Below are 57,671 nucleotides of genomic sequence, written 5' to 3'. Positions count from 1 at the left end.
GGATCATATCGACTAAATAGGAAACAGACTCCATTGACCAAAAAGAAAAATCTGCATAAATGAAAATCAATATCCAGCTAATGCATAAAACTTTTATAGGAATGACAATTTTCCAATTCAAACGAAGGAAATAAAATGAAAAGGATAGCAATAAAAATACACTAAATAATTTTAAATGACCTGTATCGGTAAGCATAATAACTGGTTTAAGCCACTCAACCATTAGAATGAACGCACAAAAGTAGATGATGAATGATAACAAATGGTTGCCCGTTTTTTCATTCATGAACGACTCACCTCCATAAATGCTTGGGCAAATCTATCTTTCGTAATGACATGTACATGGATCCCCCTACTAGCCGCAAATTGGTTCAATGCGTTTTCTTCGGAAGATAGCTTCGTTTCTTTTTCCTTTATAACAAAACATGTACAAACTCGTAAATTTTGAGTAACCTTTTGAACACTTTCTATCCATTCATATGTAAGATTACTCGTAATATATAAAAGAGATGTTGCTTGAGCTAGTGCTGATTCTGTTAAAATGACCTGCTCTACCGGTCTCGTTAAATCTGCCTGCACTTTCGTTAAATGATACAACACGCGTTGAAGTTGTTCCTCACTTTGGACCGCTGGAATATACAGTCTACTTCCGCCAATCGAGAGAAATGCACTAGATGCATGATGCCTCACAATCGATTGCATAATAGAAGCTGTTAAATCGACTACCTCTTCAAATAAAGGAGAAGCTGTTCGATCTATTAATACAAACAAATCCTGCGATTGCCGATCTTCAAATTCTTTTGTTTTTAATGTTTGCGTCCGAGCAAATGATTTCCAATGAATCCAAGATACACGATCTCCTGGTTGATAGGAACGAATACCAGTAGCCATAGACGTATCTTTCATTACTTGAATTCGAGACGCAGCTGATCCTTGGTCATATCGCGATTCAATAGGAATATAGACCATTTCAGTTAAATTAGGAAACACTAAAATAGTTTTAGTATTAGAGATGAATACTTCTTTTTGTACCCAGCCAAATAAATCACTAGCTCGGATAATAATTCCTTCTAACACATGCTCCCCACGCGGAATATGCTCCATTTCATATGTCCACTCGTACTCACGCTTCATTCCCCAAAACGTCATCCTTTTCCAAGAAGTAGACTGTTGCAAGCTATCGCTTACCTTTTCCTCGAATGAAACATACAAAAGCGGAAAACGATTTTTTCTTTTTACATTGATCGTCGCAGAAAATTTCCCACCACTATATACTTTGCGCGTTTCAATCGTCCGTTCTACTTCCACCTTAGATAGCGGATAGAAAAACAAAAACAAGGAGTAAATAATAAGAGGAACAATCAGATAAAAAAGAAACCAACTAATAAAGCCTCCCTGAAACATTGCATACACGAACGTTGCAACGAGGAGAACCAGAATTCCTGTAACACCTTTAAGCTTTTTTAGTTGCCCTAACCATTTCGTCATTGACTAACTTTCCTTTTAATAGGCACCGGCGTTCTTTTCAAAATTCGTGCAACGACTTCTTCCGTAGAAATACCATCATAACGCGCTTCTGGTCGAAGTATAATTCGATGACAAAAAACAAATGGAGCCAAGTATTGAATATCATGCGGAATAACATAATCTCTTCCTTGAAGTAATGCATATGCTTGTGACGCACGCATTAATGCAATCGAAGCGCGTGGGCTCACTCCTAGATAAACATACGTGTCCTCTCTCGTACGATTCGCTAATTCCACAATATACCCTTTCACCGTACTATCGACTTTTACTTCCTTCACTTTTTTCTGAAGGTCTATTAAGTGTTCTAGTGAAATAACTGGTCGAAGTTCTTCTATTGGGGAATTTTTTTCTAATCTATTTAGTACTTCTATTTCTTCACTCGGATGTGGATAGCCCATTTTTAATTTCAAAATAAAACGATCCAGTTGTGCTTCTGGAAGTGGATATGTTCCTTCATGTTCAATCGGATTTTGAGTAGCCATTACGAAAAATGGTTTAGGAATTGGCATAGTGATACCATCAATCGTTACAGACGCTTCTTCCATTCCTTCCAATAAAGCAGATTGCGTTTTTGGAGAAGTACGATTTATCTCATCAGCTAATACAATATTCCCCATAATCGGGCCAGGTCTAAATTCAAATTCCATCTCTTTCGGATTATAGATTGAAACCCCAACAACATCTGAAGGCAATAAATCCGGCGTAAATTGAATTCGCTTAAAATCAGCTCCGATTGACTTTGCTAGTGCACGAACCATCATTGTTTTTCCGACTCCTGGCACGTCTTCTAAAAGCACATGACCATCTGCAAGCAGAGCAACTAATGCAAGTTCTGCAATTTCTTTCTTCCCAATCATTACCTTTTCAATATTTGCAATAATCGATTGGATTTGTACTTGTTCAGTCATTTGTTTTCCTCCTGCATCTACCATTAATAGATTAGTTTGAAAATTAATACAACACCTATTTAGCATACCTATAATTACAATATAATACAAATAAGAAATACAATTTTGGTGGCTCTTGTTTATCAAAACATAGTAGATTGGAAGAGTTTATTGTAGGATGGATTTATGTGCTGATTTTTGGTTGTTATGTGGTGATCTGAGGTGTTTATGTGGCGATTTTGGTTGCTTATGTGGTGAATAGGTAAATTTACTCACAAAAAAAGCCATTGCAAATGCAACAGCTTTTTCTCCAAATATATATCTTCTTCTATTTCCAAAAATCATCAAACACTGTAATTGGCATATGACGTTTATGCATGGAACGGCTGTAGTAGCCTTCGATTTTTTCCAGGGCTTCTTTCGATACTACTTTACCTTCCAAATAATCATCAATCTCATCATATGTTACACCGAGTGCAACTTCATCTGGAAGCGCAGGTCTGTTTTCTTCTAAATCTGCCGTTGGAACTTTCAAATATAAATGCTCTGGGCAGCCAAGATGTTCTAATAGCTGCTTTCCTTGTCTTTTATTTAATCGAAAAATCGGTGCTAAATCTACGCCACCATCACCGTATTTTGTATAAAATCCTGTTACTGCCTCCGCAGCGTGATCTGTTCCAAGAACAACACCACTATGCATCGCCGCAACCGAATACTGGGCTTTCATGCGCTCTCTCGCTTTTTCATTTCCTTTTGCAAAATCGGAAAGCGTTATACCAGCTTCTTCTAATGTACGTGCACTTGCATCGACGGCATTTTTAATATTAATCGTCAGGCGTTTCGTCGGTCGGATAAAATCTAGTGCATCCTGGCGTTCTACTTCATCAAACTGTACGCCGTATGGCAAACTTACTGCTATAAAAGCATATTTTTCTTCATTTGCTTCGACATTTAACTCATCAACAGCAATTTGTGCAAGCTTTCCTGCTAAAGTAGAATCTTGTCCACCGGAAATGCCTAAAACCATGCTTCTAATAAACGGATTTTTCGTCAAGTACGCTTTCATAAAATCAACACTTAAGCGAATCTCTTCTTCTACCTGAATGACTGGTTTGGCTTTTAGAGCCGCAATAATCTCTTTTTGTTTTGTCCTCACAATTACAGTCCTCCACTTTGTGCAATAAGATGATCTTCCATTTCCTTCACTTCTCGGATATTTCGCATTTTATTGTCCCAACATTTTTGACTTAAATCGACTGGATATTCTTCTGGGTTGAGCGAGCGTTTATATTCATCCCATAGTAAATTTAAGTTATCATGTGCGTAATTACGGACTTCAACTAAAGGTGGAATTTCATAAACAACTTTTCCATTTTCAATTACTTTTGCATGTAAATCTTTCGCTTCAAAGTTCGTCACAAATTTCGAAACAAATGTATGTACTGGATGGAACATTTTCAAACGTTCTTCATGTAGTGGGTCTTCGTCATACATGGAAATATAATCGCCCTCTGCTTTGCCATTTTCCTTATCAATAATACGGAACAGTCTCTTTTGACCTGGCGTCGTTACTTTTTCAGTAGTCGATGAAATTTTAATCGTATCTTCCATAACACCCTCAGCATTCTCAATCGACACGATTTTATACACCGCTCCTAGTGCAGGTTGATCGTAAGCAGTTATAAGCTTCGTTCCAATTCCCCAACTATCTACTTTGGCACCTTGTGCTTTTAAGTTTAAAATCGTGTACTCATCTAAATCATTGGAAACAACAATTTTCGCATTTGGGAATCCTGCGTTATCCAACATTTTTCTTGCTTCTTTCGAAAGAAATGAAATATCTCCAGAATCTAAACGGATTCCGATGAAGTTAATTTTATCGCCAAGTTCTTTCGCTACTTTTATAGCAGTTGGTACTCCCGTTTTTAACGTATTGTACGTATCTACTAAAAAGACGCAATCTTTATGTCGCTTCGCATACGAATGAAAAGCATCGTATTCACTTTTATATGCTTGTACAAGTGAATGAGCATGTGTACCTGCTACAGGAATGCCAAACTTTTTCCCAGCGCGTACATTACTCGTCGATTCTATCCCACCAATATAAGCAGCGCGAGTGCCCCAAATTGCTGCATCCATTTCATGCGCACGTCTAGAGCCAAATTCCATCGCTACTTCATCTTTTACAATTTGCTTAATACGAGAAGCTTTTGTTGCAATTAATGTTTGGTAATTAACAATATTCAACAGAGCAGTTTCCACAAGCTGAGCTTCTACTAATGTAGATTCTATGCGTAAAATTGGTTCATTCGGAAAAACTAGTTCTCCTTCTACCATTGAATACACATCACCTGTAAAGCGAACTGTACGCAAATAGTCGATAAAATCTTCCTTATAACCAACCTCATTTTGTAAATAATCTAAATCACTATCTGTAAAACGAAAATCCCTTAAATAATCTATACATCTTTCTAACCCTGCAAAAACTCCATACCCGTTTCCGAATGGAAGTTTGCGGAAAAATAGTTCAAACACTGCTTTTCTTTCATGCATATTATCCGCCCAATAAGATTCCGCCATATTAATTTGATATAAATCGGTATGTAAAGCAAGACCATCATCTGGATATTTTTTTGTCATTTTAAGATCCCCTTCTTCATAACTATTGAACATAGTATACACCATTTTTCTTTTTTCTTGGGCAAATATGCACAAAGAAACCAGCCTATGAAATACAGCTGGTTTCTTTCAGTGATGTTTTTATTATTTCGTTAAATCCTTGCATCCTTCATAAATTAAATCAAATAATTCTTCTATATCTGATTCTTCTACACATGAGAACGCAACGCGGATATCTGTTGTATTGCTAGCAATTACTCCAACCCCGTATGCGTCCAATAAATGAAGACGCAATGTTTCTGCGTCTAAATCATTCAATTTCAAGCACATGAAGTAGCCAGAGTTAAATGGATAGTACGTCCAATAAGGAGCGAATTTTTCATTTGCAAGAACTTGCTTTGTTTTGATCGCACGACCTTGCATAATATGAAACTTCTCTTCTTTTTCTATTTGGAATTGGTCCGATTTCAATGATTCTAAAATAATTGTTTGAGAAATATGAGATCCACTAGAAATCGTTCCACGAATGATTCCTTTTGTTTTTTGCTCTAATGCATTTAATACATCTGGAGTTGCAGCATATGTGATGAATCCAACACGCAAGCCCCATACATAATTTTCTTTCGTTGCACCATCAATTTTTACAGGTAAAATATTCGGATGGCTGTCTGCTAACAAACCGAATAATGATTCTTTAATTGTATCTTCATAAAATAAGCCAAAATAAGCATCATCCAGTACGACAACTAACTTTGTGCCCGCTGCCGCAACATCTTTTAATACTTGAACAATTGCTTCTGCGTCTTGAACAGATGGCGTAAAGCCTGTTGGGTTATTTGGGAAGTTTAATAAAACAATTGCTTTTTCTTGTTGCTTCATAAGTACGTCACGGAACGCTTCTACATGGAAACCGCCATTTTCATTGAATAATGGAAACGTTTCTACGCGACCGCCTCGACGAGTTTGGAATACTGCATTGTAGTTACCCCAATACTGCTCTGCTGTAACTAGTACTTCGCCAGCATCCATAAACAAATCTGCCACAATACTTAATCCGTGTGTAAGCGCGTTCGTTACGATTGGTAAACCAATTGATTTATTTTTCATAGAAGGATTGTCTGCTAATTGTTTTTCTTGCCATTTTAAACGAAGCTCCTGCTTTCCTTGTGGAGCCGCATATGGATAAATATCATTCAGATTATAAGCAAGCTTTTCTTGAATATGACCGAAATGCATTGGTTCTCCATTTTCCATTGCTATACCAATTGTTGCATTAAAGCGATGTGCTTTTGCTCCCGCTTCTGCACCTTGACTTAAAATCCCTTTTGGATAGAATAAATTCTTCCCTAAATCAGATAACATATCGTAAATAGCAGGATTTTCTTTTTGCATTTTTTCATTTAATTGCACAGCTAAAGTATTCAACTTACTTACCTCCCGATATTGGTTTATTACTAGAATTATTGTACTTCATTTTGCTTGCGTATTGTATCTTTAATTCAGTTTTAAAACAATTGGACAATGGTCGCTTCCAAGAATTTGTGCATGAATATCCGCCGCTTTCAATACAGGCTCTAATTTTTTTGAAGCAATAAAATAATCAATTCTCCATCCTATATTACGCTCGCGCACTTTAGCCATATAAGACCACCAACTATATACTTCTTCTTTTTCTGGATAAAAATAACGGAATGTATCTACAAATCCTTCTGCCAGTAAGTCGGTCATTTTGCCTCGTTCTTCTATTGTAAAGCCTGAATTTCCTTTATTTGATTTAGCATTTTTTATGTCGATTTCCTCGTGAGCGACGTTCAGATCCCCGCACATAATAACTGGTTTTACTTGATCTAATTGTTTCAAATACACGCGCATGTCATCTTCCCACTCAAGTCGGTAGGGTAATCTCGTTAAATCTCGCTTTGCATTTGGTGTGTACACATTCACTAAGTAAAAATCTTCGAACTCTAGCGTAATGATCCTTCCTTCATCCTCTGTTTCTAAATCCCCTACACCAAATTTCACAGATATCGGCTTCACTTTTGTAAACACAGCAGTTCCTGAATACCCTTTTTTCAATGCATAGTTCCAGTACTGTTCATATCCATTTAACTCAAGTTCAATTTGTCCTTCTTGTAGCTTTGTTTCTTGTAAGCAAAAAATATCGGCATTTACTTCATGAAAATAATCCAAAAATCCTTTTTTCACACAAGCTCTTAATCCGTTGACATTCCAAGATACTAATTTCATATGTATTCCCTCCAATATAAAAAAACGATCCTAGGACCGGGACATTGTTTATCTATATACTGTACTAATATATTGCTTGCGTGTAAAACATCATCTAATCATTTTTTATGTTGAATGGAACTTTTCACCTTTCCTTTTCATCCAACAAATAAGTGCAGAAAGGAGCATGCGAATTGGATCCATTTAAATTAATAAAAAAAGCACAAAAAGGCAATTCCTCCGCATTCGAATTACTCATTAAAATTCATAAACAGTCGATGTATTACGTCTCTAAATCTATTTTGAAAAATGATGAAGACTGCGCTGATGCCATGCAAGAAAGCATCATAAAAGCATTTCTAAACATTCACAAACTAAAAGAACCGTCATATTTTAAAACTTGGCTAATACGAATTGTCATGAATGAATGTTATCAACTTTTGAGAAAACAAAAGAACGTCATTCCATTAGAATCGGTCAAAGAACCATCGTATACCCATCCAATATCGCAACAATTAGAAATAGAAGAAGCGCTAGCACTATTATCGGATGATCATAGAAAGCTCCTAGTTTTATTTTATACCGCAGGGTTGAGTATTAAAGAAATTGCAGAGCTACTCGATTTCCCTGAGAACACAGTGAAAAGTAAGATGCATCGAGCGAAGAAAAAAATGAAGGAATTGTTAACCGAAAAAGAAATGGGGGAACATTCATGGACAAGTGGGAACAATTTTTAACGGATAAACAGAAAGATGAGTTACCCGAATCAGTTGAGTTGAGCATTCAAAAAGCTTTTAAACAATTACCAACAAAGAAGGTTAAAGCTAAAACTACAGGTATTGTCGCTGCTGCTGTTTTGTTTTTATCTTTAGTGGTAGGTTCCTTCTTTTCACCAACAATGGCCGCAACGCTTCAGTCCATTCCAGTAGTAGGGTCCCTGTTTGAATGGCTACACGTTGCAGATGAAGGCATAAAAACATCTGTAAAACAAGGAATTTCTGAAGATCAGAACATTGAATTTCAAATAGAAGGAAATAAAATAATTGTGGAAGAAACGATGTTTGATGGAAGTCGACTAGCGATTAGTTTTATCGTACAAGCTAACAGCCAAAAGGAAGCATCGCAACAATTATACGATTTGCTTTATAAAATTAATGATACACGTTCTTTTGATTGGGGAAGATGGCTACAAGTTCATATTCAGAAGAAACCTGTATCGGATGGATATTATGCAGGTGTATACATTTTAAAAACACAAAAGCCTCTACCGGAGGAGTTTAATTTCTCTATTAAAACGGACAGTTCATGGGTGCATGTCCCTGTCACTTCAAAAGGCGAGCATACAGTCTTCGACATTCAAGTAGAGAAGCAAAACGAGGGATTATCTATTCTATATCAAAATATAACTTTTTATCCCTCTACTACTATTTTATCCTTCGAAGAGAAGCAAAGCGTCGAACATTATATATCATTGCGAGACAAACAACTTATCTACACTATTTTTGACGAAAATGGAAATTCAGTTCCTATCATTTTTGTAGATGGTGAAGGCGGAGAATATATAAATAAACGGTTGAATATGCGTTACTCTTACTTCTTGCCGACAAGGGAAGATCCTTATAAAAAGCTAACCATTGTTCCAACCGTTATTAGCACTGCCGAGGGACAATATGGTGAAGTCATCGAAATACTTGAAGATTTTTCGTTCACAATTGATCTTACCCAACAATAACAAAGAGCATGACTCCATAGTAGGGGTCATGCTCTTTATTTTTTAGCCATCCTCACTAAAACAAAAACAGCAATGGCAAGTACAAACAATCCGAATAGAATTGCCAAAGAAATAGCCGCAAACAGTATTAAACTCAATATAACCACTCCTTCTATATACTCCATTGTAAAGAAGTAAATGAGGGAGTCAATACTTGCTAGTTAGTCCACTTTTGAAAATAAATCGTTGAGAGACTCGCTCATCGTTGGATGCGTAAAAATTGTATCTCGCAAAAATGTATAAGGCAATTTTGCCTCCATTGCTACACGCACAATATTAATCATTTCGTTTGATTCTGCGCAAAGCAACGTGCACCCTAAAATAGCATTTGTTTTCGGATCTATTAAAGCTTTCAATAGTCCTTCTGTTTGTTTGATAATTCGAGCTCTTGGAATTCCAGCAGCTGGCATCGACACAACTTTATACTCTATTTCTTTTTCCTTAGCTTCTTTTTCATTTAAACCAACATGCGACAAAACCGGATCAATAAAAACGGAATAAGGAATATTACTACGCTCTTGTTTCGAATAAGAACCGTCACCGAAAAGCTGACCTTTCACAATTCGGAAATCGTCTAAGGAAATATACGTAAACTGTGGACCTCCATTTACATCCCCAATTGCCCAAATATTATTTGCTGTAGTTTTTAAAAGGTCATCAACTACTACTGCTCCTCTTTCATTTACTTTTACAGAAGTGTTTTCCAGCCCTAAGTTTTCTATATTTGGCTTTCTTCCTGTAGCTAGCAAGACTGCTGATCCATGCAATTCCACGCTATTATTATTCACTCGATACGTTACAACTACTCCACCATTTTCATTTTTGATGGATTCTACTTTGCTATTTACTTCAACTTTTATCCCTTTTGCTTCTAATACTTTCTTTACTTCTTCCGCAATATCTCTATCTTCTTTCGGAAGAAGCTCTTTATTGCTATCGATGACAGTGACCTCGGAACCGAAATTTGCGTATATCGAAGCAAATTCCATACCGATATAGCCTCCACCAATAATGATGAGTTTTTCTGGAAGCGTGTCTAAATTTTGCAAAGTCGTTGAATTATATACTAAGTCTGCGTTTTTCAGCCCATCGATAGGTGGCGTAATAGGTGAAGAACCTGTGTTAATAAAGAAGTGCTCCGCTTTGACTTCAAACTGTTCTTCTTTCGTTTTCACCTGAATTTTATCGTCACTTACGAAGGTTGCCTCACCAGTAATAACTGTTATTCTTTCTTTATCATCGAGCATATGAAAGTTTTTATCTCGTAAAAAAGAAGTTAACTTGTCTTTTTCTTCAATTGCCTGTTTATAAAATTCATTTTTAGGAGCTTCTAAATATTTACGTTCATTGGATGAATGAACAAGCGACTTTGTTGGAATACACGCTATATTGATACATGTTCCACCGTACATATCAGGTGACTTTTCAATTACTGCAACACTTTTCCCATGCTTCGCCAGCTCAGATGCAAGCGTTTTTCCACCTTTACCAAAACCAATAATAACTGCATCATAATGTTTCATGTTTCATCCTCCTCTAGTAACTATTCCCCCTTTAAACTGGAGATAAACATCCATAGCAAAGGCTATCTTTTAGTTAGTATGACACTAAAAGATAGCCTTTGCTTTTCTTATTAATATGGTTCTGCTTCATGGCTGTTTTTGATCGCATCTTTTGGAGCTTGGTCACCATCTCTATTACCTAATGGTTTCTTACTTGTCCCACCTTTAGATGCGTTTTTTATACCTTCTTTTAAATGTTGACCATATTCTGCATCAGCTTCTTCTGCTAAGGCAATCATCTTATCTTGAATTCTTCTATCACATTTAGATAAATCCGCAACAAGATTTGAAATGAGCTCGTTTTTTTCCCATTGCTCAAAATTACGATATGTTTCTCCTGCCTGTTTCGTGTTATTTTGTCTATCAATTGATTCGCGAACTAAATTACCTTTAATCATTGGCGTATATTCTTTTCCTAATTGCTTCGCTTCCTGCAATCCATCTAAAATCGATGGTTCATAGTTAATATGAGGATTTTGAAAAGGAGCTCTGTCTAATCTGTAAGCCATCTGTCCACCGCTTTGATTGGTTGCTACTCGTTTTTTCGGGGCATTAATCGGCAGTTGCAAATAATTTGCTCCTACACGATGGCGCTGCGTATCTGAGTAAGAAAAAGTACGCCCTTGTAACATTTTATCATCGGAGAAATCTAAGCCGTCTACGAGTACACCTGTACCAAAAGCAGCCTGTTCCACTTCCATAAAATAATCTTCTGGGTTTTTATTTAGCACCATCTTACCAACAGCTAGCCATGGAAACTGATCTTCTGGCCAAAGTTTTGTATCATCTAATGGATCAAAGTCGAGCTCTGGATGATCGTCATCACTCATCACTTGCACGAGCAGCTCCCACTCAGGAAAATCCCCTTTTTCAATGGCGTCATATAAATCTTGTGTCGCATGATTAAAGTTTTTCGCTTGAATTTCTTCCGCCTCTGACTGCGTTAAATTTCGAATTCCTTGTTTAGGCTCCCAATGATATTTTACAAGAACGCCTTTTCCCTCGCTGTTCACCCATTTATACGTATTCACTCCAGAGCCTTGCATCATCCGATAATTTGCAGGAATACCCCAAGGCGAATATATAAATGTCACCATATGAAACGATTCTGGAGAACTTGCACAAAAATCGAAAAACCGCTCTGCATCTTGAATATTCGTTACCGGGTCAGGCTTAAAAGCATGAATCATATCGGGAAACTTAATCGCATCACGAATAAAGAAAATTTTCAAATTGTTTCCTACCAAATCCCAGTTCCCATCTTCGGTGTAAAACTTTACTGCAAAACCACGCGGATCTCGCAACGTTTCCGGTGAATGACCACCATGTATTACAGATGAAAAACGAACGAAAACTGGCGTTTGCTTCCCTTTTTCTTGAAATAATTTAGCACGAGTATACTTCGAAATTTTCTCATCCCCAGCTGCTCCATATGCCTCAAAATAACCGTGGGCACCTGCACCGCGAGCATGTACGACACGCTCTGGAATTCTCTCCCTGTCAAAGTGGCTGATTTTTTCAATAAAATCATAGTTTTCTAAAGTTGCAGGACCTCTGTTACCTACCGTTCTCATGTTTTGATTGTTCGTAATCGGGTGTCCTTGCCTATTTGTTAACGTGTCCTCATTTTCAATATTTGTTTCCTTGTTGGATTGCTTTTCTGTCACTTTCCATCCCCCTAAACATAATATAGACTTCTCCTACCTCTACATTCTGTCCAGATTAGATAGCAAATATTCCAATATTTGATCAGGCTTGTATCTGAAACCCACGTTGTTCCCAAGAACGGACTTGAATTCGTTCTTCTTGTGGTCGTTTTGTTTTTACATATGTTTGCAAACACCCTTTATACATAATCTCTAATGAAGACAACTGCTCAAAATGGTGTGGTTGCATGAAGCAAGGGGGTATATGTAAATCAGATAGGTTGCATTCATTCATAACAGTTGCAACAAATTGTGAGCAGAAAAAAGCATATTGCCTCTCAATTTCAATGTTCATCGCCAGACCAAACAATCCAATTAAATTATATTTATACAATTCTTTCTGCTGCTCCATGTGTCGAATCTTATCTTGCATTTGATTGTATTCTTGCAATGTCACATGACATTTATATATTGCACATGTTGCACGCTTAAAAAGTCCTTCCATTGTATTTTCCTTTATGAAGCCTCCAACAAAAGGGTTATTTTTGTTTTTTCTACCAAAGCTGTACATCTCATTTAATTGCTCGTCAAAGGCAATTGACGCATGGTTTAACTCTTTTCTCGTATATACTCCGATAGCTCTTGAAAACAATGTACCTGTATTTGTTAACACAATATAAATGTTTTTTTCCATTTCCTTCCCTCCGCCCATAGGTAGCATATGCTCTTTATCTGTTGTTTTAATCATCTCTTATTTAAAACTTTTTCCAAACGGGCTTGAGAAGGAAACCGACTAAGACTTAAGACGTAGACTTTAAATAGTATCTGTGTTGCAGGAAGCACTTTGCCTAGCCCAATGTTCAAATTAGTGTTACAGTTAAAGAGAATATTATAAAAGTGAGTAGGCGAATAAACATGATAGAAGTAAAAACATCTTCATTAAGTGATGGAGAATTCAATAGAGGCGTATTTGCTAAACGGGATATAAAAAAAGGAACGCTTTTTCATGAAGCACCTGTCATTTCATATCCAAACGAACAACATCAACATATAGAGCAAACATTACTCGCAGATTATGCTTTTGAGTACGGGATAAATCATACAGCTATCCTTCTTGGTTACGGAATGTTATTTAATCATTCTTACGAACCGAACGCTACGTATGATATAAACTTTGACAATCACACATTTGATTTCTTTGCTTACACGGATATAAAAGCAGGAGAAGAAATTCTTATCAATTATAATGGCGATGTGGATGACAAAGAAAAACTATGGTTTAATCAAGAATAAAAAGACTGTATACACGCTCAAGTTTCTGAGTCTGTATACAGTCTTTTCTTATGCTCATTATTTAGTCTACAACAAAATATCTTGCATCTGGATGAGCAAATACAATTGCAGACACCGATGCTTCTGGTTCCATCATAAACTCTTCCGTCAATTGCACACCAATATCTTCTGGTTTTATCAACCCAAATAACTTCGACTGATCATCTAAGTTTGGACAAGCTGGGTAGCCAAACGAGAAACGCTGACCATGGTATTTAGCTGCAAAGCGATCACGCATCGTAAAGTCAGTTGCGTCTGGAAAGCCCCATTGATCTCGAATTTCTTGATGAATTCGTTCTGCAAACCCTTCTGCTAATTCAAGCGCAGTTGCTTGTAAAGCATGACTTTCTAAAAACTTCCCTTGCTCTTTTAATTTATTCGCAGCATCACGCACACCATGCCCCGCTGTAACTAACATGAAACCAACGTAATCCATTTCTCCACTTTCGACCGTTTTTATATAATCTGCTAAACATAAAAATGGTTCTACTGATTGGCGTGGGAATGTGAAACGTTCGATTTCAGTTTTTGCGTCACTAGGGTCATAAATGATAACATCGTTTCCATCTGCTTGCGCAGGGAAAAATTGATACATCCCCGATGGTTTTAAAATGCCTGCTCCTAGAAAGTTTGTTGCAAGTTCATGTAACTCTACTGCACGTTTATCTCCTTGTTCCAGCAGTTTATCACTATATCCTTTTAGCCCTAAATGATGACCGATTAATGTACGCATATTCACGTATGGATACAAATGAGACACCGAGTAATCTTTTAGCACATGGCGGCGAAGATCTTTTGGTTTATAAACTTGAACATCTTCACGTACTGTTTTCACAGGTTTTGCTAAAACTGCAACTGCTTGTTTAGCTGAGCGAGTAGCTTCTGCTATTTTTCTCTTTTCCTGTTGTATATCCAGTTCTTCCAGTAATACTGCTTTTTCTTCTTCATTTTGTAAACGATTTGCAATGTCTAACCCGTTCATCGCATCTTTCGCATATAGCACAGGTCCATCGTATTCAGCCGATATTTTCGTTTCTGTGAATCGTCGGGAAAGTGCTGCTCCGCCTACAAGAATTGGTATATCAATACCCGCTTCTTTGAAATCTTGCGCAGTAATAACCATTTGCTGAGCCGATTTCACGAGCAATCCAGACAAACCAACCATATCTGGTTTTTCTTTTCGAATGACTTCGATTAGCGTAGCTGGAGTTACTTTTATGCCGATATCAATAACTTTGTATCCATTATTACTTAAAATAATGTCGACAAGGTTTTTTCCGATATCATGCACATCCCCTTTAACGGTTGCCAAGACGATTTTTCCTTTTCCAGAGTCATCTTCTTTTTTCTCCATGAATTGTTCTAAATAAGACACAGATGCTTTCATGACACCAGCACTTTGAAGAACTTCTGCAACGATTAATTGGTTGTCATTGAAAAGACGTCCGACCTCTGACATCCCAGCCATTAGTGGTCCATTGATAACTTCCAAAGGAGTATCGTACATATCAAGCGCTTTTTCCAAGTCAGGAATAAGCCCCTCCTTCGTCCCTTCAATAATATAATAAGCAAGACGTTCTGGAACTGTTTTTGGAATATCGTCTTCTGTTTTTTCTTTCTTTTTATCTCGATAAAAATCGGTGAAATCAGCTAATGTTTTATCTGTTGTTGTAAATAAAAGCTCATTCGCCATTTTGTTTTCTTGCTCTGGAATAGAAGCGTATCGCTCTAATTTTTCTGTATTCACAATCGCATAATCAAGCCCTGCTTGTGTACAATGGTACAAATAAATAGCATTCAACACTTCACGCCCAACAGGTGGAAGGCCAAATGAAACATTACTTACACCTAAAATAGTTAATGCTCTTGGCATTTTTTCTTTTATTAGACGAATGCCTTCGATTGTTTCGACTGCAGATCCAATATATTGTTGATCTCCTGTTCCAATCGGGAATACAAGTGGATCAAAAATGATATCTTCTGGAGCGAGTCCCCATTTGTTCACAAGCAAATCATATGAACGCTGGGCAACTTCTAATTTACGTTCACGCGTAACAGCCATTCCAATTTCATCAATCGTTCCAACTACAACTGCTGCCCCATATTTTTTTACTAATGGCATAACAGCATCGAATCGTTCTTCGCCATCTTCTAGATTAATCGAGTTAATAATTGCTTTCCCTTGGGAATATTTCAAAGCAATTTCAAGCACTTTTTCATCGGTAGAATCGATTACTAGAGGAACTTTTACTTTTTTCACAACTTCTTTCATGAAGTTTGTCATATCTTCTAACTCATCGCGGTCTGGATTTGCTAGACAAATATCAATAACATGCGCGCCACCTTTTACTTGCGCACGTGCAATTTCTGAAGCTTCTTCAAACTTTTCGTCTACAATAAGTCGTTTGAACTTTCGTGAACCAATTACATTTGTGCGTTCTCCTATTAAAAGTGGACGCATCGAATCGTCATATAATAATGGCTCAATTCCTGAAACGACGTGACCGTGACTATTTTCAACAGGCTTTCTTGGTGCTAGATCCTGAATGGCTTCTCGAACTGCTCGAATATGTGCTGGAGTCGTTCCACAGCAACCTCCGACAACATTTAGCCAGCCTTTTTCTGCAAAGCCTCTTAGTTTTTTAGATAGAGATTCTGGTGACTCATGATAATGACCTTCTTCATCTGGGAGCCCTGCATTCGGATAACAACTAACATATCCATCTGATAACTCCGAAAGCGATCGAATATGATCCGTCATAAACTCTGGTCCAGTTGCACAGTTAAGTCCGACAGATAGTGGCTTAATATGCTCAATCGAAATATAAAAAGCTTCAATACTTTGCCCAGCAAGTGTCGTTCCCATTGGCTCAATTGTGCCCGAAATCATAATAGGTAGTTCTATGCCCGTTTCTTTAAACGCTTGCTTTATGCCAATAGTTGCGGCTTTAACATTGAGCATATCTTGGCTTGTTTCCAATAAAATCAGATCAGAACCGCCTTCAACTAATGCCTTTGCTTGCACATAAAAGTCATGCTGCAACTCATCAAACGTAATCCCGCCAGTAACAGATAATGTTTTCGTCGTCGGACCAATTGCCCCTGCAACAAAGCGTGGCCATTCTGGAGTAGAAAATTCTGCTGTACATTTTTTGGCAAACTGCGCCGCATTTAAATTAATTTCATACGCCTGACTGCCAATATCATACTCATTCAACACGACTGGAGTTCCACCAAATGTATTCGTACAAATGATATCTGCTCCTGCCTCTAAATATTCTCTATGAATCTGCTCTATAACTGCTGGCTTTACGATATTCAAATACTCGTTACATCCGTCATACTCCTCCCCACCAAAATCTTCTGGAGATAAATCAGCATTTTGTATCATCGTTCCCATGGCGCCATCAATGATTAAAATTCGCTTTTGCAGTTGTTCTTCAATTAGATGTTTGGACATAGTTGTTATCTCTCGCTTTCTTACGGTCAATCTCTTTAATATAACTAATCAATTCAAGGGACATATCATAACGGAAAAATGGTGTAATAATATAAATTCCATTAAATAATTCACCTGCCGTATCAATCAGCTCTTTTGAAATTTGAATACCTTCTGCAGTTGCACGCTCTCTATCTTCCCCACATGCACGCATGCGGTCCAGCACCTCGTCGGATAGTTTAATACCAGGCACTTCATTGTGTAAAAACTCCGAATTTCGGATATTCGTTAACGGCATAATGCCTATGAAAATAGGGGTAGACAAATGCTTTGTTGCTTCATAAATTTCTTCAATTTTCTCTTTCGTATAAACAGGCTGCGTAATGAAATAGTCAGCCCCACAATCTATTTTCTTTTCTAACCTTTTCACGGCACGATCAAGTAATCGAACATTTGGGTTAAACGCTGCCGCTACAGAGAAGTTTGCTTTTTTGCGAAGCGTTTTTCCTGAGAATGAGATACCTTCGTTCAGCTGTTTTATTAATTGCAGTAGCTCCATACTTGAAACATCATACACACTCGTCGCCCCAGGGAAATCGCCAACCTTCGTCGGATCACCCGTTACAGCTAATATGTCATGAATACCAAGTGCATCTAACCCCATTAGATGGGACTGCAGTCCAATTAGATTGTGATCACGGCACGTAATATGCGCTAATGGTCGAATATTTTCTTGTAGCTTTAACATCGACCCCATAGCCATATTGCTAATACGAGGAGAAGCTAGTGAATTATCTGCCATTGTAACGGCGTCAATACCTGCTGCATATAGTTTTTTTGCGCCTTCCATAAACACAGTCGTATCTAAGTGGCGTGGTGTATCTAGTTCAACAATTATTGTTCGCTCTTTTAGTGCTTTTTTATGAAGGGGTTCATTTTTATTTGGCTCCGCTTCTTGGATAACAATCACCTTTTTTGGCGTCACTGTTTTTTTCGTAAGTGGAGCTAAGTTTCCGATTCTTTTTTTCACCGCTTCAATATGCTTTGGAGTAGTGCCGCAGCATCCACCAATTAGTCGCACACCTTCTTCACGCAGTAATAGTGCCGCCCGGCCAAAGTAATCTGCTTCCGATTCATACACAATTCGACCGTCTTCAATATCCAGTAAACTTGCATTCGGAGAAGCGGAAAGGAACGCTTTTTTAGGAAGCGTTACTTCTTCCAACGCTTGAATTGTATGGTGAGGACCAAGCCTACAATTGACTCCTACAACATCCGCACCTAAAGCTTCCAGTTGGTGTAGAGCATCATTTAAAGATAACCCATTTTGCAATATTCCTGGCTCATGCATCGATACTTGCGCAATAATTGGCGTATCCGTCAGCTTTCGTAAATGCGTTACAGTAGCTGCTAGTTCTTCAAAATCATAATACGTTTCCAATAAAAGACCATCTGGATTTCCAGATAATAAATGAACCGCTTGCTCGTTTAAAACTGAAAGAATTTCATCTAATGAAGAATCCATTTTTCGAATACCCCGTATTCCCCCAATAGTTCCTAATACAAATTGCCCCCCAGGCGCAGCCGCTCGTTTTGCAATTTGCATCGCAGCCTCATTGAATTGCTTCACATTACCTTCTAGTCCATAGCGTGCCAGCTTAATAGCATTTGCACTATATGTATTCGTTTGAATAATATCAGCACCAGCTGTTATATACTCTTGATGAATTTTCTCTATAATTTCTGGCCTCACTATGTTCAGCTCTTCATTGCAATAGTCAATTCCATACGAATACAATATCGTCCCCATTGCACCGTCTGCGGTTAACATATTTGTTTTTAGTTTTTCTAATAATCCCATCCAAGCTCATCCTCTCTATAATAAAAAAAAAGCCTTCTATAAATAAGAAGGCTTTACGAGTATACGAATATTCGCTCCTTCTCATCTTTCAGACTATTACCTGTCTGCTGGATTTAGCACCTTACCTTTCGGCTGGTTGCTGAAGCTTCAAAGGGCCAGTCCCTCTGCTTCTCGTGATAAGAATTCAATATTTAGTTTTTGATTAATAGAGTAATCGTACCTTTATTTTACAGAGGCGTCAAGATTGTATTTTGTAAATGGTGAATTTTCTTTCTATTTTTCACCATAAAAAAAGGGCCAAAATTAAATTTTGGCCACTTCATGTACAATTCGTTCTGCAGTTTCTTTTCCATTTTTAATGCAAGCAGCAATTCCGACGCCGTAATACGAGCACCCTGCAAGCACTACATTAGGTAGCATAGCCGCAATATTTTCATTCAACGATTTGATTGCCGGACCATGTCCTAAATGATAATTTGGCATTAAGTCATTCCATCTCGTCACTTCAACAACTCGAGGTTTGCCAGTTAACTTTAAGCTCTTTTCTATATCTTGCAAAGCTACTTGAACAAGCTCCTCTTCACTCATATCCTTCATATCTTCATAGGCCGGATTCGAGCTCTTATAAAACATACGAACTAACAAATTGCTTTGCTCCGATGTATGCTGCCATTTACGACTCGTCCAAGTACACGCATTACATTTCACATCACTATTTTCAGAAACAATAAAACCAGTGCCATCTGCAGGAAGCTGATCGTCCGGAATATCAAAGCCAAGATAAATGCTAATGAGCGATGAATTTTTCAGCTTATTAAAATCAGCATCTAATTCATCCTGCTGCAATAACGCTTGAGCTACATTATGCGGAGTTGTCAATACAACATAGTCTGCTGTAATTGTCTCATGATTTGAAAATGAAATTTCGTATCCTCGGTCATTTTTAGTCACTTTCGTCGTGTCCATACTTTTTAAAATAGTAGAATCACTTAGTTCTTCCTCAAGTCGATTGATCAACCCAGAAAGTCCATTTTGAAAAGAGATGAATTTTTTATTGGCAGCAGCTTGGAATTGTTCTTTATTTTCCTCTAATCCTTTAATAATACTTCCATATTCGTTTTTATAATCAATTAAATAAGGTAGAGTAGACGCCATTGTTAGCTTATTCAAATCACCTGAATAGACACCTGATAGCACTGGAGCAATTTGTTTTTCGACTAGCTCTTTCCCTAGGAAATGCTCTAAAAATGAGCCTATCGAGCTTTCTTTTGTAAAGCTTTCATTTTTCAATTCAAAATCTTTTAACGCTTCCATTTTCCCTTCATCGGAAACTAATGTACTACTTTCCAGGGATTCCTCACTTGTTGGAATACCAAACACCGTGTCCGCTGGAATTGCATGCAGTTCATTGTTTGTATAAATATAGGAAATGCCTGTTCCGTTATAAACAAGTTCGTCCTGCAATTGTAAATCCTCGACTAAAGGCATGACCCCTTCATTGCGTGCAACAATTGAGTCTGCTCCTGTCTCCATAATAAAATCTGCGTTCTGCACCGAGTAGATTTTTCCACCTAAATAATCATTCGATTCAACTAGAACTAATTCTATATCCAATGCTTTTTCTAATTTCAGCTTTTGCAAATAGTGCATTGTAGAAAGACCTGTAATTCCCCCACCTATTACAACTACCTTTTTCAATATGCCCACTCCTCTAGAATTTTTCGCTCCTTCTAGTATAAACGGAATATGAGCTATCTGGTATGACTTACCTCACAAATCCATAAAAATCACAGTTTCGTCAAAATTACATCGCTCGAATTACTGCTCGCACCGGACTACCATCTGCTCCTTGAATTTTCAAAGGCAAGGCAATCAATTCATAATCTCCGGGTGACACATCTTGTAAAAGCAAGTTTTCTAAAATATGTACCCCATGTTGATACAGTGCGTGATGAGTAAGCAATTGTTTATCATCTAATGCGTCTACCGATGGATGGTCGACCCCGATTAAAAAGATTCCTTTTTCCTTTAAGAAAGCACCAATATTTTCTTTTAGCACAGGTATTTGTGTTGGAAACTGTTCGGCACATACATGTTTTGCAGTTTTTAAAAGTAAGCGCTCGACGCCATCTAACTCAAATGCTTGTAATTCTTCTCGTCCAATTGTCTCAAATCCAGTTACATCAACTACTTTTGCACGCCCAATATACACATTAATATCTAGTTGTTCAATCGTTGGTGCATCACTGTCAAAATGGAAAGGTGCATCTGCATGCGTTCCAGTATGTACACTCGTTGTGAAACGGCCGATATTTACGGAGCCGGTTTGCTCTTTTGAAAATGCTACTTCAAATTGAAATGGCGTATCACCAGGCCAAGTACCGATTTTATTTGAAAAGCTTTGCGAAATATCTATCCAGCGTTTTTCCATTGCCATCCCCCTACAAACTTGTTCTTACATCCCATAGCTCCGGGAAGAAACGATGGTCTAGTACTTGCTTCAAATAATTTACTCCAGACGATCCACCTGTCCCCGTTTTAAATCCAATAATACGTTCCACTGTTTTCATATGACGGAAACGCCATTGCTGTAGCCAATCTTCTACATCTACAAGCTTCTCTGCTAATTGATATAAGTTCCAATGTTTATCGACATTTCGATACACTTCTTCCCAAGCTTTTGCAACTGTTTCATCCCCACCGTATGTTACGGAATAATCCCGTTTGATCACTTCTGGGTTCAGCTCGAATCCACCCTTTGCTAATGCTTGGATTGCTACATCGTAAATACTTGGAGCATTATATGCTTTCTCTAACTGTTCGTGTAGCTCTGTATCTTTTTCATAAATTTTAAGAATATGCTTAGACTTATAGCCAAGTGCAAATTCGATTTGGCGATACTGATACGATTGAAAACCAGAAGCTTTGCCAAGGCTATCTCGAAACTCTAAATATTCTGCTGGCGTCAAAGTTGATAATACATCCCAAGCTTGAATAATTTGCGTTTGAATTTTCGTTACGCGTGCCAACATCTTAAAGGCCGCCTGCATTTTATCCTCTTGAATTGCCTCAATCGCACTAGTTAATTCATGCAACATTAACTTCATCCAAAGCTCACTCACCTGATGAATGATAATGAAAAGCATCTCATCGTGGTGACCAGATAATAGTCTTTGACTAGATAAAATCCCATCCAGTTTTAAATATTCTCCGTACGTCATGTCTTCACGAAAATCAGTGTGAATTCCTTTTTCATTTTCCAATTGTTCATTTAACCCCGCAATATTTTTAGACATCGTATTCCTCCATTTACGCAACTACATCACGCTTATTTTCGTATTTTTTATATGATTCTTCCTTCATTATGCTCTTTAAAATTTGAACCGTTTTCCATACATCTTCAAATGAGTTATACAACGCGACTGGCGCTAAACGAATACCATTCGGCGTACGGAAATCTGGAATGACATGATACTCTTTTAATGCTTTACAAATACGAGCTGCTTCTTCATGAACGAGATAAACATGACCTCCACGACGTTCGCTTTCCGTTGGATTGGCAATCGTAAACTGATAGTCACTCAGCTCTTGTTCTACTAAAAACATCATATAATCTGTTAACTTAATAGACTTATCTCGAATGGTATCCATTCCTGCCTCCGCAAACATTTCTAGTGAGCCATATAATGGTGCAGCACTTAAAATATTTGGCGTCCCAATTTGATAAGCACTTGCATCCGTTGCTGGGGTCATTTTAATAGATAGATCAAACTGCTTTTCTTTATTCGACCCGAACCAACCTGCTAAACCTGGCTTTTGGCCAAAATGCTTTCGATTCACATATAAACCTCCAGTTGCTCCAGGTCCTCCATTTAAATGCTTATAATTACACCAAAAAGCAAAATCCGCATCCCACTCATCTAACTTATGTGGAACTGCTCCAATAGAATGACAAAGGTCGAAGCCAATTAAAATATTTCGCTCATGCGCAGCCTTCGTAAGCGCTTCCATGTTTAAGATTTGTCCACTACGATACAGCACACCTGGCAATATAATGAGTGCCACATCATCCGTCATTGCTTCTATTATATCTTCGTCATGAAGCGTATTTCCATCGCGACTTTTCACTAACTTCATATGCTCGTCAGGATCGTATCCATGCAATGCTAACTGACTACTAATCGCATATAAATCCGATGGGAAATTCAATTCATCCGCTAATATCTTTGTCCGCGTTCCCTCTGGTTTATAAAAGCTGGCTACTAACTGATGTAAATTCGTTGTAGTAGACCCTGTCATCATCACTTCTTCTTTTTCTGCTCCGATTAGCGGTGCACACATTTCCCCTAGCTTTTCAGAGAAATAAAACCATGGATGCTCCCCTTGCGTCCAACCGTCAATACCATGATTCTTCCATGAGTCGAGTAACAATAGCAGCGACTGCTCCGCTCTTTTTGATAACAACCCTAAAGAATTTCCATCCATATAAATAACATCTTGTTGCAAATAAAATTCATCGCGATACTTTCGAAGCCTATCTTGCTTATCCAACTCTTTTGCATAGTCTACCGTTATGTCTCGTGCCATCATCTGCTATCAGCCTTCCTCTAGTTGTAAATTTTTTCGCATCCTTTACTATTTCCACAAGCAACACTATTCCTCCTGCTTTATATAGAGGAAACTTATAGAATTACAATTCGTCCAAGTCTTGAAAACAAAAAATCGGAGTTGACGTACTATGAGGAATCTTATTCACTTTACTTATTTACAAGCCCTTTCCTGCATTTTTCCTGTTATCATTTTCGCTGCTCTTGCAGTATCTAAATTTTTTACAATTCCTTTTTTACCCCGCTATGATTTTATTTTAATTGTTTGTATTGCTGCTCAGATTTTTATGCTTGTATCCAAATTAGAAACAATAGATGAACTAAAAGTTATTTGTGTTTTTCATCTTATTGGTTTAGCACTTGAGCTTTATAAAGTACATATGGGTTCGTGGTCGTATCCTGACGATGCATATAGCAAGTTTTTTGGAGTACCATTATACAGCGGGTTCATGTATGCGAGCGTAGCAAGCTATATTTGCCAAAGCTGGAGACGACATGATTTGCAAATGTATAATTGGCCAAAACCCTTTTTTGCAATTAGTATTAGCTTCCTTATCTATATGAACTTTTTTACGCATCATTTTACATACGACATACGTTGGGTATTAAAAGCTTTATTAGTTTTGATTTTTTTCCGAACATTCGTCAGTTTCCAAGTGAATGAAAAAATTTATAAAATGCCCATGATTCTTGCCTTCCTACTCATTGGATTTTTTATCTGGATTGCAGAAAATATTACGACGTTCCTTGGTGCATGGCAATATCCGAACCAGGAAACGACTTGGTCACTCGTTCACATAGGTAAAATCAGCTCATGGTTCTTACTTGTTATTATTAGCGTAATTATTGTTGCACAGCTGAAAAGAGTGAAAAGCGGAGCAAAAAATAAAAATGAACATGTTTGTTGATTATCCTATTTTTTAAAAATTTGTGCTTCTAGGAAAAAAGAACACCCTTTAAAACAAAACACTCGTTTTCGACTTGCTTTACGTTCTCATACGTACTTTACATATAGTGCTTCTTAGCGAATAGCCACTATACCTTCGCGCGTGCCGCACCTTGCATGAGCCAACTTGTGCTGCACCCAAGTGGGTCTCATACTTCGGCTCATGCGACCCGACGAGCTACGGCATTCAGTAAATACCTATCTATATGGTTTAGTAATCATAGGGCTGAACGATAAAATAGGACAATCAATTTTCTGATTTTCCATGCTTTTATATTTTCATTTACTTCCCGATCAGTCACCCTACGTTTTAGTTGGAAAAAGTTTTAATAGAGGGATAGCCTTAAAGCTTCTAACATGCTCCCTTGGATTGGAGCGAAAGAGGTGGCGACACCAGCGGGAAAAGCGCGAGCTGAAAGCCCCGCAGGAAAGATACTGGCCGAATTTTATTTGGCCAGTACCTTTCCGACGAGTAACCGCAGGAGCATATTTTTGCAGCGACGAGGAGATTGAAGCCGTGCCCGCGGTAAGCGTCCGACTCTGTAGCGCAAATCCCTCCCGAAACCACTAAATTGAATAAAATGGGTAATCAACACGCGTGAAAAATTAATAATAAAACACTTGCTTTTTATTCAATTGACTAGTAAACTGATGTTACAAGAGAAAGAAAAGGAGTTGAGATTAATGGAACAGAATACGCTCAGTTCACTTATCTGGTTGCGAATGGCACGCTTTGTACAGCGAAGCAATCAGCTATCCAATGAATTTTTAGAAAGATATGATATGACCGTTGCACAATTTGACGTGCTAGCACAAATTCATATTTACGAACCAATTACTCAAATGGATTTAGCAGAAAAACTAACCGTTAGTAGTGGCGGCATTTCTCGCATGCTCACTCGTTTAGAAAAAGAATGCTTAATCGTTCGTAAACAAGACTGGAAGATCAAGTACATTTCATTGACCGATAAAGGTCGTGCTCTCATACAAGATGCAATGCCTGAACAAACAAATTTTCAATCTTCCCTATTTGACGAAGTGCTTGATGAAACAGAGAAAAAACAACTATATACACTTATGACCAAAATACAAAAAAATAGTTTACAAAAAAAAATATAAAATTTTTTTACACTTTCAGTTTACACGTAAAGTGATAAGGAGGACATTAATAATGAATACAATTAAAGGGCATCACCACGTTTCAATGGTTACAAAAAATGCACAAGTAAATGTTCATTTTTATAGAGATATTTTGGGATTACGTCTAGTGAAAAAAACAGTCAATCAGGATACCCCTTCTATGTATCACCTATTTTACGGCGATACTACAGGAAGTGCTGGTACTGAATTATCGTTTTTCGAACTACCTATCGCAGCTGGAACTCATCGTGGAACTAACTCTATTTCTAGAATTGGGTTATTAGTACAAAATGAAGAAACACTAACATACTGGCAAGAACGTTTTCAAGTATTGGGTGTAAACCATGGAGAAAAATTCATGTATGGCAACCGAAAAGCTTTACCTTTTGAAGATCCAGACGGATTACAATTACTACTTATAAATCACGAAGAAAAAGAAATACCAACATTTTGGACACCATGGGAAGACTCTGTCGTTCCTACTCAACATCAAATTTTAGGTATTGGACCCGTAGAGTTAACCGTTCGTAATATAGCAAAAACGAGCAAAACATTGGCCAATTTACTTGGTTATCACGAAATTACTGCAACGAAAGAAGAAGCAGTTTACCAATCAGTTGAAGGTGCTGCTTACAGTGAAATCGTTTTGAAAAAACTGCTAGGTGATAAAGAACGACCAGGTCGTGGTAGTGTGCATCATATTGCTATTCGAGTAGATACAGAAGAACATATGAAAGAATGGGCTGAACGAGTTGCAGAAGCCGGCTTTGAAACGACTGGTGTTATCGACCGCTACTACTTCCATAGTCTGTACTTCAGAGAATCTAATGGCATCTTATTTGAACTAGCAACAGATGGCCCTGGATTTTTGGCAGATGAAGTAAGTGAAAACCTTGGAAATGAATTAGCATTACCTCCATTTTTAGAAAATAGACGAGCAGAAATAGAAGCAAAACTAAAACCGATAATTTAAAAATGCGTAAGCGCCTATGTCAGCCCCGAAAAGTAAATGACGGTTTCTGAGGAGGCAGTTCTCCAGCCACCGCAAGAAACTCGCATTTAACCTCGAGGGGCTAGGCCCTGAAGCTAGACATTTATCTGAGTAGATATTTAAATTTTTATTAAATATAAGAAAAGAGGAATTTTAACATGATGGAACAATATCGCCTCCAACCAAACAACGGAATTGAAATAGGAATTTATTCAATCGGGGATCATTTAATGGACCCACTTACTGGACATCAAATTAGTGAACAGCAACGAATTCAAGAATTAATCGAAGCAGCAAAATTAGCAGATGATGCAGGTTTAGACGTTGTTGCTGTTGGAGAAAGTCATCAGCCAATGTTCGCAACTTCTGCACATACAGTCGTGTTAGGTGCAATTGCACAAGCAACGAAAAACATAAAAATCGCTAGCTCTGCAACAGTATTAAGTACCGCAGATCCTGTTCGAGTATATGAAGATTTTGCTACACTTGATCTTATTTCCAATGGTCGTGCTGAAATCGTTGCAGGTCGTGGGTCTCGCTTAGGAGCTTATGAATTATTTGGCTACAATGTTCGAGACTATGAGGATTTATTTGAAGAAAAAATGGATCTTTTATTGCAAATAAATGAAGAAAAAAATATTACTTGGAACGGACAATTTAGACCTGCTCTAAACAATGCACAAATTTTCCCGCAGCCATTGAATGGGAAAATGCCAATTTGGCGTGCGGTAGGAGGACCACCAGCAAGTGCGATAAAAGCTGGACGCGCAGGCGTACCAATGATGTTAACTACATTAGGTGGACCAGCGATGGCATTCAAACATTCGGTAGATATGTATCGTTCCGTAGCACATGAATACGGTCATGATATTGATTCACTCCCTATTTCTACAACTAGTTTGTTATACACAGCAGAAGATTCACAAACTGCAATGCGTGAATTTTACCCGTACATTAACAATACGATGCTGCAATTAAGAGGTTCAGGTTATCCAAAAGCACAATTCGCTGAATCCGCAAGTGTCCGAGATGCTTTAATGGTCGGTAGCCCACAACAAATTATTGAAAAAATGCTGTACCAACATGAATTATACGGTCATCAACGTTTCTTAGCACAAATTGATGCAGGTGGCATACCGTTCGATAAAATAGCAAAAAATATTGAATTACTTGCAACAGTAATTATGCCAGCAGTGAAAAAAGCAACTGCTCAAAAATAGGAGGTTACTCACAATGAAAATCGTTGGAATTTCCGGCTCTATCGTCGGTTCAAAAACTAAAATTGCAATGGACTATGCGATCAATCAAGTACGCGAAAAATATCCAGATGCAGAAGTGGAACTAATTGATTTAGGTAATTACGATGTCGTTTATAGCGATGGACGGAATTATCTAGATTATGAAGGTGATACAAAATACGTAACTGCAGCGATTATGGCGGCAGATGCACTTATTATTGGTACACCAACTTTTCAGGCGTCTATTCCTGGAACATTGAAAAACATTTTTGATTTATTACCTGAAAATGCATTCCGTGAAAAAGTAGTGAGCATTGTCGTAACTGCCGGATCATCTAAGCACTACCTAATGGTAGAACAGCAATTGAAACCAATTTTAGCTTATATGAAAGCAACCGTTGTACAAACTTATGTATTTATAGAAGAAAAAGATTTCTACCGAAAAGAAATTGTGAATGACGATGTACACTTCCGTCTTAATCGCCTTGTCGATGATACGGTTCAGATGATAGATGTTATGAAACTTATTCAAAAAGCAAAAGATGATGCATACAATTTTTAATGTTATCTAGTAGAATAGGAGTTTTATAAAATGACGGAATTTAAATCTTTAGTAGAAAACAGAAGATCTCCCAATAATTTCTTAGAAAATTATCCGATACCACAGGAAGATTTCCAACGAATTTTTGAAATGGTTAAGCTAGCGCCATCGGCTTTTAATTTACAGCATTCAAAATACGTCGTAGTGACGGATCATGATAAAAAAGAACAAATTAGAGAAGCTGCTTTTGGCCAATATAAAATTCACTCTGCAAGTGCTGTAATTATGGTACTTGGTGATAAAAAAGCACACGAGCATACTGCAAGCATCAATGAAGGAATTCTTTTTCTAGGAATGATCAACCAAGGTCAATACGAAGATATCGTTCAAGAAACAGTGAATTTTTATGAGTCACGCGGAGAACAGTTCCAACGTGACGAAGCTATTCGTAACGCATCTATTTCCGCAATGATGTTCATGCTTGCAGCGAAAGAATACGGTTGGGATACTTGTCCAATGATCGGTTTTAACACAGAGGAAGTAAGTAAGATTTTAAACATTGATGAAAATTATGAACCAGTATTAATGATCACGATGGGGAAAGAAAAAGAAACTAGTCGCCGCCCACGTGGTTACCGAAAACCAGTTCATGAATTTGTAGATTTTGTACAATAAAACGACTGAAGTTATCCCTCTTCCATTGATTGAGGGATAGCTTCTTTTCGTTTCAGTTCAAATTAAAGATTTTTTGAAATTGAACTGCGTATAAGTATTCCTCTCCTAAGACGAAGCTATATCACTCGACGTACTATTGAATGCTGCCATAGTATCATAAGCAACTAGCGTAACCCCTAGCTTATCCTCCAGTTCATTAAGTTCTTGCAACTGTTCATTGTCAAGATGTGCAAATTTTGTCTCTTCCATCTAATTCATCATCCTTTCTATAATAGGTAGGTTATCCAGCAAAAAAAGGATTATGCAAATACCATCTTTACTTCTTAATCAGTTGGAACTATTCTCCACTATGCTTCGTCCTTCCTTAATATGGACAATTAGGAGGTTTAAAATGAAAGAACACCAACTGAATAGGCGGATTGATGACCTTGATTATTTAAGAGGTTTTGCATTACTAGGTATTATTTTAGTGAATATACTCCCTTTATTAAATATTAATGTTCCAGCGACAGATACACTTGATGCAAGCTATCAAAGATTTTTATATTTATTCGTAGAAGGTCGCTTTTTTACTATTTTCTCTTTCTTATTTGGCGTAGGTTTTTACCTTTTCATCTCTCGTGCAATAACAAAAGGGGAAAGGGCTTATATTTTATTTACCCGTCGACTCATCGCATTATTCGTGATGGGAATAGTCCATTCCACATTCCATCCAGGAGAAGCATTGTTGTTTTATGCCGTTATCGGGTTTATCATACTGCCTTTTTATAAAGTAAATAGAAGGATTAACCTTGTAATTGCACTTATACTATTATTGTTTTTCGCATCGGCAGCAGCAAAAGCAGGTCTCATAATCCCGTTAATGCTATTAGGGCTAGTTTGTGGACAATACGGTGTATTCGAAAACCTTTCACAAAAAACAAAAAAGCTAGCAATTTTCACGACAGTTGCGTTCTTATTTAGTGCAATCGGACTTTACATCCAATATCAAAGTATACCTTCTACACCATTCTTCCACATGATTTTTGCAAATGAAGATGGCACGTTCGATGAAACGAGCACGTTTTTGAGGTTAGGTATTACCATCGGGCCCTTATTATCTGCATTTTATATTGGACTTCTATTATTACTTTTGCGATTCAATATATTCCAAAAACTATTTGCACCATTAAAATATTATGGTCGAATGGCATTAACAAATTATTTAGGGCAAACATTTTTTATATTAATAGCTGCCAATGTACTTATCACTTCTCAGCTAAGCTATATCGACACATTGTTCATATGCCTGTTCATCTATGTATTCCAGCTTATATTTAGCATAATCTGGCTCCGCTTTTTCGTTATGGGCCCACTTGAATGGCTTTGGCGAATAATCACTTACTGGAAGGTTATCCCTTTAAGAAAAAAACAATCCGACCTGAATAGTTAAGGTCGGATTGTTTGTTAAATGGAAAACTTCTTCGTTAATGTAAATAAATCATCTGATAAATTAGCCAGCGTATCGACACTTGATGCTATTTCTTCGAGAGTAGCATTTTGTTGTTGAGCCGAAGCAGCGCTTTCTTCTATACCAGCAGCCGCCTCTTCTGAAGACGAGGCAATTTCTTGAAGAGAATGACTTACCCCTTCACTAGACCCATTAATCAAAGTTAAATTAGTTGAAATATGTTGAATTCTCGTCATCATATCGTTCATTGATTCATGAATTGTATGGAAGCTTTCTTGGCTAATTTGTATCTGTTCGTTACCAAGTGTAACTTTCTCATAACCGACTTCCAATGTTTCTACTACTTCTTTGGTTTCTAATTGAACATTGCTAATAATACCCGTAATTTCTGTAACCGACTTAGCAACCTGTTCGGCAAGTTTGCGCACCTCATCAGCAACAACTGCAAAACCTTTACCCGACTCTCCTGCACGAGCCGCTTCAATAGCTGCATTCAATGCCAATAAATTCGTTTGCTCTGCTATTGCTTGTATCACTTCTACCAAAGTGAATATTTTAGCAGACATATTCTCTAACTCTTTTACTTTATCTACAGATTCAGTCATTATTTTCGTGATTTCTTCCATCTGAGTAACAGATACATCCATTTGCTTACTGCCTTCTAAAGCGTGATTGAAAACATCCTTGGATACTTTTTGGAGTTCCTCTCCTTCTACTGTAGATGCTTTTATTTGTGCATTAAGATCTTCTAGCGATGAAGAAATATCAGTAGTCGAGCTAGCTTGTACTACTGTAACAGAAGCGAGTTCTTCCATTGTTGCGGCAATCGACTCTGCTCCTGTACTTACCGACATCGAAGCCTCAGTTAAATCATTCGTTTGTGTTTTTACTTCTCCCGCTAACTCCTGCATTCCCAAAATCATTTGTTTTATATACTGAATCATTTTTTGAGAGGAGTTATCTAATTGACCAATCTCATCTTTTCTATTTAATTGAATTGGTTCAAATTGTAGATTCCCTGCTGCTATTAATTGATTCACATGTACGAGTTGAGAAATTGGTTTCGTAATACTTCGGATAAGGAAGAATCCTAGTACTGCCATAGTAACTAGTATGACTACAATGACAATGGCTATTGTAATTATCGAAGTTTGTATGCTTTCATTAATTTCATCTATCATTTCGACTGCGGATATTTCTATGCTTTCCTGAATAGAATTAATTTCATTTCGAGTAGTTTCAAAATCTTCTCGCAAACTATTGAGTGAGGGAATGGAAACTTCTGTACTATTCATCAAAATAACTTTTGCATCCTTCTCCCATTGATCGAACATTCCGAAAAATTCAGAGAAATAACCGCCAATCTCTCCTTGGTTAACTCCAGTGTCATTAATAAGTATTTCTTGAGCACTTTGCATTCTTTCACGTACTTGTGCAATATTGTCATCAAAAACAGCTTGCGCATTTGCCGAGCTCTTATTTATCAATGCATCCTTTATAGCTTGCTCTGCCTGATAAAAATCACGGTCTGCATTTAGTAGATAAGAACTTGATTCATATAACTCCGTATATAGTTCTTTTTTCATTTCATTCGCAGTTTGATTTATTTTTTGTATTAACAGTCCGCTTATAACGACAATTACAATAATCATAAATCCTAGAATACCAAATAATTTAGTACCAATTTTCCAATCGTTCAACTTTTTCATAGAATCTTCTCCTTTTCTTCATATTACCCCCTCTTTATGCTGTGTCAATATCTATTTTGTGAAGATTTGAGCCATTATCTTTTTGAAAAACCCTACAATCCACAAAAAAAGAGAAGGAATAATTTCCCCCTTCTCTTCCACTCATCTCTTTTTCATCTGTTCAAATATATCCAAGTTTGCACCTAGGACGTTTACTTTATCTTCTCCAATTACACCTAACACACTACTATCCGTGTTTTTTTTGATAATTTTCTCCACTTCTACAATCGAGATTCCACTTGCTTGGGCAATGCGTTCTACTTGAATTTGAGCTGCATCTACACTTATATGCGGATCTAAGCCGGATCCAGAAGCAGTCATCAAATCAGCTGGAATTTCTTCTCGATTTACTTTTGGATTAGCTTTTAAAAATAGTTCAATATCAGCTTCTATTCTTTTTTGTAGTTCAGGGTTAGACGGAGCATAATTGAAAGAACCAGAGCTGACACCACTATAGGCTGTTTCACCATTTTGATCTGGCACCTTATCTTCTTTTGTATAGACATTATAATTTATGGAAGATACGCGCCCCCATAAATACTCAGGTGCCGTAAATGCCTGCCCTAAATGTTCAGAGCCTACAATTTTTCCATCTACTTCTATTAAACTACCATTTGCCTCATAGTTAAAAAAAGCTTGAGCAACTCCTGTGACTGCAAATGGGTAAATCAAACCACATAAAATAAACATTACTAAAGTGACCAGCAGTGCTTGTTTAGAGTTTTCTAAAAATGCCTTCATAAAGCTTTTCCTCCTATAGGCCAATCACATGTAGAATTGGTCCAATTATTAAATCAATCATTTTAATACCGATAAATGGAGCGATAATACCGCCTAGTCCATAAACTAGCAAGTTCTTGCTTAATAATTTGGATGCACTCATCGGCTTGTATTCTACTCCCTTCATAGCAATCGGGATTAGCATTGGGATGATTATGGCATTAAAAATCAATGCAGATATGATTGCACTTGTAGGTGAATTTAGCATCATAACATTTAAAGCGCTCATTTCTGGAACTGCTACCATCAGCATTGCTGGAATAATTGCAAAGTATTTTGCTACATCGTTCGCAATACTAAATGTCGTAAGAGCCCCTCGTGTCATGAGCAATTGTTTTCCGATTTCCACAATTTCAATAATTTTCGTTGGGTTTGAGTCTAAATCAACCATATTTGCAGCTTCTTTTGCTGCATTTGTCCCAGAGTTCATCGCGAGCCCAACATTTGCTTGCGCGAGTGCGGGTGCATCATTTGTACCATCACCAGTCATTGCCACAACTTTTCCAAGTGCTTGCTCATCTTTAATGACTTTTATCTTATCTTCCGGTTTACTTTCTGCGATAAAGCTATCCACGCCTGATTCCTTAGCGATGGAAGCTGCAGTAAGCGGGTTATCCCCTGTACACATGATTGTTTTAATACCCATTGCACGAAGCTGCTCAAAACGTTCTTTTAAACCTGGTTTCACAATATCTTTTAAATAGATGACACCTAGAATATTATTGTTTTCCATTACAACTAGGGGTGTTCCTCCAACTATTGATACTTGATGAACTAGTTCCTCTAAATCCTTAGGAATAGTATGACCAGCAGCAATACACTCTTTTCTAATCGTATCGTAAGCACCTTTGCGGATTTTAGTTCCATTTTTCATATCAAGCCCGCTCAAGCGTGTTTGTGCTGAGAATGAAATGTGATTGCTCGTATTTATAATCATTTTCTCATCAGCAGTGTCCACGTTTAATCTGCAAGCGAGTAATAAAATAGATTTCCCCTCTGGTGTGTCATCCGTAAGAGAACTAAGCCATGCAGCTCGGATTAGCTCTTTTTTATTTACACCTTTCACAGCAGTAAATTCAGATGCCATACGATTTCCATAAGTGATAGTTCCTGTTTTATCCAAAATCAATGTATCCACGTCACCACATGCCTCGACAGCTCTACCTGACATGGCAATTACATTGAACTGTGTTACACGATCCATCCCCGCAATACCGATTGCAGATAAAAGACCTCCAATGGTCGTTGGGATTAAACAAACAGTCAGCGCAATTAGCGTTGCTATAGGAATATGCACATTTAAGTAAGTAGTCATTGGATAAAGAGTAACTACAACTAGTAAGAAAATAATAGTAAAACTAACTAATAGTGTGTTCAGTGCTATCTCATTCGGTGTTTTTTTACGATTCGCCCCTTCGATAAGGCTAATCATTTTATCAAGGAAAGATTCTCCAGGCAGTGATGTGATTTCTATTTTTAGCCAATCACTTGTCACAGTCGTACCACCTGTAACAGACGAGAAGTCACCACCGCGCTCTTTTACAACAGGGGCAGATTCTCCCGTGATAGCCGATTCATCAACTGTAGCAATCCCTTCTATTACATCCCCATCGTTTGGAATGACTCCACCTGCCTGAACTAAGACAATATCGCCCTTTGTCAGCTCACTCGCTTGCTTCATTACCTCAGAACCATCGGGAAGTAGGACACACGCCTCAGTCGTTGTTTTTGATTTTTTTAGCGTCTTTACCTGTGCTTTTCCTCGTCCTTCTGCAATAGATTCAGCAAAGTTCGCAAATAGTATTGTGATGAATAGGATAAAAGCTACGATAACATTATAGAGACGATCATTCTCCCCTGCTCCCTCATCCAGCATAGTCGGAAAAATAGTTAACATTAGAACAAATATAAAGCCAATCTCCACTACGAACATAACAGGATTTTTTATCATATATATCGGATTAAATTTTTTAAAAGCTCCTACAATTGAACTTTTCATAATATCGCGCGTTATAAAACTTTTCTTTGAAGCAGTTTCCATTATTGTCTCTCCTCGTCAAGAACGTATTTGTAAATGTTCTGTAATTGGACCGAGTGCCAATGCAGGTAAAAATGTTAAAGCCCCAATCATCAGTACAATTGCGACAAGCAGGAATGTAAACATTGCATTGTCTGTTTTCAATGTCCCTACCGAATCGCTATGCCATAATTTAATAGCAAGTAGTGATGCAATAGCTAGTTGAATAATAATAGATAGATAGCGACCAAAAAACATAGCAAGGCCAGTCGTTACGTTCCAAAATGTCGAGTTATCAGCTAATCCTTCAAAACCAGAGCCATTGTTCGCTGAGGAAGATGCGAACTCATACAAAACTTGCGATAATCCATGTGCACCCGGATTTGTGATTCCAGCTACCCCAGATGTTGTTGCCACTGCAAGTGCTGAAAACAGCAGTATGATTGCGGGGTGGATTAATATACAAAGAGCTATTAACTTCATTTCTTTTTCCTCAATTTTCTTTCCTAAAAACTGGGGAGTTCTACCGATCATTAGACAAGCAATGAAGATGGTCAGTAGCACATACATCATCATGTTCATGAGTCCGACTCCCTTACCTCCGAAAACAACGTTCAACATCATGTTAAACATTGGTACGAGGCCACCAATTGGCGTTAAGGTATCGTGCATATTATTAACAGATCCAGTTGTAAAAGCAGTTGTAACAGTAGTGAAAAGTGCGGATTGTGCAACACCAAATCGCATTTCCTTCCCTTCCATACTGCCAAGATCCTGCGTGATGCCAAGCTCACTTATAATCGGATTCCCTGCACGCTCTGCCACAAAACAAGTAACCAATCCGATTAAAAATAGAACACTCATCGCTGCAAAAATGACTAGCCCTTGTTTACCGAATATTGTTTTCTTTCGACGATGAGCAACCATTAAACTAAACGCTACAACACAGGCACCTGGCAACAGCATCATAGAAAGCATTTCTACAATGTTTGAAATTGCAGTAGGATTTTCAAATGGAGTTGTTGAATTAGCCCCGTTAAACCCTCCACCGTTTGTTCCCACATGCTTAATAGATTCAAGAGATGCTATAGGTCCAAGAGCGATATCCTGCATCTTCCCCTCTATTGTCTGAACGGTTTTATTCGAACTGAGGGTTTGCGGAACACCTTGAGATACTAAATACACAGCAACTACGATAGAAATTGGCATTAATATACGTGTTATTACTCGTACAAAATCCACAAAAAAGTTGCCTATTGTATCAGTCTTTGCCACTAATCGGCGACAGAAGGCCATGCAAGCTGCATAACCTGTAGCTGCAGATGTAAACATCATGAAGATGATAACCAGCATCTGAGACAAATAACTTAATCCTGATTCTCCACTATAATGCTGAAGATTTGTATTCGTCATAAAAGAAATAATTGTATTGAAAGAAAGTGTCGCTTCCATATTATCAATGCCATTTGGATTTAAAAATAAAGCTGACTGAATCCGCAATAAGACGTATCCAATGAATATCATAAAAGCATTCGAAAGAATCAGTGCCAGCACATATTGTCTACCCGTCATATTAGCTTGCTTGATGCCGCTAAGTTTGTATATGACATTATCAACTCGGTTTAGTACAGGATCGAGCCACGTCTTTTTCTCCATGGTCACATGATACATATAATGGCCCGCTAGAATAACTAGTGGTAAATAAATGATCAAAACAATGGCTATTTGCCACATATTCCTTACCTCCTAAAAGTAGATTCAAGTTAATATTTTTCTGGATAAAGTAATGCATGACCTAAATAGCCAAATAGCAATACGATGATAATCCCCAATCCTAACCACATAGCTATTTCCTCCTTACTGATTAACTTGTTTGTAGCACCAAATTGTCAGTCCATAAAGACTTGCAAAACTTATAACTAGTAAACTAATCATATAAACGTCCATCAATTGAATCATCCTTTCTCTATTGGATGTGTTCATCATAATGGAATTCAAATTAATGTAGTGTTAGGAAAAAGCTTTTTATATTAAGGTGGCATAAAGATTAAAATCTTTACGCTATCTTAATGGAAGATAGGACTATAATGTAATGGAGGTGATGGGTGATGGGAGACACACGTCCAAGTCCAGAGGCGTTTTTAGCAATGATTGAACAAGAAGAACAAGAAGATAAAGTAGGCAAGCTAAAGATATTTCTTGGGTACGCTGCGGGGATAGGTAAAACGTATGCGATGCTAGATGCTGCTCAGCAAGTAAAAAAAATTGGAATAGATGTTGTCATAGGTTATGTAGAACCACACGACCGACCTGAAACAACAGCTTTACTAGAAGGACTTGAACAAATACCGACTAGAAAAATAGATTATAAAGGAAAGACTTTTGAAGAATTGGACATCGATGCGGTGCTAGAACGTAAGCCAGAGCTTGTACTGATTGATGAGCTAGCTCATACAAATGTACCGACTACTCGCCACTTAAAACGTTTTGGCGACGTGGAGGAATTGCTTGCAAAAGGTATCCATGTGTACACGACAGTTAATATTCAGCATATTGAAAGCCTTCACGATTTGGTGGAAGAAATTACTGGAGTGAACGTACGCGAACGTATTCCTGATTATTTAATTGATCAAGCGACACAAATAAAGCTAGTAGATATTGAGCCCGATGATTTAATTCAACGATTAAAAGAAGGTAAAATTTATCACTTAAAACAAGCAGAAAAAGCGATCGATTTCTTCTTCCGAAAGCAGAATTTAGAGGCACTTCGCGAAATTGCACTGCGTAGAACTGCAGACATAATTTTTCATCAAAAGACGTGTAAGAATGATTCTTTAGGTCAAACCATACATGTAGAGGAGCATATATTGGTTGGCATCAGTAGTTCACCAACCAATGCGAAAGTTATCCGAACAGCAGCTAGACTTTCACAAGCTTTTCATGGCAAATTTACAGCACTTTACGTACAGAAAGTTGATAAGAACGATAGTAACGAAGTGAATTCTGAACGGCTAAAGCAGAACATCAAACTGGCTGAACAACTTGGTGGAAATGTCGTGATTGTACAGGAAGATGATGTAGCAGTTGCACTTGCGAATTATGCAAACATAAGCGGTGTGACAAAACTTGTAATAGGACGAACCACTTTAAAAAAGAAATGGTGGCGTGTTAACTCCAAAATAGGCGACCGAATCAATGACTTTGTTCCGAACCTAGCAATACACATTGTACCTGATGAAGAGAACGAACCTATGCGATTTCCTGAAGTAAAACCTCATCTTAAGTTTGAATGGATGGACTTACTTAAAATGTTTGTCATATTTTCTTTGGCATCATTCATAGGATTACTTTTCTTCGAATTTGGTGTTAGTGAATCAAATATTATTACAATCTATATTTTAGGAGTATTAATACTTGCAACATGGACATCTGGTTGGATAGTAAGCATTATAAGTTCACTAGTGGCGGTGCTTCTTTTCAACTTGTTATTTATCGAACCTCGTTTTTCATTCGAAGCATACTATCGAGACTATCCAATGACGTTTTTAATCATGTTTCTTTCCGGTTTTATTACTAGTAGCTTAACTAGGAAAGTAAAGAAGCAAGCTATCGTTGCAGTTCGTAAGTCTTATAGAATGGAAGTATTACTCGAAACAAATCGTAAATTACAAAAAGCAAAGTCAATAGAAGAAATCATCCATGAAGGCATGTCTCAAATTGTAAAACTAGTCGAAAAGCCAGTTGAGTTTTTTGAAATAGACAAAAATCTAATCGTAAAGTCTATTTTTTTTCAAACAGTTAGCATGACTACTCTAGAAAATAAAGAAGTGGCAACCCTGTTTGACAATGTAAGTGAACGTGGCGTAGCAAGCTGGGTAGCAAGCAACAACCATGTAGCAGGTGTGTCAACTGATATCTTTCCAGAAGCAAAAGCATACTATTTGCCATTCATATCTGGTGGCGATGTGAAGGGTGTTATTGGAATAGCTCTAGCAAAAGAAGCTCCATTACCAGCGTTTGAGCGTCATATTCTACACGCTATCATGAATGATTTTTCATTCGCGCTTGATAAATGGTATTTACAGAAGTTGAATGAAGAAGTTGCTCGTGAAGCAGAACTTGAACAAATGCGAGCAAACCTTTTAAGGGCAATTTCTCATGATTTAAGGACTCCCCTTACAAGTATTTCGGGAAATGCTGAGATATTGTTAACAAATGGAGAAAAGATTAATGACGGACAAAAAACACAATTATATCAGGATATTTATAGTAATTCGAAATGGCTCGTACAAATGGTGGAGAACTTGCTTGCTGTTTCTAAATTAGATGATGGCAAACTTGCAATTGAGATACAACCAGAACTTGTGGAGGATATTATGCAAGAAGCACTTTTACACGTCGTTCGCATAAACGATACGCATCAAATCTCTTACCATGTCGAACCTGAATTATTATTCGCATTAATGGACGCACGTCTCATCATTCAAGTCATTATTAACATGATTGATAATGCACTCGCCTATACGCCAGCAGGTAGTGAGATAATCTTAACGGCAGTAGAAATGGATAGCTATGTTCACTTTAGCGTCGCGGATAATGGACCTGGCATTGAAGAATCCTTAAAAGTAAAACTATTTGAACCTTTTACAACAGGTAAGGTGCAGCGAAGCGATAGTCGGAGAGGTCTGGGACTTGGTTTAGCCTTATGTCAAACAATTTTAAAATTACACGACAGTGAACTAACTGTTGCAGATAATGAACCAGGGGGTACGATTTTTAGTTTTTCTCTTAAAAAAGGAGTTGTAAACGTCCATGAATAAACGCATCCTTGTGGTAGAAGATGATGTAGCTATTGGTCATTTGATAAAGATGACATTAAATACACAGCATTATGAATACGAGACTGTACAAGATGGCCAAAACGCACTGCAAAGGACGATTTCGATGAAACCCGATGTAATTATTCTAGATCTAGGGCTACCTGATATGGACGGTGTTGAAGTTATTCATAAAATCCGTAGTTGGTCTCAAACTCCCATTATAGTTGTGAGTGCCAGAGACGAAGAATATGATAAAATCAACGCCCTCGATGCTGGTGCGGATGATTACGTAACGAAACCCTTTAGCGTAGATGAATTACTAGCTCGTATTAGAGTAGCATTAAGGAGAAACATAAACGAGCGCAATATCGATCAGGATCAACCAGTATTCGTAAACGGTAATTTAAAAATTGATTATTTAGCAAACACAGTGTTTGTTCATGGCGAGGAAGTCCATTTGACGCCTATTGAGTATAAGTTATTAGTCGTACTGTCTAAGCATGTTGGAAAAGTACTAACACATAACTTTTTATTGAAGGAAGTCTGGCTAAATGCACTTCAATCCGACGTCCCTAGTCTACGTGTCTTTATGGTAACTTTGCGAAAAAAAATAGAAGAAGACCCAGCAAACCCTAAGTATATACAAACACATATACGCGTCGGATACCGAATGCTTCGCTACGGCGGAGACAAATAAATAATTATCAATAACATAAAAAGAGCTGTTTTACTTGAATATATCATTCAAGTAAAACAGCTCTTTTCTTAAACATTTTATTTATTCAGCTTCTGCTGCTTCTTCTGCTTCTCTAAACGCCGATGAAACTTTATCAAATTCCTCGTCATTATCGATCATAGATAATTCTCCGCCATCTCCGATACGGAAAAAGAACACATCGATTTCTTCATCTGTCTCATCATCTTGGATATCTTCTACAAAACCAACCGCAGTGTAGTCGACCTCTTCAACAGTTAATAGACCAATTACTTCCATTTCCTGTTCTTGATCATTTTCATCTAACACCATAAACGTTTGGCCAATCTCAATTTTCTCTTCCATTCCAATCTCCTCCTAATATATGTTCATCCAATTTTTTTCAACGTATATACGAATTATCCATCATACCAGACTTTTTTGCAAAATTAAACGACTAAGAAACATTATTCAGTAAGCTTTTTTTTCATATCTAATGAAACCTTCTTCAATGCTTTCTTTGAACCTCTCTCCATATCATGTTGAAACTTTCGTTCGCTATAGCTAACAAATAATGAATTCAAATCGTATCCATCTGGATATAAATCAATTGCTTTTCCTTCTAATTCAATTCTTTTTGCATTTACTTTCACTACTTCACTTTTATAAAATACGAAAACATTATTCAGACTATCTCTTTTCCCGTACACAATTCCAAAATCATTTTGTTCCAGTAATTTTACCCTATCTCCGATTTCGAAATCATACGATGCTTCTTCTTGAACAGTAACCTGTATTTGCTTCTTAATTTTACTTTCTTTCACACGTTCCAAATCATAATTTTTATTGTCTATATAATGCTGTGCTTTTTGCAGCACTTTCTCACGTACATTCATTTTTCTAGAAATCCATAAAGCATTGCTGTCTCCTGATTTACCGATTAACAATTTATACTTTGGCTCTAATACTTCACTGTCGAATTGCATAGCCGCATTCATGAAATCACTATGAATTTCGGAGTAGCGTTTAATTTCACCGTAGTGAGTTGTCGCAACTGTTATACATCCCATTTGATAAAACTCTTCCAGAATTGCAATAGCGAGAGCAGCCCCTTCGTTTGGCTCCGTACCACTGCCGATTTCATCGAACAGAAGAAGCGTATTATTCGTTGATGCACTCATAATTTCCGATATATTTTTCATATGTGAAGAAAAGGTACTCAGCGAATTTTCAATGCTTTGATTGTCTCCAATATCAACAAATAATTGATCCACAACAGCAATTTCCGTACCTTCACCAGCCGCAATATGAAAGCCTGACATAACGGCCAACGTTAGTATGCCTATCGTTTTCAGCACGACTGTTTTACCACCAGCATTAGGCCCTGTGATGATTAAACTACGATAGTCTTTCCCAATTTCAAAGTCCAACGGAACAATATTTCCAGTCAAAAGAGGATGCTTACAGTTCTTCAACTTAATATACCCATGATTATTCAACTTCGGCTCTATCCCGTCCATACTTTTACTATACTTCGCTTTCGCGAAAATCATGTCATACTGCCCAATAAGCTCAATGTTAATGTTGATCTGTCTAGCTTCCTCCAAAATACTTCCTGAAAGAGTTGCTAAAATTTGATACTCTTCTATTGATTCTTCTGCTTTTAGAACTGCCAACTCCGCATTTAACTTAGATATTGCTGCTGGTTCTATAAATACAGTAGACCCTTTAGACGAGGCTTCCACAATCGTTCCAGCTACTTGATTTTTATAAGAAGCTTTAATAGGAATCGTAAAACGGTCATCTTTTTTACTAATAAAAAATTCTTGTATATATTCTTTATTAGCACTGCTTTTCAAGAATTTATTCAACCGTTCTTCTATTTTATCTTCTGCCTTATCCATATGATTACGGATACGTTTTAATTCTTTACTTGCTTCAGAGTCCACCCTATTTCCTCTAATCGAGTAATTAATGCTTTCTTCTATGGTTGTGAATTCCATCATCGAATGAACGTAAGAATGTAATACTGGTGCTATAAATTCTTTATCTAGCATAAACTTTTTTATCATTCTACAGCCTCTTAAAAAGTCCGATATTGCGACTAACTCGGAAGGACTGAGAATCATTCCTTTTTCAAGCTTATCCATTTGGTGACTTATATTTGAAATTCCTTTTAGCGGAAGATGATTTTCGGCATTCAACAGATTTCTCGCCTCAGTTGTCTCATTTAGTCTATTTTTCACAACTTTACTATTTGAACTTGGTTGAAGCTTATCAAGTAATTCCTTCCCTAAACTACTAACACAGTGTGATTTCACAATCTCTTTTAGTTCGTTATATTGTAATTTTTCATATGTCATTGTATTCATGGTGTAGTCCTCCTATTAAATAAAATCAAAAATACCCGCAAAGGTCGATCCTACCTTCCATTTTTACGGCATAAACCGAAAAATGAGTAGAAAGCTCCTGCGGGCATTTTTATCGTCAACAAATAAATGTAATCGACGATAGAATATATGGAAAAGGAGGCAGTCTAAAGGTAGGTATCCACAAGGCTTTCTAGCTTTGTGAAATAAGGCATATCAAATAGACTAGGATAATCCTAGTTATTAAAAACCTTATTTAACTAAAATAAATTAGTTCATACCTACTTCTAACATACCCACCACACCTTTTATTGGAATGTTTTTATTATGACATCTTTAGGAAATGGAGTCAATCGATGATGATTAAATCAAAGCTCTACTCCCCATAAACATCTCCAACAGTATGAAACCCATCTGAAATAACAGTACTATCCAAGTTATGCTCATTTACAGCTATAGGAGTTAGTAACACCGAAGGAACTTCGATCTTGCCGTTATTTACTTTCCGATCAGCAATTATTTCTTCCCCTTTTGCCATCGCAACTGCTAACTTTGCTATTTCTTGTGAAAGTGTCTGAATCGGCTTATACACCGTCATTGTTTGTGTCCCAGTCACAATTCGCTGCACACCTGCCAAATCTGCATCTTGTCCAGCAACTGGTATTTTCCCTGCTAGCCCCTTCGCTGCAAGTGCTTGAATGACCCCACCTGCAGTTGCATCATTTGCTGCAATGACCGCATCGATCTGCATATTTGTTGTGCGTAGTGCTTCTTCCATATTTGCTTGCGCATTTACTGGAGTCCAATCCTTTGTCCACTGGTCATAAATAATATTAATATCACCACGTTCAATGTACGGACGAAGCACATTAAATACACCTTTTTTCAATAAATGGGCATTATTATCCGTAATTGCACCACCAATAAACACATAATTCCCCTTTGGCACAAGCTCAGTAATCGCTTTCGCCTGCATTTCTCCCACTTGTTCATTATCAAAAGATACATACAAATCGAGATCCGCATTTTTAACAAGCCTATCATAAGCGATTACTTTAATACCCGCTAAATGCGCCTTATGTACAATCGCAGCGGTTGCTTCTGCATTATGTGGAACGATTACTAAAAGGTCTATGCCACTTTGGATAAGCGTCTCTGCTTGTGAAATTTGAAGCGCATCGTCACCATTTGCTGCAACAATCTCCACTTCTGCACCTAGCGCTTCGACCGACTTCTTAAACAACTCACGATCTTTTAGCCAACGTTCTTCCAGCAATGTGTCCATCGAAAATCCAATACGAATCGGCTTCGTTTTTTCACTAAAAGGTGGCACTTGTTTTTCTGGGACTTGCTTTGGCGTTCCTGTACACGCAGCTAACAGCAACACCATCACTAAAAGCCATATTACTTTAGCTTCCCGCTTCATCCACTTTCCACCTCAGCTTTTTTACTCCATAACTTTTTTCGATATTCCTTTGGAGATACACCGCACATTTTCTTAAATACTTTGCTAAAATAATTCGGCTCATGATAGCCAATCTCAAATGTAATTTCCTTTAAACTTCTCTCTGGATCATTCAACAGCCTCTTTGCTTTTTCAATTCGGCATTCCGTTAAAAAATCAATATAGTTAATACCAAGCTTTTCCTTGAACATTTTACTAATATAAATCGGACTCAAATTTACCTTTTGTGCAAGAATATCTAGTGAAATATCTTTATGTGAATGCTCTTGAATATATTGTTTCACTTGCTGTATTTTATCGTCTTCCATTCGAGCAAAATATTCCTCATAAATAGCAATCATCCGCTTTAGTATGATAAGCATTTCCGTTCTTAATTGACGATAGTCCTGTGCTTGAAACGAGAAAAATGGCGTATCCGCTTCTATTCCCATTTCGTCCATCACCCTATTCGCAACCCAAAGTAATTCAAGTACTCGCTGCTGTGTATAGATGAGTGAATATCCTCCATTCTCGTGCTGTTGAATCAAATCCAATGCACCTGAACGAATTGATTCCCAATCTCCTAAATGAATTTGATCAAAGAAATCTTTTTGTTGTTGTTTAATCACCTGACTATTTGTTTCCAAACTAAGGGCTGGGACGTCAGCATAAAACCGACTTTTAACTGCAAGTGTTGCATCTATTGTCGCAATAAGTGCCTCTTGATATGAATGACGAATTTCATCTAGAAGCATATAAACTTGCCCAATTCCTATAAACCAGTCTACACCTAGCTGTTTTTTATCTAGCAACAAAATTGCTTTCGCTAATGTGATTGCTTGCGAACGAAAAGACTTTTCTTGATCACGAAAAACTACAATAGGTAGCTGCCGGCCATATAATGCACCTACCCAAGCATTGCCGATTTCATGAACCTTTTTTTTGATTTGTATATAATAATGCTGCGCTCTTTCAGGCAATAAAACTACTATGACAAATTTTTCATGAGTAGAGCGAATATCTAACATTTCCTCCAGCATATCTATATGCACATCATGCACATGATCAAATAATAATTGCGTCACGATATCTGTTTCTGCCAACACCAACATTTTCTGCCACTTTTCAACTTGCATTTGGCTTACTACCTCTGTTTCACGATCCTGCCTACATTCCTCCAATACCTTTCCAACAGTTTCAACAATCTCACTCGCCTTACTTGGCTTCAGCAAATAATCCTTCACACCGAGTTTAATAGCTTGTCTTGCATAATCGAACATATCAAATGCCGTCACCATTACAAATTTAATCGTCGCATGTTTTTCTTGAATCTTTTCTATTGCCTCAAGCCCTGTCATACCAGGCATCATAATATCCATTAAGATTACATCTGGCTTTATCCTATCAGCAATCTCTATTGCCATCTTGCCATTTTTCTCTTGGTAAATAGTAAGTTCAGGAAATGCCTTTTGTAAAATTGCTTGCATTCCTTCTCGCTCAATCGGTTCATCATCAACGATCAGAAGCTTCATCATTGCTTTCCCTCTCCCTTACTTTTGGAATTTGAATGACCACTTTTGTACCTCTACCTTCTTCACTATCAATCGTCACTAAATCCTCTGTTCCATAAAATAATTGCAATCTTTTCACGACATTTTGAAAACCAATTCCTGTTGAATGTCCTTCTCTTGGTACAACATGTCCCTTTAATAACTGCTCCATTTTCTCTTGCGACATACCTCTACCACTATCTTCAAGTTCAATAACTATCGAAGGTCCATCACTCTTAATACGGAACCAAATAGTTCCCCCTTCTTCTTCCGGCTCAATAGCATGAATGACGGCATTTTCAATGATCGGTTGGAGAGTTAATGCTGGAATTTTTATATGTAAGCAAGATTCGTCTATATCCGAATTAAAATGCAGGCGATCAGTAAAACGTGCTCTTTGGATTTCCATATACTGATTTAACACAACTACTTCTTCAAACAATGTCACAGACTGATCAACGCGTTTCAAATTATATCGTAACAAACCTGCTACGCTGACTAGAAGATCGCTCGTTTCCTCCGCACCATCTAAATATGCTTTTTTTGATAATGTATTCAATGTATTAAATAAAAAATGTGGATTTATCTGACTTTGTAAACCTCTCAATTGACTCTCTTTTAACAATAACTTGCTTTGCTGAAGCTCATGCTCAAGTTGAGCCTTTTGCTGAATTTCTACTATTAAATCATTAATATTTATACGCATTTTATCAAATGTTTTTGCTAAAAAAGCTATTTCATCATTAGACTTTACTTCAATTCGTTGACTAAAGCGCCCTTGAGACAATTCGTTAGCTGCCTTCGTTAATTTATGAATTGGGCGAGTAATACTAAGAGAAAACCAATAAGTAGCTAACAATAATACGACCGTTATTAAAAGCAATAACCAGATTCCTAGTTTTTTCAGTTCTTCTGACTGTTTAATAATATCTCGATAAAATAGATTATACGTTTTCAAGTCTCGGTCTAAAATCGTCAAAGTCATTTCAGATATGTACATTGAAATACGGTTCGCTTCATTAAATTCATTCGCTGATCCTTCTACTTCTTGCTCTTCTGAAAACATAATAGAACGATTCGTTGTTTCAATAAGACTATCGATTAAATGAATATAATTAGTAACCGAAAATGAATTTTCCATATTTCGCAGTTTCGTTACATCTTGTTGCACTGCTTCAATAGCAACAATACTCTTTTCTATTTGTTTTTTATGATGATCCGTTGGAACGAGTAAATAATTATTTAAATTAGTAATTAGTTGCTGACTTGCTGTTGTTACTTCATTCAACTGCAAATAACGCTGCAAAATTTCATTCGATTGCTCTTGTGTTTTCTGATTATAATACGTAAGCATCGTCCAAATAATCCCCATAATTAGCAACATAACAGAAACGAGTATCCAAATCTTTTTTTGAATCGTTGTCATAGTCCTTCACCTTCTGCTTCAATCATGCGTGTTTCGGTGATATATCCATGGGAATCGAGTGGCACAGTTTTACCTGAAATCCATTCCATCAACCATTTAACACTCTCTGAACCCATCTCTTCTGGATTTTGCTCCAAAATTCCATCTAGCTTGCCTTGTTTTAAAAGCGCAGTCGAATCGACCCCGTCATCAAACGTGTAAATATGATACGGCTCTACTTGTGTCCGTCTTCCTATTTCTTGAATCATAGGCCCTGCAAAATTCGCATTGATAGCTATAAAAGCGGACACTTCTGGTTCTTCATTCATCAGCTGTTGGGTCGTTGCCATTACTTGTTCTTTCGTATCTTCTGTCCCTTTTATAATCATTTCTATTTTTGGATATCTACCTAAAACATCTTGAATACCAGCTAACCGTTCTTGTTGGTAATATGCTTGCTCCTGATCTCCAAGTATTACTACTTTTCCCGTCGTTCCCATTTCCTTTACCAGTTGACGTCCAACGACTCTTCCTGCCCAAAATTGATCCGAACCAACATATGTTTTTCGCAAGCTTTCTTCCACTGGCACATCATTTGCAACAGTAATAACAGGAATCCCATAAAAAGCTGCTTTAACCTTTGTCAGCTCTTTAAAATCCTCATTATCTAGCCCCTGCACGATAATTCCATCCACTTTTGAATGAATCGCAATCTCCATTTTTTTCAAAAATTCATCTTGGTTGTTTCCATAGCTTCCCCAAACTTCGAGCTGAACATTTTCTTTTTTAGCCTGTTTCTCCGCTCCTAGGCCAACCCTATTCCAAAAAGGAGTATCAAGCTCCTGTGTAATAAGTACAAGACGAATTGATTCAGGCGCAGACGGGAGACTCGCTGGCATGTCACTACTAGTTGAACGAAGTGCTTTAGTTGCTGACATAATCGTCATATAACTGAAAATAACAATGAGTATACCGAGTATAAAAACAACTTTTTTCCGCATATATTTTCCCCGTTCTGTTTGCATGTTCCTTTTATCTTATCATCCGTTCAGAATTTTACAATAACTCATAAAACGACATTAGGCACCCCACAATTAGGGCGCCTAATATTCTACTATTCTCTTTTAAGCACGTTGCTTACGTGTCATAACATCAAATATTACCGCTCCTGCTAAAACACCACCGCGAATCATATATTGATAGGAAATCCCAACACCAAGTAGATTCATCCCACTAGATAATGAGGCCATTACAATAGCTCCAATAATAGCACCTGTTACCTTACCTACACCACCTGCTGCAGATACTCCACCAACATAAGCTGCTGCAATTGCATCTAACTCAAAAAGAGTTCCAGCTGTAGTTGTTGCTGATTGAAGGCGAGCTGTAAAAAGAATTCCAGATAATGCTGCGAGCATCCCCATTGAACCAAAGACGATATATGTAATCTTTTGTACATTGATCCCACTTAAATGCGCTGCCTCTGGATTACTACCAACTGCATAAATGTGACGACCGAGTACTGTTTTAGTCGTTAAGAAATGATAAATTAATACAACGACAATAATAATAACCACTGTCCAAGAAAAACCGTTATATCCTGCTAAAATCCAAGTAATATAAGCAATAATTGCTGATACTAATATAAGCTTTACACTAAATAACCTCTTCGACATTACTTCAAAGCCATACGTCAATTTATTGCGGCGACCCGAGATTTCATTGTAAATATACAAAAGAATTCCGACAAGCCCAACTAATAACGTCAATAAATGCAATCCGTTAATTTGCATAATCGAAGGAATAAATCCATTGCCAAGTGCATTGAATTGTTCATCCTTCACAATAATTGTCCCCGTTTTTTCCGTCACCTGAAGGAGCGCACCTCGAAATACAAGCATCCCAGCAAGCGTTGCAACAAACGATGGAATACCAACCTTCGCAACTAGTGCCCCATTAACTAAACCAATTAAAGCCCCTAGGATTAAAATGACAGGGATAGTAATCCATACAGACAAGCCCATCTGCGTTAAAAAAATAGCCGCAATTGCACCTAAAAATCCTGCTAAAAAACCAACCGATAAATCAATATGACGAATAACAATAACAAGTGTCATCCCAACGGCTAAAACAGCAATATAACCAGCTGAGTCCAATAAATTACTAATATTTCGCGAAGACATAAATAAGCCGTTTGTCATAATTGTAAATGTTAATAAAATAACGATTAATGCAATATACATTCCATAATCTCTAATATTTGCTTTGACGAGTGCTTTCGCTTCTTTAAAAAATCCCATCGTTATTCCCCCTATTGCGTCGCAAGTTCCATAATCCCTTCTTGTGTCGCTTCCTTCATTGCCAGTTCGCCTTTAATAGCACCCTCTGCCATAACATAAATCCGATCACTCATCCCCAGTACTTCTCCAAGCTCCGAGGAAATCATAATAATACTCATTCCTTCATCAATAAGCTGATTCATAATCGTATAAATTTCAAATTTCGCCCCAACATCAATTCCTCGTGTTGGCTCATCTAAAATCAAAATCTTAGGTCCAGTAAACAACCATTTCCCGAGCGACACTTTTTGCTGGTTTCCTCCACTTAGTTTGCCAACTACTTGCTCCAATGAACTCGCTTTAATATAGAGCGAATCTTTATACTCTTTGCCGACCTTCACTTCTTCATTTAAATTAAGAACTCCATTTTTCGAGATGCCTTTTAAATGTGCAGCAGAAACATTACTCTTAATATCTTGCAGTAAGAACAGTCCGTCTCCTTTTCGATCTTCGGTCACATAAGCAATACCAGCTTTAATCGCCTCACTTGTATGCTTCAATGTTTTGGGAGCACCTAGAATTTCCATGTTTCCATGTAACTTATAGTTTTTCGGATTCCCAAAAATACTAAGGGCAAGCTCCGTCCGACCAGACCCCATCAGTCCAGCGATTCCAATAATCTCACCTTTTTTCAAATGCAGATTAACGTTCTTCACAACATTTCTTCCTAATTGCGGATCATACGCCGACCAATTATTTAATTCGAGAACTGTCTCGCCTATTATCTTATCTGGATGTTTTGGATAAATATCTTCTATGTCACGCCCTACCATGTTTTTAATAATGACATTTTCCGATACTTCTCCTTTACTAGCATCCAACGTACAAATTGTCTGTCCATCTCGCAAAACAGTTACTTTGTCTGCAATGTAAATAACTTCCTTCAACTTATGCGAAATCATAATACAACTAATTCCTTGGCTTTTTAGTTCCTTTAGTAGATTTAATAAATTCTCACTATCGTCTTCATTTAATGCAGCTGTCGGCTCATCTAAAATAAGGAGATTTACTTCTTTACTTAACGCTTTGGCAATTTCAACGAGTTGTTGTTTTCCTACACCTAATTCCTTGATCAATGTTTCTGGTGTCACTTTCAAATTTACTTTTTTCAGTAATTGCGTAGCTTGAACGATTGTTTTATTCCAATCTACGAAAGGACCTTTCTTTACTTCATTGCCAGCAAAAATATTTTCATAAACAGTTAAATCTGGGAAAAGCGCTAGTTCCTGATAAATGATACCGATACCAGCCTTTACACTGTCGCTAATCTCACGAAATTGTTGAACTTGGTCTTCAAATACGATATCGCCATCATATGTCCCTAACGGGTAAACTCCACTCAACACCTTCATCAATGTTGATTTTCCAGCACCGTTCTCCCCTACTAAACAATGAATCTCTCCTTTTTTCACCTTGAAATTCACGCTTGATAAGGCTTTGACCCCCGGGAACTCTTTAGATATGTTATTCATCTCTAAAATATAGTCACTCATTCCATTGCCTCCCTACCCAAACAAAATAGAAATAGAGAAATAGTGATAGATTGCGCTATCACTATTTTTCCTTTTCCAATGTGATTCGCTTACTTTAAACCTGTGAACTCACTTGCTTCATAGTATTTAGAATCGATTAGCTCTGATTGTACATTGTCTTTATCCACTACGATAACGTCTGTTTGTTTTGCTTTTACTTCAACTGCACCATTATCATAAGAACCTGTTGTTGTTGGTGTCTCGCCATCTAAAACTTCAACTGCCATTCCCATTGCATCTTTTACTAAAGTACGCACATCTTTGAATACTGTCATCGATTGTTTTTCGTCGATGATGTATTGAATAGAGGCTTTTTCTGCATCTTGCCCTGTTATGAAGTAATTAGAAATTGCACTGTCAGATGCAAATACATCTGCAATTGAACGTGCTGTTCCATCATTCGGAGCTAAAATGGATACATCACCTTTTTGGCTATCACTTGCAGCCGTTAAATGAGTTTGTGCTTTATTTTTTGCTTCATTTGCATCCCAGTTCGTTGTAATTTGACCAATAATTTTCCCTAGTTGGTCGCGCGAAAGATCCGAAGAATCCTTTAATGCCTCTGCTTCGCTTGAGTTAACGATTTTAAACGTACCGTCTGCAATTTTCGGTTGAAGCACTTTCCATGCTCCTTCGAAGAATAAGAAAGCATTGTTATCGGAAGCTGCTCCTGCATAAAGGTAAAGTGGAACATCTGAGCCCTCTGCATTGTCTACTAAATACTGTGCTTGTGCTGCACCTACTGCTAAACTATCAAATGTTACATAGTAATCCACTGCATCTGTATCTGTGATTAAACGGTCATATGCAATAACAGTGACACCCTCTTTTTTCGCTGCTTCTACCGCTGACGCAGCAGCTGCCCCATCATGAGGTGTAATGATTAATACTTTGATACCTTTATTTAATAATGCTTCTACGTTTTCTTTCTCTTTTGCTGAAGATCCTTGGCTAAATAAAATTTCCGTTGAATATTTTGAGTCTTTTAATGCATCTTTGAAACGTTGCTCATCTTGAACCCATCGAGGTTCATCCTTTGTTGGTAACACAATTCCTACATCAACCGAACTACTTCCCCCACCACTGCTGCATCCAGCAACTACTAGTGCAAATACCATCAATATCGCTAAAAATGTTAACCCCTTAAATTTTTTGATCATTTTACTACCCCTCTTCCTCTGATTAAAAACAATTACAACTTAATTATAAATTCAGTTTTTTCATTTGAAAGCGCTATCAATAGTAGTTTTTTAATATTACCTATACTTTTTTTGCTTTTTGGGGGAAGATGGGTTTTGTTTTTTTCAACTAACTATCCCTTTAATTAGCCAACATATTGACTAATCCTATTTGAGGTGGAATAAATATGGAAGATAAAGATAGCAGACTGGCAGAAACCGTGTTGGATATTATCCGTGTAGCCAACATGTTGGAACGACTAGGTGGAAAATATGTGCATGAAGCAGATCTAAACAGTGTACAACAATACATGATTTTGTCGCTGTTAAATGCTGAATCTAATTTATCTATGGGGGATCTCCATCAAAATACATTGGTGACAAAACAAGCAATAACAGGCGTTGTTGATCGTCTAAAAAAAGAGGTTATTTGGAAATATACAAAGATTCAAAAGATCGTAGAATTACCCGCGTCCTTTTGACTGAGAAAGGTAAGAAGGCATTACAAGCTACACGACCTAAGAGAATTTCTGGAAATTAGGAAGCCTTTTCTATTATTGTATCTTGTACTGCAAAGGTTTTATATTTATTCGCCGATTCTGAGATCATCCCTCATCACTTTAAAATCACTGCCTGCTGGATTTTGAAATAAACGAAGACCAAATTCACCTGCTACAGCGAATAGATGATCAAATATATCTGCTTGTACAGTTTCATAGACAGCCCATTGAACATTATTGGTAAACGCATAAATTTCTAATGGCAATCCGTTATCGCTAGGAGCTAACTGACGTACCATCAATGTCATTTCTTTATGAATACCCGGATGATGTTGAAGATATTCATTGATGTATATCCTAAAGACACCAATATTCGTCAGTGCTCTTCCATTCACCAGATTGTTGCGGTTAACCTTATTTTTGATATTCGATTCCTCTATTTCACGTTCACGCTGGACGAGATAGTCCTGCAAAAATTGAATATGCTTAAAGTCCTCAATCATTTCCCGCGAGCAAAATGCAATACTTGTGGTATCAATATACAAAGCTCTCTTAATACGTCTCCCCCCAGATTCCTGCATCGCCCGCCAGTTAATAAAAGAATCTGAGATGAGCGCATAACTAGGAATCATCGTAACCGTGTGATCAAAGTTCTGCACCATCACCGTATTCAAAGAAATATCGATGACGTCCCCATTTGCGCCGTACTTTGACATTTCAATCCAGTCACCTACACGAACCATATCATTTGCGGATAACTGAACCCCTGCAACTAATCCAAGAATCGAATCTTTAAACACCAACATAAACACTGCAGAAAGAGCCCCTATCCCACTGAGAAGAATAATCGGGCTTTCCCCTACCAAATTAGCGATGACTAAAATGACACCAACGATAATGACAACAATTTTGACAACTTGTATATACCCTTTTATCGGCTTAGCTTTTGACATCTCGTACGTTTGATAGATGTCATTAATTACGCTCAATAATCGATTAATCACAATTAATGCCACAATCATAATGTACGTGAGCGCTAACGTTTCGATTGCTTTTTGATACGTTGGAAAAGAAGATGCAAAGTAATAAATAATAATAGCCGGCACAAAATGGGACAATTTGCGGAACACTTCTCGTTCCAATAAAATGTCATCCCACTTAAACTTGTTCTTGCGAAGAATATGTGTGATAAAACGGATGATCACTTGTTTAGTGATGAAGTTTGCAATGATACAAATTAAAACGATAAAAGTAATCAAAATGACAAAGGATAGTGTGTCAACCCAAGCCAGATCCACACCGTATCCTACTAAACGATTTCGAATAAAAATCAATTGTTCCACTCCTACTATGCTGTGAATTTCAGTTAAAATCGTATTTTACGTAACCCATTTATACTGTAAGCAAGTATAACAGAGTCAATAAAGTTTCTCCTTTTAGCCGATTTTTAAACTACTAGGAAGCGTACCAAGTTATTATTTTTTCCCTTCACAAAAACTTTCATGATCTAATCAAAATATAATAGCTACAGAACAGCAAACACATTTCGGTTTTTGAACTACGAATATTTAACTACTATAATATGCTATTTTTGCTTTCCCAGATCACAATGCCTATCACTAACATGGGAACATTGCTTAATCCTCCAGTTGCTCATCATTCTTACATTCAAAGTCGTTGAGCAATGCACACACGATATCTGTTGACTCTGTGATTGTCAAAAGTGTATTTGGAGCTAACTCATCACGTAGTTTCTTAATCTTTGGAGTCAGTTCCCAGTGCGCATCCACAACGCTCATTTCCCGAAAGTGTTCGGGTTTCCCCCATCCATATATGGGCTACCATCGGTTGCTCATCTTCTGTAAAAGCCAAAAGCCCGTGAAGACTAAAAATCCCTCAGGGTGACAATAGCTCTACGTGTTCGTAAACTCTAAAAAAAACATCAGGCCTTGCTGATTCAGCTACTACATGGCGAAACACAACATTCGTCACATCTTCCATCGGCGCTAATATAAAAAACCATCGTGGTAAATCATGTAAAAATTTATCGTTCATATTCAACCTCCTATCCTCTCATTATGGGGTGCCAGTTCAACCCATTATCCAAAAGTGCTTGTTGTATTTATACTGGAAATCAAAATATAAAAAATATTGATGTAGTAATTGTAGCTGTATCTGGATATCGATTTTTTGTATCAACCTTATCCATTTACTTGAATAGAAAAGGTTTGTGGAAAGAGGCAGGCTCTAACGATCGACAAAACTACTTCTTTTTTGTAACGGGGGATGAAACTTTCTAACAGGAGTATCATTTTAAATTGATTATGAATTTTACAACACACAGGCAGAGTTTATTAATGGAAAAATCCATTTCCGTAATGACATTCTTGGTGGCAATCCACAAAAAATATGTTTAAAAAAATAGAGTGCGGGTATTATACAAGCAACTGAGAAATCAGTTTTTTCACAAAAAAAATGGGAGGTATTACTAAAATGACGAAGTTTCATGTAGTAGGCTATTATGATTCAGAATCTGAAGCAATCTCCATGATTGAAGACTTAAAAAGACAAGGGTATTCATCCGATGAGATTTCAATTATTAGCAAAGATTCACGGGATGAGAATCATATAGTAAACGAGACAGGTACTCACGTAGCAGATGGCGCTGCAACTGGTGGTTTACTCGGTGGTATCAGTGGAACACTAGTAGGATTAGGTGTACTCGCCATTCCAGGTATCGGGCCTATTATCGCCGCAGGACCAATTTTGGCGGGTATAACTGGTGCAACAGCAGGTGTGGGAATCGGCGGACTAGCAGGTGCTCTTATCGGTATGGGTATAGCAGAGGAAGAAGCAGCCCTCTATAATGAGCACTTTAAACAAGGGAAGATCTTGCTTCTCATTGAAAGTGATAACCGACCTGTCGACCTACCTAAACGTTCAATCATTTAATAGCATCAAAATAAAATTTGGAGGGATTTATAATGACAGAAAATCTGACAGTAGAAAATGTGCTACAAGCAAAAGAACAAGTGGAGAAACTTGAAATTAAAGGATATTCAAGGGATGAGATTTATATTTTCTCTCATTCCAAACAACGAGGCGATCATATTTCAGATGCACTGCATACAGAGGAAGTTGGAATAGAAGAACAAGGGTTTATTGATAGTATAAAAAACATGTTCGTTTCTCGCGGGGACGAACTACGAAGTAAGATGGAAGCAGCAGGGTTGTCTGCCCATGAAGCAGCTAACGCAGAGGCAGTTCTAGATACAGGAAAACTTATAATAATTGCTAAGAAATAAGTGTAAAAACTTTATTCATTTCTTGTATACTATTGACACTAAGCAATTCAGATAACTATCAATAAAGCAATCTCGCTAACTAAATAACCCCATTAAAAATTGACAGTCACTGTAGTCAATTTTTAATGGGGTTTTAATTGCGCTCATACTCTAGTATTTTCAGCTACCACACAAATCGATTCAATTCTGAATTGCCCCATGCACAGGCAAAACTAAACCAAAATTACCCAAATAATCATTGTCACCGTTATTGCCGTAACACCTTGCAATAATGTAGCTATAGTTTGCACTTTGTACGCAACAGTTAAAGACATCCCACTGAATTCTGTAATTACCTATAAGAAACTGTTGTTTACATGACTGATCGTCATTGCACCGGCTCCAATTGCCATCATATCCTTCGAATGTCATCAGCCTCAAGGTAGTTATTTGGGACCCTTTTAAAGTTCGGTAGCATTCCTTCGCCAATATAGTTTTTTGTGAAATAGTGACGCATACCGTCAAATGAAATGACCATATAAGTGGAGCTGTTCTCATTATTCGCAGAATATGAATACTAGAATAATAGACGTTAATTTTTCGATTACTTTCAATGTTATACACTTTTTTCATTGTTATTAGACTCCTAGAACATATCCCTTTTATTGGAATACGAGAAACCTATGAGTTTGGTAAAACAGGAATTCTTTTTGATAATAAAAACAGTTTTTTAAAGTACGTAATTTAATTTTAAAAGTAGTTAGCTGTAGAAGAAACAATCATAAATTTTTAAACAATCAAAACATTTTTCTGGCCATTATTGATTTTGGAGGTTTAAAAAATGGATGTAAAAGGAATATACATTACTATAGTGCAGTTTAAACTAAATACATTTTTAAAGGAGATATAAAACATGTTGTGGACAATTATAGGTATTCTAGTTATTTTATGGCTACTTGGATTTTCGTTTTCAGTCGGCGGAGGATTAATCCATCTACTCCTTGTCATTGCAGTAATCGTACTAATCGTTCGACTTGTATCCGGTGGCAGAGCCATGTAGGTAACTGTACTAGAAACAATCATGAATGTTTAAACACTCACGAAAGTTCGGTGCATAGGCAGCACCTAGTAGTACAGTAAATAGAAAAGTGGAGGATTCGGTTAACAGTCCGGATTCTCCACTTTTCTTAATTTCTCTTGTACCATTTAGTTAATAATCACATACGAAACAGAACCCGTAATGGAATCGGTGGAAGTTGTCGAGGTTGAAGATCTCGGAGAAGGGGTTTAAGTTTCGGAAGATGTGATGATTGTAGACGAGGATGAAAGAAGTAAATTAAATTCCTCAGTGAATGGCTTTGTATGTCTGTGGAATCCGTGTTCTTTTAAAAAGTTTGGAAAAACTTTATTTCCGACATAAGGAAGAAAGTTTTGTTCAAGTTCTTTTCCATTAACTACAATTTCTTCTCCATAAATGTCCATTCCGCTCAAATTTTGATCAATTTGAAAATAGGTATATTCATTTTTTTTAGTGTTTGTGAAAAATCATTCTT

48 protein-coding genes, 2 pseudogenes and 1 riboswitch (1 of these 51 only partly in view) are annotated in these 57,671 nt (G+C 37.3%); of the genes and pseudogenes, 16 read left to right on the top strand and 34 right to left on the bottom strand.

The features are described from left to right. The 7 genes from RUH95_RS13925 to RUH95_RS13895 all read right to left on the bottom strand — a co-directional run. A protein-coding gene (locus RUH95_RS13925) for a DUF4129 domain-containing transglutaminase family protein (RefSeq protein WP_313893486.1) crosses the window boundary here: on the bottom strand, nucleotides 1-286 show its 5' end (the start). The gene continues 1,916 nt to the left of window position 1, outside the view; the window shows 286 of its 2,202 coding nt (coding positions 1-286); the start codon lies at nucleotides 284-286; the stop codon falls past the left edge of the window. Next, the gene (locus RUH95_RS13920; protein ID WP_313893485.1) at nucleotides 283-1,488 is read right to left on the bottom strand and encodes a DUF58 domain-containing protein; all 1,206 of its coding nucleotides are present in this window, start codon (nucleotides 1,486-1,488) and stop codon (nucleotides 283-285) included. Before RUH95_RS13920 ends, RUH95_RS13925 begins: the two co-directional genes overlap by 4 nt. Continuing rightward, nucleotides 1,485-2,435, bottom strand: a complete 951-nt coding sequence (locus tag RUH95_RS13915) for an AAA family ATPase (RefSeq protein ID WP_313893484.1) — start codon at nucleotides 2,433-2,435, stop codon at nucleotides 1,485-1,487. The genes RUH95_RS13920 and RUH95_RS13915 overlap by 4 nt, the downstream gene beginning before the upstream one ends. Nucleotides 2,436-2,742: 307 nt before the next feature. Next, a complete protein-coding gene (gene nadE / locus RUH95_RS13910; RefSeq protein ID WP_313893483.1) occupies nucleotides 2,743-3,570 on the bottom strand; it encodes an ammonia-dependent NAD(+) synthetase in 828 nt (275 codons plus the stop codon). 2 nt (nucleotides 3,571-3,572) lie between these two features. After that, complete coding sequence (locus RUH95_RS13905) at nucleotides 3,573-5,054, bottom strand: nicotinate phosphoribosyltransferase (RefSeq protein WP_313893482.1); 1,482 nt, start codon at nucleotides 5,052-5,054, stop codon at nucleotides 3,573-3,575. A gap of 123 nt (nucleotides 5,055-5,177) precedes the next feature. Then, nucleotides 5,178-6,458: an aminotransferase class I/II-fold pyridoxal phosphate-dependent enzyme gene (locus tag RUH95_RS13900; protein ID WP_313893481.1), complete on the bottom strand. Its 1,281-nt coding sequence runs from the start codon at nucleotides 6,456-6,458 to the stop codon at nucleotides 5,178-5,180. 69 nt (nucleotides 6,459-6,527) lie between these two features. Next, on the bottom strand, nucleotides 6,528-7,280 hold the full coding sequence (locus RUH95_RS13895) for an exodeoxyribonuclease III (RefSeq protein WP_313893480.1): 753 nt from the start codon (nucleotides 7,278-7,280) through the stop codon (nucleotides 6,528-6,530). A gap of 173 nt (nucleotides 7,281-7,453) precedes the next feature. Between RUH95_RS13895 and RUH95_RS13890 the strand changes: the two genes are divergently transcribed. Both RUH95_RS13890 and RUH95_RS13885 read left to right on the top strand, forming a co-directional pair. After that, nucleotides 7,454-7,996: a sigma-70 family RNA polymerase sigma factor gene (locus RUH95_RS13890; RefSeq protein ID WP_313893479.1), complete on the top strand. Its 543-nt coding sequence runs from the start codon at nucleotides 7,454-7,456 to the stop codon at nucleotides 7,994-7,996. Beyond that, entirely contained in the window at nucleotides 7,972-8,991 is a 1,020-nt protein-coding gene (locus RUH95_RS13885; protein WP_313893478.1) for a DUF4179 domain-containing protein, read from the top strand. Before RUH95_RS13890 ends, RUH95_RS13885 begins: the two co-directional genes overlap by 25 nt. Before the next feature lie 200 nt (nucleotides 8,992-9,191). Here the strand turns inward: RUH95_RS13885 and RUH95_RS13880 are convergent, their stop codons facing one another. From RUH95_RS13880 to RUH95_RS13870, 3 genes are all read right to left on the bottom strand, one after another. Further along, the gene (locus RUH95_RS13880; protein ID WP_313893477.1) at nucleotides 9,192-10,553 is read right to left on the bottom strand and encodes an FAD-containing oxidoreductase; all 1,362 of its coding nucleotides are present in this window, start codon (nucleotides 10,551-10,553) and stop codon (nucleotides 9,192-9,194) included. A 110-nt stretch (nucleotides 10,554-10,663) separates the two neighbouring features. After that, on the bottom strand, nucleotides 10,664-12,259 hold the full coding sequence (locus RUH95_RS13875) for a catalase (RefSeq protein WP_313893476.1): 1,596 nt from the start codon (nucleotides 12,257-12,259) through the stop codon (nucleotides 10,664-10,666). Between the two features lie 82 nt (nucleotides 12,260-12,341). Continuing rightward, nucleotides 12,342-12,932: a hypothetical protein gene (locus tag RUH95_RS13870; protein ID WP_313893475.1), complete on the bottom strand. Its 591-nt coding sequence runs from the start codon at nucleotides 12,930-12,932 to the stop codon at nucleotides 12,342-12,344. A gap of 221 nt (nucleotides 12,933-13,153) precedes the next feature. On the opposite strand from RUH95_RS13870, the gene RUH95_RS13865 reads away from it, so the two are divergent. Then, a complete protein-coding gene (locus RUH95_RS13865; protein WP_313893474.1) occupies nucleotides 13,154-13,531 on the top strand; it encodes an SET domain-containing protein in 378 nt (125 codons plus the stop codon). Between the two features lie 61 nt (nucleotides 13,532-13,592). On the opposite strand, the gene metH is transcribed toward RUH95_RS13865, so the two are convergent. The 6 genes from metH to kynU form a co-directional block, all read right to left on the bottom strand. Next, complete coding sequence (metH, locus tag RUH95_RS13860; protein ID WP_313893473.1) at nucleotides 13,593-17,030, bottom strand: methionine synthase; 3,438 nt, start codon at nucleotides 17,028-17,030, stop codon at nucleotides 13,593-13,595. Further along, entirely contained in the window at nucleotides 17,011-18,870 is a 1,860-nt protein-coding gene (locus tag RUH95_RS13855) for a bifunctional homocysteine S-methyltransferase/methylenetetrahydrofolate reductase (RefSeq protein ID WP_313893472.1), read from the bottom strand. Before RUH95_RS13855 ends, metH begins: the two co-directional genes overlap by 20 nt. Nucleotides 18,871-18,948: 78 nt before the next feature. Next, a riboswitch (SAM riboswitch) is annotated at nucleotides 18,949-19,053 on the bottom strand. Between the two features lie 120 nt (nucleotides 19,054-19,173). Beyond that, nucleotides 19,174-20,568 (bottom strand): protoporphyrinogen oxidase, encoded by a 1,395-nt coding sequence (locus RUH95_RS13850; RefSeq protein ID WP_313893471.1) that lies wholly within the window; start codon nucleotides 20,566-20,568, stop codon nucleotides 19,174-19,176. A 106-nt stretch (nucleotides 20,569-20,674) separates the two neighbouring features. Next, nucleotides 20,675-21,301, bottom strand: coding sequence for an arylformamidase (gene kynB / locus RUH95_RS13845; RefSeq protein WP_313893470.1), 627 nt, complete (start codon nucleotides 21,299-21,301; stop codon nucleotides 20,675-20,677). A 10-nt stretch (nucleotides 21,302-21,311) separates the two neighbouring features. After that, nucleotides 21,312-22,166, bottom strand: coding sequence for a tryptophan 2,3-dioxygenase (gene kynA / locus RUH95_RS13840; protein ID WP_313893469.1), 855 nt, complete (start codon nucleotides 22,164-22,166; stop codon nucleotides 21,312-21,314). Between the two features lie 13 nt (nucleotides 22,167-22,179). Next, complete coding sequence (gene kynU, locus RUH95_RS13835) at nucleotides 22,180-23,457, bottom strand: kynureninase (RefSeq protein WP_313893495.1); 1,278 nt, start codon at nucleotides 23,455-23,457, stop codon at nucleotides 22,180-22,182. Between the two features lie 151 nt (nucleotides 23,458-23,608). Here kynU and RUH95_RS13830 point away from each other — a divergent pair, with 151 nt between their 5' ends. The 6 genes from RUH95_RS13830 (at nucleotide 23,609) to RUH95_RS13805 (ending at nucleotide 29,008) form a co-directional block, all read left to right on the top strand. Further along, nucleotides 23,609-24,385 carry a DUF817 domain-containing protein gene (locus RUH95_RS13830; protein WP_313893468.1) on the top strand — a complete coding sequence of 259 codons (777 nt, stop codon included), beginning with the start codon at nucleotides 23,609-23,611 and terminating at the stop codon, nucleotides 24,383-24,385. A gap of 722 nt (nucleotides 24,386-25,107) precedes the next feature. Beyond that, a complete protein-coding gene (locus RUH95_RS13825; protein WP_313893467.1) occupies nucleotides 25,108-25,542 on the top strand; it encodes a MarR family winged helix-turn-helix transcriptional regulator in 435 nt (144 codons plus the stop codon). 52 nt (nucleotides 25,543-25,594) lie between these two features. Then, nucleotides 25,595-26,536: a ring-cleaving dioxygenase gene (locus RUH95_RS13820; RefSeq protein WP_313893466.1), complete on the top strand. Its 942-nt coding sequence runs from the start codon at nucleotides 25,595-25,597 to the stop codon at nucleotides 26,534-26,536. Nucleotides 26,537-26,715: 179 nt separating this feature from the next. After that, nucleotides 26,716-27,774, top strand: a complete 1,059-nt coding sequence (locus RUH95_RS13815; RefSeq protein ID WP_313893494.1) for an LLM class flavin-dependent oxidoreductase — start codon at nucleotides 26,716-26,718, stop codon at nucleotides 27,772-27,774. 13 nt (nucleotides 27,775-27,787) lie between these two features. Then, nucleotides 27,788-28,354, top strand: coding sequence for an NADPH-dependent FMN reductase (locus RUH95_RS13810; RefSeq protein ID WP_313893465.1), 567 nt, complete (start codon nucleotides 27,788-27,790; stop codon nucleotides 28,352-28,354). 30 nt (nucleotides 28,355-28,384) lie between these two features. Then, nucleotides 28,385-29,008, top strand: coding sequence for a nitroreductase family protein (locus RUH95_RS13805; RefSeq protein ID WP_313893464.1), 624 nt, complete (start codon nucleotides 28,385-28,387; stop codon nucleotides 29,006-29,008). A gap of 105 nt (nucleotides 29,009-29,113) precedes the next feature. Here the strand turns inward: RUH95_RS13805 and RUH95_RS13800 are convergent, their stop codons facing one another. Then, complete coding sequence (locus tag RUH95_RS13800) at nucleotides 29,114-29,257, bottom strand: hypothetical protein (RefSeq protein ID WP_313893463.1); 144 nt, start codon at nucleotides 29,255-29,257, stop codon at nucleotides 29,114-29,116. A gap of 142 nt (nucleotides 29,258-29,399) precedes the next feature. On the opposite strand from RUH95_RS13800, the gene RUH95_RS13795 reads away from it, so the two are divergent. Then, nucleotides 29,400-30,440 carry a DUF418 domain-containing protein gene (locus tag RUH95_RS13795; protein WP_313893462.1) on the top strand — a complete coding sequence of 347 codons (1,041 nt, stop codon included), beginning with the start codon at nucleotides 29,400-29,402 and terminating at the stop codon, nucleotides 30,438-30,440. 14 nt (nucleotides 30,441-30,454) lie between these two features. Here the strand turns inward: RUH95_RS13795 and RUH95_RS13790 are convergent, their stop codons facing one another. From RUH95_RS13790 to kdpF, 5 genes are all read right to left on the bottom strand, one after another. Then, entirely contained in the window at nucleotides 30,455-32,167 is a 1,713-nt protein-coding gene (locus tag RUH95_RS13790) for a methyl-accepting chemotaxis protein (protein ID WP_313893461.1), read from the bottom strand. Between the two features lie 141 nt (nucleotides 32,168-32,308). Continuing rightward, complete coding sequence (kdpC, locus tag RUH95_RS13785) at nucleotides 32,309-32,947, bottom strand: potassium-transporting ATPase subunit KdpC (protein WP_313893460.1); 639 nt, start codon at nucleotides 32,945-32,947, stop codon at nucleotides 32,309-32,311. A 13-nt stretch (nucleotides 32,948-32,960) separates the two neighbouring features. Beyond that, nucleotides 32,961-35,027 carry a potassium-transporting ATPase subunit KdpB gene (kdpB, locus tag RUH95_RS13780; protein WP_313893459.1) on the bottom strand — a complete coding sequence of 689 codons (2,067 nt, stop codon included), beginning with the start codon at nucleotides 35,025-35,027 and terminating at the stop codon, nucleotides 32,961-32,963. Between the two features lie 15 nt (nucleotides 35,028-35,042). Further along, nucleotides 35,043-36,737, bottom strand: coding sequence for a potassium-transporting ATPase subunit KdpA (gene kdpA / locus RUH95_RS13775; protein ID WP_313893458.1), 1,695 nt, complete (start codon nucleotides 36,735-36,737; stop codon nucleotides 35,043-35,045). 29 nt (nucleotides 36,738-36,766) lie between these two features. Next, nucleotides 36,767-36,847, bottom strand: coding sequence for a K(+)-transporting ATPase subunit F (gene kdpF, locus RUH95_RS21530; RefSeq protein WP_397469511.1), 81 nt, complete (start codon nucleotides 36,845-36,847; stop codon nucleotides 36,767-36,769). A gap of 264 nt (nucleotides 36,848-37,111) precedes the next feature. Here kdpF and RUH95_RS13770 point away from each other — a divergent pair, with 264 nt between their 5' ends. Beyond that, on the top strand, nucleotides 37,112-39,823 hold the full coding sequence (locus tag RUH95_RS13770; protein WP_313893457.1) for a sensor histidine kinase KdpD: 2,712 nt from the start codon (nucleotides 37,112-37,114) through the stop codon (nucleotides 39,821-39,823). Next, nucleotides 39,816-40,520: a response regulator transcription factor gene (locus RUH95_RS13765; protein ID WP_313893456.1), complete on the top strand. Its 705-nt coding sequence runs from the start codon at nucleotides 39,816-39,818 to the stop codon at nucleotides 40,518-40,520. The genes RUH95_RS13770 and RUH95_RS13765 overlap by 8 nt, the downstream gene beginning before the upstream one ends. Nucleotides 40,521-40,601: 81 nt before the next feature. On the opposite strand, the gene RUH95_RS13760 is transcribed toward RUH95_RS13765, so the two are convergent. From RUH95_RS13760 to RUH95_RS13720, 9 genes are all read right to left on the bottom strand, one after another. Then, the gene (locus tag RUH95_RS13760; protein ID WP_313893455.1) at nucleotides 40,602-40,883 is read right to left on the bottom strand and encodes a DUF1292 domain-containing protein; all 282 of its coding nucleotides are present in this window, start codon (nucleotides 40,881-40,883) and stop codon (nucleotides 40,602-40,604) included. Nucleotides 40,884-40,984: 101 nt separating this feature from the next. Further along, entirely contained in the window at nucleotides 40,985-42,889 is a 1,905-nt protein-coding gene (locus tag RUH95_RS13755; protein WP_313893454.1) for an endonuclease MutS2, read from the bottom strand. A gap of 373 nt (nucleotides 42,890-43,262) precedes the next feature. Then, a complete protein-coding gene (gene xylF / locus RUH95_RS13750; RefSeq protein ID WP_313893453.1) occupies nucleotides 43,263-44,312 on the bottom strand; it encodes a D-xylose ABC transporter substrate-binding protein in 1,050 nt (349 codons plus the stop codon). Continuing rightward, the gene (locus RUH95_RS13745) at nucleotides 44,309-45,865 is read right to left on the bottom strand and encodes a response regulator (RefSeq protein ID WP_313893452.1); all 1,557 of its coding nucleotides are present in this window, start codon (nucleotides 45,863-45,865) and stop codon (nucleotides 44,309-44,311) included. Before RUH95_RS13745 ends, xylF begins: the two co-directional genes overlap by 4 nt. After that, on the bottom strand, nucleotides 45,843-47,306 hold the full coding sequence (locus RUH95_RS13740; RefSeq protein ID WP_313893451.1) for a sensor histidine kinase: 1,464 nt from the start codon (nucleotides 47,304-47,306) through the stop codon (nucleotides 45,843-45,845). Before RUH95_RS13740 ends, RUH95_RS13745 begins: the two co-directional genes overlap by 23 nt. Next, nucleotides 47,303-48,286, bottom strand: a complete 984-nt coding sequence (locus RUH95_RS13735) for a sugar ABC transporter substrate-binding protein (RefSeq protein ID WP_313893450.1) — start codon at nucleotides 48,284-48,286, stop codon at nucleotides 47,303-47,305. Before RUH95_RS13735 ends, RUH95_RS13740 begins: the two co-directional genes overlap by 4 nt. Nucleotides 48,287-48,409: 123 nt before the next feature. Then, complete coding sequence (locus RUH95_RS13730) at nucleotides 48,410-49,585, bottom strand: sugar ABC transporter permease (protein ID WP_313893449.1); 1,176 nt, start codon at nucleotides 49,583-49,585, stop codon at nucleotides 48,410-48,412. 11 nt (nucleotides 49,586-49,596) lie between these two features. Further along, complete coding sequence (locus RUH95_RS13725) at nucleotides 49,597-51,117, bottom strand: ATP-binding cassette domain-containing protein (RefSeq protein ID WP_313893448.1); 1,521 nt, start codon at nucleotides 51,115-51,117, stop codon at nucleotides 49,597-49,599. An 89-nt stretch (nucleotides 51,118-51,206) separates the two neighbouring features. After that, entirely contained in the window at nucleotides 51,207-52,316 is a 1,110-nt protein-coding gene (locus RUH95_RS13720; protein ID WP_313893447.1) for a sugar ABC transporter substrate-binding protein, read from the bottom strand. A 206-nt stretch (nucleotides 52,317-52,522) separates the two neighbouring features. Between RUH95_RS13720 and RUH95_RS13715 the strand changes: the two genes are divergently transcribed. Then, nucleotides 52,523-52,816: a helix-turn-helix domain-containing protein gene (locus RUH95_RS13715; protein WP_313893446.1), complete on the top strand. Its 294-nt coding sequence runs from the start codon at nucleotides 52,523-52,525 to the stop codon at nucleotides 52,814-52,816. A gap of 104 nt (nucleotides 52,817-52,920) precedes the next feature. Here RUH95_RS13715 and RUH95_RS13710 read toward each other — a convergent pair whose 3' ends face one another. Beyond that, nucleotides 52,921-54,168, bottom strand: a complete 1,248-nt coding sequence (locus RUH95_RS13710; RefSeq protein WP_313893445.1) for a mechanosensitive ion channel family protein — start codon at nucleotides 54,166-54,168, stop codon at nucleotides 52,921-52,923. 378 nt (nucleotides 54,169-54,546) lie between these two features. After that, a pseudogene (locus RUH95_RS13705) lies at nucleotides 54,547-54,889 on the bottom strand (hypothetical protein); the annotation flags it as partial. Nucleotides 54,890-55,327: 438 nt separating this feature from the next. On the opposite strand from RUH95_RS13705, the gene RUH95_RS13700 reads away from it, so the two are divergent. After that, nucleotides 55,328-55,786, top strand: a complete 459-nt coding sequence (locus RUH95_RS13700) for a general stress protein (RefSeq protein ID WP_313893444.1) — start codon at nucleotides 55,328-55,330, stop codon at nucleotides 55,784-55,786. Between the two features lie 32 nt (nucleotides 55,787-55,818). Then, nucleotides 55,819-56,139 (top strand): YflT domain-containing protein, encoded by a 321-nt coding sequence (locus RUH95_RS13695; protein ID WP_313893443.1) that lies wholly within the window; start codon nucleotides 55,819-55,821, stop codon nucleotides 56,137-56,139. A gap of 212 nt (nucleotides 56,140-56,351) precedes the next feature. Here RUH95_RS13695 and RUH95_RS13690 read toward each other — a convergent pair. Continuing rightward, nucleotides 56,352-56,534: pseudogene (locus RUH95_RS13690) on the bottom strand (GntT/GntP/DsdX family permease); the annotation flags it as partial. A 497-nt stretch (nucleotides 56,535-57,031) separates the two neighbouring features. Here RUH95_RS13690 and RUH95_RS13685 point away from each other — a divergent pair. Further along, entirely contained in the window at nucleotides 57,032-57,178 is a 147-nt protein-coding gene (locus RUH95_RS13685; protein WP_313893442.1) for a lmo0937 family membrane protein, read from the top strand. Nucleotides 57,179-57,671: the final 493 nt, after the last annotated feature.

Origin of the sequence: Psychrobacillus sp. (assembly GCF_032154225.1) — a bacterium.
GTDB lineage: Bacteria > Bacillota > Bacilli > Bacillales_A > Planococcaceae > Psychrobacillus.
Note: the sequence above shows the minus strand (reverse complement) of the source record. Positions and strands in the feature narration are given on the sequence as shown.

Excerpts from the sequence above, each read along its gene's own strand:
- RUH95_RS13920 (WP_313893485.1), bottom strand. The coding sequence starts at position 1,488 with ATGACGAAATGGTTAGGGCAACTAAAAAAGCTTAAAGGTGTTACAGGA.
- RUH95_RS13915 (WP_313893484.1), bottom strand. The coding sequence starts at position 2,435 with ATGACTGAACAAGTACAAATCCAATCGATTATTGCAAATATTGAAAAG.
- RUH95_RS13905 (WP_313893482.1), bottom strand. The coding sequence starts at position 5,054 with ATGACAAAAAAATATCCAGATGATGGTCTTGCTTTACATACCGATTTA.
- RUH95_RS13895 (WP_313893480.1), bottom strand. The coding sequence starts at position 7,280 with ATGAAATTAGTATCTTGGAATGTCAACGGATTAAGAGCTTGTGTGAAA.
- RUH95_RS13885 (WP_313893478.1), top strand. The coding sequence starts at position 7,972 with ATGGACAAGTGGGAACAATTTTTAACGGATAAACAGAAAGATGAGTTA.
- RUH95_RS13880 (WP_313893477.1), bottom strand. The coding sequence starts at position 10,553 with ATGAAACATTATGATGCAGTTATTATTGGTTTTGGTAAAGGTGGAAAA.
- RUH95_RS13870 (WP_313893475.1), bottom strand. The coding sequence starts at position 12,932 with ATGGAAAAAAACATTTATATTGTGTTAACAAATACAGGTACATTGTTT.
- RUH95_RS13865 (WP_313893474.1), top strand. The coding sequence starts at position 13,154 with ATGATAGAAGTAAAAACATCTTCATTAAGTGATGGAGAATTCAATAGA.
- metH (WP_313893473.1), bottom strand. The coding sequence starts at position 17,030 with ATGTCCAAACATCTAATTGAAGAACAACTGCAAAAGCGAATTTTAATC.
- RUH95_RS13855 (WP_313893472.1), bottom strand. The coding sequence starts at position 18,870 with ATGGGATTATTAGAAAAACTAAAAACAAATATGTTAACCGCAGACGGT.
- kynB (WP_313893470.1), bottom strand. The coding sequence starts at position 21,301 with ATGGAAAAACGCTGGATAGATATTTCGCAAAGCTTTTCAAATAAAATC.
- kynA (WP_313893469.1), bottom strand. The coding sequence starts at position 22,166 with ATGTCTAAAAATATTGCGGGGTTAAATGAACAATTGGAAAATGAAAAA.
- kynU (WP_313893495.1), bottom strand. The coding sequence starts at position 23,457 with ATGGCACGAGACATAACGGTAGACTATGCAAAAGAGTTGGATAAGCAA.
- RUH95_RS13830 (WP_313893468.1), top strand. The coding sequence starts at position 23,609 with ATGAGGAATCTTATTCACTTTACTTATTTACAAGCCCTTTCCTGCATT.
- RUH95_RS13825 (WP_313893467.1), top strand. The coding sequence starts at position 25,108 with ATGGAACAGAATACGCTCAGTTCACTTATCTGGTTGCGAATGGCACGC.
- RUH95_RS13820 (WP_313893466.1), top strand. The coding sequence starts at position 25,595 with ATGAATACAATTAAAGGGCATCACCACGTTTCAATGGTTACAAAAAAT.
- RUH95_RS13815 (WP_313893494.1), top strand. The coding sequence starts at position 26,716 with ATGGAACAATATCGCCTCCAACCAAACAACGGAATTGAAATAGGAATT.
- RUH95_RS13810 (WP_313893465.1), top strand. The coding sequence starts at position 27,788 with ATGAAAATCGTTGGAATTTCCGGCTCTATCGTCGGTTCAAAAACTAAA.
- RUH95_RS13805 (WP_313893464.1), top strand. The coding sequence starts at position 28,385 with ATGACGGAATTTAAATCTTTAGTAGAAAACAGAAGATCTCCCAATAAT.
- RUH95_RS13800 (WP_313893463.1), bottom strand. The coding sequence starts at position 29,257 with ATGGAAGAGACAAAATTTGCACATCTTGACAATGAACAGTTGCAAGAA.
- RUH95_RS13795 (WP_313893462.1), top strand. The coding sequence starts at position 29,400 with ATGAAAGAACACCAACTGAATAGGCGGATTGATGACCTTGATTATTTA.
- RUH95_RS13790 (WP_313893461.1), bottom strand. The coding sequence starts at position 32,167 with ATGAAAAAGTTGAACGATTGGAAAATTGGTACTAAATTATTTGGTATT.
- kdpC (WP_313893460.1), bottom strand. The coding sequence starts at position 32,947 with ATGAAGGCATTTTTAGAAAACTCTAAACAAGCACTGCTGGTCACTTTA.
- kdpB (WP_313893459.1), bottom strand. The coding sequence starts at position 35,027 with ATGGAAACTGCTTCAAAGAAAAGTTTTATAACGCGCGATATTATGAAA.
- kdpA (WP_313893458.1), bottom strand. The coding sequence starts at position 36,737 with ATGTGGCAAATAGCCATTGTTTTGATCATTTATTTACCACTAGTTATT.
- kdpF (WP_397469511.1), bottom strand. The coding sequence starts at position 36,847 with ATGTGGTTAGGATTGGGGATTATCATCGTATTGCTATTTGGCTATTTA.
- RUH95_RS13770 (WP_313893457.1), top strand. The coding sequence starts at position 37,112 with ATGGGAGACACACGTCCAAGTCCAGAGGCGTTTTTAGCAATGATTGAA.
- RUH95_RS13765 (WP_313893456.1), top strand. The coding sequence starts at position 39,816 with ATGAATAAACGCATCCTTGTGGTAGAAGATGATGTAGCTATTGGTCAT.
- RUH95_RS13760 (WP_313893455.1), bottom strand. The coding sequence starts at position 40,883 with ATGGAAGAGAAAATTGAGATTGGCCAAACGTTTATGGTGTTAGATGAA.
- RUH95_RS13755 (WP_313893454.1), bottom strand. The coding sequence starts at position 42,889 with ATGAATACAATGACATATGAAAAATTACAATATAACGAACTAAAAGAG.
- xylF (WP_313893453.1), bottom strand. The coding sequence starts at position 44,312 with ATGAAGCGGGAAGCTAAAGTAATATGGCTTTTAGTGATGGTGTTGCTG.
- RUH95_RS13745 (WP_313893452.1), bottom strand. The coding sequence starts at position 45,865 with ATGATGAAGCTTCTGATCGTTGATGATGAACCGATTGAGCGAGAAGGA.
- RUH95_RS13740 (WP_313893451.1), bottom strand. The coding sequence starts at position 47,306 with ATGACAACGATTCAAAAAAAGATTTGGATACTCGTTTCTGTTATGTTG.
- RUH95_RS13735 (WP_313893450.1), bottom strand. The coding sequence starts at position 48,286 with ATGCGGAAAAAAGTTGTTTTTATACTCGGTATACTCATTGTTATTTTC.
- RUH95_RS13730 (WP_313893449.1), bottom strand. The coding sequence starts at position 49,585 with ATGGGATTTTTTAAAGAAGCGAAAGCACTCGTCAAAGCAAATATTAGA.
- RUH95_RS13725 (WP_313893448.1), bottom strand. The coding sequence starts at position 51,117 with ATGAGTGACTATATTTTAGAGATGAATAACATATCTAAAGAGTTCCCG.
- RUH95_RS13720 (WP_313893447.1), bottom strand. The coding sequence starts at position 52,316 with ATGATCAAAAAATTTAAGGGGTTAACATTTTTAGCGATATTGATGGTA.
- RUH95_RS13715 (WP_313893446.1), top strand. The coding sequence starts at position 52,523 with ATGGAAGATAAAGATAGCAGACTGGCAGAAACCGTGTTGGATATTATC.
- RUH95_RS13700 (WP_313893444.1), top strand. The coding sequence starts at position 55,328 with ATGACGAAGTTTCATGTAGTAGGCTATTATGATTCAGAATCTGAAGCA.
- RUH95_RS13695 (WP_313893443.1), top strand. The coding sequence starts at position 55,819 with ATGACAGAAAATCTGACAGTAGAAAATGTGCTACAAGCAAAAGAACAA.
- RUH95_RS13685 (WP_313893442.1), top strand. The coding sequence starts at position 57,032 with ATGTTGTGGACAATTATAGGTATTCTAGTTATTTTATGGCTACTTGGA.